The organism is Rhodococcus sp. 15-725-2-2b (assembly GCF_002259075.1).
GTDB lineage: Bacteria > Actinomycetota > Actinomycetes > Mycobacteriales > Mycobacteriaceae > Rhodococcoides.
This window is the reverse complement of sequence record NZ_NPFL01000016.1, coordinates 1-57,671: the sequence shown is the minus strand read 5'-3', so window position 1 is coordinate 57,671 and position 57,671 is coordinate 1. Positions and strand designations below refer to the sequence as shown.

At 64.8% G+C, this 57,671-nt stretch carries 50 protein-coding genes, 2 tRNA genes and 1 rRNA gene (1 of these 53 running past the window's edge); 20 read left to right on the top strand and 33 right to left on the bottom strand.

Going from position 1 to position 57,671, the window contains the following annotated elements; translation table 11 throughout:
- From CH306_RS28810 to CH306_RS17555, 3 genes are all read left to right on the top strand, one after another.
- Window positions 1-368, top strand: the 3' portion of a protein-coding gene (locus CH306_RS28810; RefSeq protein ID WP_143546919.1) for a hypothetical protein. Its footprint begins 313 nt before the window's first position; the window shows 368 of its 681 coding nt (coding positions 314-681); the start codon falls outside the window, past its left edge; the stop codon is at window positions 366-368.
- 75 nt (window positions 369-443) lie between these two features.
- Window positions 444-3,785, top strand: a complete 3,342-nt coding sequence (locus tag CH306_RS17560; protein ID WP_094631358.1) for an HNH endonuclease — start codon at window positions 444-446, stop codon at window positions 3,783-3,785.
- A 680-nt stretch (window positions 3,786-4,465) separates the two neighbouring features.
- The gene (locus tag CH306_RS17555; protein WP_094631359.1) at window positions 4,466-4,834 is read left to right on the top strand and encodes a histone-like nucleoid-structuring protein Lsr2; all 369 of its coding nucleotides are present in this window, start codon (window positions 4,466-4,468) and stop codon (window positions 4,832-4,834) included.
- 219 nt (window positions 4,835-5,053) lie between these two features.
- Here the strand turns inward: CH306_RS17555 and CH306_RS29125 are convergent, their stop codons facing one another.
- The 11 genes from CH306_RS29125 to CH306_RS17505 form a co-directional block, all read right to left on the bottom strand.
- Window positions 5,054-5,221, bottom strand: coding sequence for a hypothetical protein (locus CH306_RS29125; protein WP_155290501.1), 168 nt, complete (start codon window positions 5,219-5,221; stop codon window positions 5,054-5,056).
- The gene (locus tag CH306_RS17550) at window positions 5,218-5,556 is read right to left on the bottom strand and encodes a hypothetical protein (protein ID WP_141214736.1); all 339 of its coding nucleotides are present in this window, start codon (window positions 5,554-5,556) and stop codon (window positions 5,218-5,220) included. Before CH306_RS17550 ends, CH306_RS29125 begins: the two co-directional genes overlap by 4 nt.
- 200 nt (window positions 5,557-5,756) lie before the next feature.
- Window positions 5,757-6,092: a hypothetical protein gene (locus CH306_RS17545; RefSeq protein ID WP_094631361.1), complete on the bottom strand. Its 336-nt coding sequence runs from the start codon at window positions 6,090-6,092 to the stop codon at window positions 5,757-5,759.
- Between the two features lie 54 nt (window positions 6,093-6,146).
- On the bottom strand, window positions 6,147-6,359 hold the full coding sequence (locus CH306_RS17540; RefSeq protein ID WP_254924324.1) for an urea amidohydrolase: 213 nt from the start codon (window positions 6,357-6,359) through the stop codon (window positions 6,147-6,149).
- Between the two features lie 62 nt (window positions 6,360-6,421).
- Complete coding sequence (locus CH306_RS17535; protein ID WP_094631363.1) at window positions 6,422-6,958, bottom strand: DnaB-like helicase N-terminal domain-containing protein; 537 nt, start codon at window positions 6,956-6,958, stop codon at window positions 6,422-6,424.
- Window positions 6,959-7,066: 108 nt separating this feature from the next.
- Window positions 7,067-7,372: a hypothetical protein gene (locus CH306_RS17530; RefSeq protein WP_094631364.1), complete on the bottom strand. Its 306-nt coding sequence runs from the start codon at window positions 7,370-7,372 to the stop codon at window positions 7,067-7,069.
- A 175-nt stretch (window positions 7,373-7,547) separates the two neighbouring features.
- Window positions 7,548-8,114, bottom strand: a complete 567-nt coding sequence (locus CH306_RS17525) for a hypothetical protein (protein WP_176459272.1) — start codon at window positions 8,112-8,114, stop codon at window positions 7,548-7,550.
- A gap of 440 nt (window positions 8,115-8,554) precedes the next feature.
- Window positions 8,555-9,430 carry a DUF2637 domain-containing protein gene (locus CH306_RS17520; RefSeq protein ID WP_094631366.1) on the bottom strand — a complete coding sequence of 292 codons (876 nt, stop codon included), beginning with the start codon at window positions 9,428-9,430 and terminating at the stop codon, window positions 8,555-8,557.
- Window positions 9,427-9,777 carry a hypothetical protein gene (locus CH306_RS17515; RefSeq protein ID WP_094631367.1) on the bottom strand — a complete coding sequence of 117 codons (351 nt, stop codon included), beginning with the start codon at window positions 9,775-9,777 and terminating at the stop codon, window positions 9,427-9,429. Before CH306_RS17515 ends, CH306_RS17520 begins: the two co-directional genes overlap by 4 nt.
- Complete coding sequence (locus tag CH306_RS17510) at window positions 9,777-10,565, bottom strand: ParA family protein (RefSeq protein WP_094631368.1); 789 nt, start codon at window positions 10,563-10,565, stop codon at window positions 9,777-9,779. Before CH306_RS17510 ends, CH306_RS17515 begins: the two co-directional genes overlap by 1 nt.
- A gap of 1,170 nt (window positions 10,566-11,735) precedes the next feature.
- The gene (locus CH306_RS17505) at window positions 11,736-11,933 is read right to left on the bottom strand and encodes an excisionase family DNA-binding protein (RefSeq protein ID WP_032368532.1); all 198 of its coding nucleotides are present in this window, start codon (window positions 11,931-11,933) and stop codon (window positions 11,736-11,738) included.
- A 139-nt stretch (window positions 11,934-12,072) separates the two neighbouring features.
- On the opposite strand from CH306_RS17505, the gene CH306_RS17500 reads away from it, so the two are divergent.
- Entirely contained in the window at window positions 12,073-12,705 is a 633-nt protein-coding gene (locus tag CH306_RS17500) for a helix-turn-helix domain-containing protein (RefSeq protein ID WP_094631369.1), read from the top strand.
- A gap of 61 nt (window positions 12,706-12,766) precedes the next feature.
- The gene (locus tag CH306_RS17495; protein ID WP_179281802.1) at window positions 12,767-13,897 is read left to right on the top strand and encodes a tyrosine-type recombinase/integrase; all 1,131 of its coding nucleotides are present in this window, start codon (window positions 12,767-12,769) and stop codon (window positions 13,895-13,897) included.
- A 331-nt stretch (window positions 13,898-14,228) separates the two neighbouring features.
- On the opposite strand, the gene CH306_RS17490 is transcribed toward CH306_RS17495, so the two are convergent.
- A tRNA-Lys gene (locus tag CH306_RS17490) sits at window positions 14,229-14,302 on the bottom strand.
- A gap of 92 nt (window positions 14,303-14,394) precedes the next feature.
- Window positions 14,395-14,616, bottom strand: coding sequence for a DUF3618 domain-containing protein (locus CH306_RS17485; protein WP_032375974.1), 222 nt, complete (start codon window positions 14,614-14,616; stop codon window positions 14,395-14,397).
- A 77-nt stretch (window positions 14,617-14,693) separates the two neighbouring features.
- Between CH306_RS17485 and bcp the strand changes: the two genes are divergently transcribed.
- The gene (gene bcp / locus CH306_RS17480) at window positions 14,694-15,167 is read left to right on the top strand and encodes a thioredoxin-dependent thiol peroxidase (protein ID WP_032375973.1); all 474 of its coding nucleotides are present in this window, start codon (window positions 14,694-14,696) and stop codon (window positions 15,165-15,167) included.
- Here the strand turns inward: bcp and CH306_RS17475 are convergent.
- Both CH306_RS17475 and CH306_RS17470 read right to left on the bottom strand, forming a co-directional pair.
- On the bottom strand, window positions 15,156-16,535 hold the full coding sequence (locus CH306_RS17475; protein WP_094647413.1) for a dipeptidase: 1,380 nt from the start codon (window positions 16,533-16,535) through the stop codon (window positions 15,156-15,158). The two genes, bcp and CH306_RS17475, sit on opposite strands and share 12 nt — an antisense overlap.
- 75 nt (window positions 16,536-16,610) lie before the next feature.
- Complete coding sequence (locus tag CH306_RS17470; protein WP_256981197.1) at window positions 16,611-17,972, bottom strand: hypothetical protein; 1,362 nt, start codon at window positions 17,970-17,972, stop codon at window positions 16,611-16,613.
- Window positions 17,973-18,352: 380 nt separating this feature from the next.
- Here CH306_RS17470 and CH306_RS17465 point away from each other — a divergent pair, with 380 nt between their 5' ends.
- Complete coding sequence (locus tag CH306_RS17465) at window positions 18,353-18,994, top strand: TetR/AcrR family transcriptional regulator (protein WP_373453980.1); 642 nt, start codon at window positions 18,353-18,355, stop codon at window positions 18,992-18,994.
- 77 nt (window positions 18,995-19,071) lie between these two features.
- Here the strand turns inward: CH306_RS17465 and acpS are convergent, their stop codons facing one another.
- Window positions 19,072-19,464, bottom strand: a complete 393-nt coding sequence (acpS, locus tag CH306_RS17460; protein WP_008715184.1) for a holo-ACP synthase AcpS — start codon at window positions 19,462-19,464, stop codon at window positions 19,072-19,074.
- Window positions 19,464-28,769, bottom strand: a complete 9,306-nt coding sequence (locus CH306_RS17455; protein WP_094647409.1) for a type I polyketide synthase — start codon at window positions 28,767-28,769, stop codon at window positions 19,464-19,466. The genes acpS and CH306_RS17455 overlap by 1 nt, the downstream gene beginning before the upstream one ends.
- Window positions 28,770-29,205: 436 nt before the next feature.
- Here CH306_RS17455 and CH306_RS17450 point away from each other — a divergent pair, with 436 nt between their 5' ends.
- A complete protein-coding gene (locus CH306_RS17450; RefSeq protein ID WP_094647407.1) occupies window positions 29,206-29,937 on the top strand; it encodes a hypothetical protein in 732 nt (243 codons plus the stop codon).
- Here the strand turns inward: CH306_RS17450 and CH306_RS17445 are convergent.
- Entirely contained in the window at window positions 29,904-30,695 is a 792-nt protein-coding gene (locus CH306_RS17445) for a TetR/AcrR family transcriptional regulator (protein WP_094647406.1), read from the bottom strand. The two genes, CH306_RS17450 and CH306_RS17445, sit on opposite strands and share 34 nt — an antisense overlap.
- Window positions 30,696-30,788: 93 nt before the next feature.
- Here CH306_RS17445 and CH306_RS17440 point away from each other — a divergent pair.
- The 4 genes from CH306_RS17440 to CH306_RS17425 all read left to right on the top strand — a co-directional run bounded on the left by CH306_RS17440 (window position 30,789) and on the right by CH306_RS17425 (window position 32,436).
- A tRNA-Leu gene (locus CH306_RS17440) sits at window positions 30,789-30,870 on the top strand.
- Between the two features lie 65 nt (window positions 30,871-30,935).
- Window positions 30,936-31,595, top strand: coding sequence for a maleylpyruvate isomerase family mycothiol-dependent enzyme (locus tag CH306_RS17435; RefSeq protein ID WP_094631393.1), 660 nt, complete (start codon window positions 30,936-30,938; stop codon window positions 31,593-31,595).
- 89 nt (window positions 31,596-31,684) lie between these two features.
- Window positions 31,685-32,086 carry a glucitol operon activator gene (locus CH306_RS17430; RefSeq protein ID WP_032394656.1) on the top strand — a complete coding sequence of 134 codons (402 nt, stop codon included), beginning with the start codon at window positions 31,685-31,687 and terminating at the stop codon, window positions 32,084-32,086.
- Entirely contained in the window at window positions 32,083-32,436 is a 354-nt protein-coding gene (locus tag CH306_RS17425; RefSeq protein ID WP_032394657.1) for a DUF3817 domain-containing protein, read from the top strand. The genes CH306_RS17430 and CH306_RS17425 overlap by 4 nt, the downstream gene beginning before the upstream one ends.
- Window positions 32,437-32,438: 2 nt before the next feature.
- On the opposite strand, the gene CH306_RS17420 is transcribed toward CH306_RS17425, so the two are convergent.
- From CH306_RS17420 to clpS, 8 genes are all read right to left on the bottom strand, one after another.
- On the bottom strand, window positions 32,439-33,230 hold the full coding sequence (locus CH306_RS17420) for an esterase/lipase family protein (protein ID WP_256981196.1): 792 nt from the start codon (window positions 33,228-33,230) through the stop codon (window positions 32,439-32,441).
- Between the two features lie 24 nt (window positions 33,231-33,254).
- A complete protein-coding gene (rdgB, locus tag CH306_RS17415) occupies window positions 33,255-33,869 on the bottom strand; it encodes an RdgB/HAM1 family non-canonical purine NTP pyrophosphatase (RefSeq protein ID WP_094647402.1) in 615 nt (204 codons plus the stop codon).
- Entirely contained in the window at window positions 33,862-34,647 is a 786-nt protein-coding gene (gene rph / locus CH306_RS17410) for a ribonuclease PH (protein ID WP_045194515.1), read from the bottom strand. The genes rdgB and rph overlap by 8 nt, the downstream gene beginning before the upstream one ends.
- Window positions 34,648-34,668: 21 nt before the next feature.
- Window positions 34,669-35,427 carry a cyclic nucleotide-degrading phosphodiesterase gene (locus CH306_RS17405; protein WP_176459274.1) on the bottom strand — a complete coding sequence of 253 codons (759 nt, stop codon included), beginning with the start codon at window positions 35,425-35,427 and terminating at the stop codon, window positions 34,669-34,671.
- Window positions 35,428-35,539: 112 nt separating this feature from the next.
- A complete protein-coding gene (locus CH306_RS17400) occupies window positions 35,540-36,166 on the bottom strand; it encodes a rhomboid family intramembrane serine protease (RefSeq protein WP_094647444.1) in 627 nt (208 codons plus the stop codon).
- A gap of 58 nt (window positions 36,167-36,224) precedes the next feature.
- Complete coding sequence (locus tag CH306_RS17395; protein WP_094647400.1) at window positions 36,225-37,310, bottom strand: P1 family peptidase; 1,086 nt, start codon at window positions 37,308-37,310, stop codon at window positions 36,225-36,227.
- Window positions 37,311-37,319: 9 nt separating this feature from the next.
- The gene (gene aosR, locus CH306_RS17390; RefSeq protein ID WP_032394662.1) at window positions 37,320-37,889 is read right to left on the bottom strand and encodes an oxidative stress transcriptional regulator AosR; all 570 of its coding nucleotides are present in this window, start codon (window positions 37,887-37,889) and stop codon (window positions 37,320-37,322) included.
- A gap of 41 nt (window positions 37,890-37,930) precedes the next feature.
- Window positions 37,931-38,290, bottom strand: a complete 360-nt coding sequence (clpS, locus tag CH306_RS17385; protein ID WP_176459275.1) for an ATP-dependent Clp protease adapter ClpS — start codon at window positions 38,288-38,290, stop codon at window positions 37,931-37,933.
- A 58-nt stretch (window positions 38,291-38,348) separates the two neighbouring features.
- Here clpS and CH306_RS17380 point away from each other — a divergent pair, with 58 nt between their 5' ends.
- Both CH306_RS17380 and CH306_RS17375 read left to right on the top strand, forming a co-directional pair.
- Window positions 38,349-39,698, top strand: coding sequence for a nicotinate phosphoribosyltransferase (locus CH306_RS17380; RefSeq protein WP_045194510.1), 1,350 nt, complete (start codon window positions 38,349-38,351; stop codon window positions 39,696-39,698).
- A 50-nt stretch (window positions 39,699-39,748) separates the two neighbouring features.
- Window positions 39,749-41,797: an ATP-dependent DNA helicase gene (locus CH306_RS17375; protein WP_032394664.1), complete on the top strand. Its 2,049-nt coding sequence runs from the start codon at window positions 39,749-39,751 to the stop codon at window positions 41,795-41,797.
- A gap of 9 nt (window positions 41,798-41,806) precedes the next feature.
- Here the strand turns inward: CH306_RS17375 and glgP are convergent, their stop codons facing one another.
- The gene (glgP, locus tag CH306_RS17370; RefSeq protein WP_094647398.1) at window positions 41,807-44,329 is read right to left on the bottom strand and encodes an alpha-glucan family phosphorylase; all 2,523 of its coding nucleotides are present in this window, start codon (window positions 44,327-44,329) and stop codon (window positions 41,807-41,809) included.
- 205 nt (window positions 44,330-44,534) lie between these two features.
- On the opposite strand from glgP, the gene CH306_RS17365 reads away from it, so the two are divergent.
- From CH306_RS17365 to CH306_RS17355, 3 genes are read left to right on the top strand one after another with little or no spacing between them, the layout of a single operon-like run.
- Window positions 44,535-46,541: an alpha-1,4-glucan--maltose-1-phosphate maltosyltransferase gene (locus CH306_RS17365; protein ID WP_094647396.1), complete on the top strand. Its 2,007-nt coding sequence runs from the start codon at window positions 44,535-44,537 to the stop codon at window positions 46,539-46,541.
- An 11-nt stretch (window positions 46,542-46,552) separates the two neighbouring features.
- The gene (glgB, locus tag CH306_RS17360; RefSeq protein ID WP_094647442.1) at window positions 46,553-48,754 is read left to right on the top strand and encodes a 1,4-alpha-glucan branching protein GlgB; all 2,202 of its coding nucleotides are present in this window, start codon (window positions 46,553-46,555) and stop codon (window positions 48,752-48,754) included.
- Window positions 48,755-50,203: a metallopeptidase gene (locus tag CH306_RS17355; RefSeq protein ID WP_094647394.1), complete on the top strand. Its 1,449-nt coding sequence runs from the start codon at window positions 48,755-48,757 to the stop codon at window positions 50,201-50,203. It abuts the gene before it with no gap.
- Window positions 50,204-50,212: 9 nt separating this feature from the next.
- Here CH306_RS17355 and CH306_RS17350 read toward each other — a convergent pair whose 3' ends face one another.
- The 3 genes from CH306_RS17350 to CH306_RS17340 all read right to left on the bottom strand — a co-directional run bounded on the left by CH306_RS17350 (window position 50,213) and on the right by CH306_RS17340 (window position 52,845).
- Window positions 50,213-51,100 (bottom strand): tetratricopeptide repeat protein, encoded by an 888-nt coding sequence (locus tag CH306_RS17350; RefSeq protein ID WP_045199502.1) that lies wholly within the window; start codon window positions 51,098-51,100, stop codon window positions 50,213-50,215.
- A gap of 114 nt (window positions 51,101-51,214) precedes the next feature.
- A complete protein-coding gene (locus tag CH306_RS17345; RefSeq protein ID WP_176459279.1) occupies window positions 51,215-51,586 on the bottom strand; it encodes a DUF3817 domain-containing protein in 372 nt (123 codons plus the stop codon).
- A gap of 68 nt (window positions 51,587-51,654) precedes the next feature.
- Window positions 51,655-52,845: an acetyl-CoA C-acetyltransferase gene (locus CH306_RS17340; RefSeq protein ID WP_032394813.1), complete on the bottom strand. Its 1,191-nt coding sequence runs from the start codon at window positions 52,843-52,845 to the stop codon at window positions 51,655-51,657.
- A gap of 105 nt (window positions 52,846-52,950) precedes the next feature.
- Here CH306_RS17340 and mce point away from each other — a divergent pair, with 105 nt between their 5' ends.
- On the top strand, window positions 52,951-53,433 hold the full coding sequence (mce, locus tag CH306_RS17335) for a methylmalonyl-CoA epimerase (RefSeq protein ID WP_373453979.1): 483 nt from the start codon (window positions 52,951-52,953) through the stop codon (window positions 53,431-53,433).
- Between the two features lie 59 nt (window positions 53,434-53,492).
- The gene (locus CH306_RS17330; RefSeq protein ID WP_032394669.1) at window positions 53,493-54,443 is read left to right on the top strand and encodes a hypothetical protein; all 951 of its coding nucleotides are present in this window, start codon (window positions 53,493-53,495) and stop codon (window positions 54,441-54,443) included.
- Between the two features lie 30 nt (window positions 54,444-54,473).
- On the opposite strand, the gene CH306_RS17325 is transcribed toward CH306_RS17330, so the two are convergent.
- Window positions 54,474-54,791, bottom strand: a complete 318-nt coding sequence (locus CH306_RS17325; protein WP_045194504.1) for a hypothetical protein — start codon at window positions 54,789-54,791, stop codon at window positions 54,474-54,476.
- A 41-nt stretch (window positions 54,792-54,832) separates the two neighbouring features.
- Window positions 54,833-55,504, bottom strand: coding sequence for an endonuclease NucS (gene nucS / locus CH306_RS17320; protein ID WP_032394670.1), 672 nt, complete (start codon window positions 55,502-55,504; stop codon window positions 54,833-54,835).
- A 42-nt stretch (window positions 55,505-55,546) separates the two neighbouring features.
- On the opposite strand from nucS, the gene CH306_RS17315 reads away from it, so the two are divergent.
- Window positions 55,547-57,136: an adenylate/guanylate cyclase domain-containing protein gene (locus CH306_RS17315; protein ID WP_094647438.1), complete on the top strand. Its 1,590-nt coding sequence runs from the start codon at window positions 55,547-55,549 to the stop codon at window positions 57,134-57,136.
- Window positions 57,137-57,574: 438 nt separating this feature from the next.
- Here CH306_RS17315 and rrf read toward each other — a convergent pair.
- Window positions 57,575-57,671 (bottom strand): 5S ribosomal RNA (gene rrf / locus CH306_RS17310); the annotation flags it as partial.

Genomic DNA, 57,671 nt, shown 5'->3' with positions numbered 1-57,671 from the left:
CCTTCGATCCGGGAATTATCTTCACCGACTCGCACGGCACATCACGCACCACCGACCTTGAGACCGACGTCGTTCACTTCCTCGGTCAGTGGCTCGATTCCGATCTGGCCGCGAATTTACGAGCGTCCCTCGCCGCCGAACCGTGGAGAGGTATCGCCGTACTCATCGCTGACAGCAACGGGCCCGCCGAAGGCATGATCCGCACACTTCAAGAGGACGACGGCACCCCTGTCACGCCGCTGACGCTGCCCTCCGAGATCGACGTGGTGATCCTGATTGCCGGCAACTACATACTCGACTACGACGCCGTCAACGGCTGGCAGCGAAGGGAGATGAAGACCCTCCGCATTCCGCCGAAAGTCAGCTAGTGGACCGTGGAGACGCTAACGTCGGCGGCCGCTGAAAGGATGGGGTAACTACCGTTTGTCCCGGGGGAGATCTGTATGGCGATCAGTGAACGCACGCGCAAGATGCTGTGGACGCGCGCCCACAACCGGTGCGCCTTTCCAGGCTGCTGGCAGATGCTCACCGTCGACATCGACAATGTGGTGTCGGGGAGTTCGGATGTTGTCGTAGTCGGCATGGAAGCCCACATCCGGGCGCGGAGCGTCGGTGGACCGCGCTACGACGCGAGTTACGCAGACGTCAACGGCTACGACAACCTGGTGCTGCTGTGCCCGACCCACCACACCCTGATCGACGCCAACCACGGTGCCGGCTATGCCGTCAATGAACTTGTCAAGATGAAGGTGTCCCACGAGAAGAACCAGGAGCGCCGCGACAGACTTCAATCAGTGCTTCGCTCCTACCTCGGGGATCGATACACCGCCGAGAACACCGTTCAGTTTCAGCAGGTCGATTTGCACGGTCCCTCGGTGGATTCGATGTTCGTCGATGTCCCTGTTGGATGCCGTCGAGACAACTCCGCCGTTGCGACGCTCTTCGGTCACATCCGCAAAACTGCTCCGGGAGATACGACCGACCTGGAGTCTGCATCCGGCTTCGTTGTCGCCGGCGCAACACAAGCTCTCTTGCATCCACAATGGCAGGGCAGCGCGGTCCTCGTCGGCGGACCAGGTCAAGGAAAATCGACTGTGCTGCAGTACGTGTGCCAATTCCACCGCGCCCGTCGACTTGGTAAGAAAGACGCATACACGGCCACCCAGGCCGAGCTAGACCAGGTGACAGCTGTGAACAGGTTCCCGATACGAGTCGATCTGCGCAAATACGCTCAGTGGGCGATCGATACCCCGTCCCGGGCCGCCGGCAGGAAGGGTAAGCCATCACGAACACCCGACGGCGACACCTGGTCCAGTCTCGAGGAGTATCTGCTCAAAGAGATTGGCAGCCATATTGGCGCACAACGATTCAAACCAGACGACCTTACTGACCTCATCGCGACCGAGCCTGTGTTGTTGGCGCTCGATGGGCTCGACGAGGTGGCCAAAGTGTCGGACAGATCGCGCGTTGTCGACGAAATCGTTCAGTGCCGAGGGCGATTGGCCCCCGACGCTGCCGATTTGATGATCTTGGTTGCAACCCGGCCCGGCAGCTCGTTGCAGCCGCTCACGTCTTCGGGCGCCTTCCCAACCTTGCACCTCCAACGACTCACACCTGGTCTGCGGTTGCAGTATCTACAACGTTGGTCCGAGGTGTCGAGACTGCCCTCCGACGCAGCAGCGCGTCTGGAAGCGACATTCTTGGATAGTCAGCACGTTCCTCATGTCAACGAATTGGCTTCCTATCCAATGCAATTGGCAATTCTCTTGCACTTGCTGTATCGCCGCCAGCTGCTCCCGCAGCAGCGGACCGAACTCTATGCCGAGTATTTGAAAACGTTTCTCGACCGCGAACAGACCGAAGACAAAGAGCCGCTCCTGGCCGAACAGCGACGCGTCGTCGAGGACACTCACGCCTACCTCGGCTGGTACCTGCAATCGCGAGCGGAGACGGGGCGTAGCGCCGGCAGGATCACCCGAGAGGAGCTACGGCATCTGTTGCGCGAATACTTGGCCGGTCAGCCAGAAGAGCAGAAATTAGCCGACGAGCTCTACTCAGCAATCACCGATAGAGTGCTGTGTCTGGTCGAGCGCGACGACGCGTTCGAGTTCGAGGTGCAATCTCTTCGTGAGTACTTTGCAGCACTGCACATCGCGGACAACCTCACGCCGAAAGGCCAGGGGAATTCGCGAGACGACGGGCTGAACGCGCTACTCGAACGCCCGTACTGGGCCAACGTCTGCCGATTCTTCATCGGGATGCTCACCCGCGGTGAGATTCGTGCACTACACGGCAACTTTTGCGCGGTCGACAACCGTGTTGCGCCGCACCCGCTCGTACGCGCAATGGCGGTCATGGTGCTCAACGATCGCATTTTCGACGGTTTGACCACCACCGAGATCCGCGGTGTAGTCGACTTCGTCCTAGAAGGACCCGGCGTCATCTTTTCCCAAGATGGCGTCCTCGACGCAGCAGGGACCCCGCTGAGACTGGGCGATCGCGCTGGCCGCAGTCAGGCTGTGGCACACCTAAAAGAGCGACTCGCGAACTCTCAAATCACGTCCGAGATGCGGGACGCCGCTTCACTCAGCCTCTTCGCTCACGCGGTACCGGACGATCAGCTTTCGAGCTGGTGGTGGGGAGAATTCGAGCCCACCACAGCCTGGTTACAAACCGCTGCACGTCTCCGCGCACTACATAACCTCGACTCGGTCCAGACACATCAACTTATTTCCGCACTCACCGATTACGAGGACCCCGGCAACTGGCGCGTCCAGTTGCTCAACGACGGTGAATACGACGACGCGGACACTGACATCCTGGATGCCGCACGAAATGATCTGAACAACGGTGCCGCAGAGGGTATCCGACACCAATGGATTCCGGACGGGCCGAACACTTCGCTGACCGACCTCATACACAGTGCGACCACAGTACGCACACACTTGCCCGACACTGCGTCGACAAGCGACTGGCAATCATCTCTCGAAGCGCACTCTCGCACTTGGGGGGACGGATGGGTACTCCGGCGCGCAGTCGCCTCCGCTCCCAACAACATCGACTTGATGGACATTGCGTCGAACGCTCGCACACAGGCGCTGACGGACGCGGCACGAGCCGAAGCGTCGTACCGCCACCACAAAGACGACCCCACCTGGTGGCAGGATGAATTCCTCTCCATCACCACTCCGATCGAGCAAATGCTCCGCCTGATCGCGGCCTTCGGCCACACGCGAACCAGCACCTTCGTCGAACTCGGACCCACAATCGACCGACTCGTCCACACCCTGTTGCCCAAACACTTTCGCACTGTTGAGCAGGCGTTGCGACGAGACCACGAATTCCACAGCATCCGTGGCCTCAACATCGCAGACGCCCTGCGGCTACAGCAGCTGACCCTATCCGGACGGACCCTGTGGTTGGCATGGATCGTTGGATCCGACTTGACACGAGAGCGCGTCACCACCCGCCTATCACCCGAACTACGAGATGTCTTTTTGGCCGGGACTGCCGACGGGCGCCCTGCAGTCGAGGCCGCGGGAACCCCACGGAAGATCAAATTGGACACCTTTATCGGTGCACGCCGAGAACTTCCCTCCGGCGAATGGGCCGGTCGTGCACGCCTGGCCACAATGTCCACCACCATCTCCAAAGCAGTACTGCGCGATCCAGACCAGTGGCCTGTGGACGTCGTCCAACTTGCGCTCGACAAGATGTCGATGTACGCAGCAGAGCGCGCACTGCCCCTGTCCTCACTCGCAGATAACAGCAACTGGTTCTCGTAGGCTGCTGGTCGGACTCAACTGAATCTCAACGTGGACGAGGCCACGTGACCGATCAACTTGGCAGGGCGTTCATCGCCCGGATGGCAGCGGAAAGCGTTCGCCCCTTGTCAAAGCGTAGGAGCGCACTTGGGCGAGAGGCTACGAAACGGCTACGAAACGGCATTAATAGACGCCCGACGCCCACTCACCGAGCTACGCGGCTCCCGCGGCCAGCAGCGCTACGCCGCACTGTGGAACTTCTGCGCATCCCGGCTCGCTGACCGCGCCCAGCACTAGACCGAACAATCCGGTCAGCGGCTGGGAAGAAGATAGCAAGTGGCCTGTCAACCCCGAAGAGCGAGCGTGGGTTAATTAGTCGGGGCCCCGGCACATCAGACTTGGGCGACTCGTACGATCAATAGAGGTGACCGACATGGGGCGGCCCCGCAAGGTGAACTGAAGAAGCGTCCACGCGTCCGAATACTGTTGTTCGGCTGCGTTTAACGGTTTGTGAAGGCCCTCACCTGCGCGTCAGCGGCACTGCTTTCTCGCCGCCTGTTCATCCGACTGCGGGATCGCATACGACTCGATAGATGCTCGAATATTCGTGTCGATGAGAGTGCGGATCACGGTGCTGGTTACGCTCATGGTTACGAATGCGGTAGCGCATTGCGAATGCATCGAAGAAAGGTTCTCCGGCTGTGGCCAAACGAGTGACAACCCAATTGGTGGACGATATCGACGGGTCGGTCATCGACGACGAGTCCGGCGAGACGATCGAATTCGCGATCAACGGCGTCGAGTACTCGATCGACCTGAAAGCGAAGAACGCGAACGAGTTCCACAAGAAGCTCGACTACTATGTCGAACACGCGACGCGAGTCGGTGGCCGCAAGCGCAAGCCCTCCCCCGCTGCTGCATCTGCCGCTACAGCGGCCGACGGATCAGCCAAGCGTGATCCAGAGCAGACGCGAGCGATTCGGCAGTGGGCTTTCGACCAGGGCTACGAGATCAGCGAACGCGGCCGCATCCCGGCCGACATCGAAGAGGCGTACAAGGCCGCACACTGACAGGCGGGGCGCGCCGCCTGCGGCTACTCGAGCCGCCGCTTCACGTTCTCTCTGCTGCCCGGGCCGTGGCAGGACGAAGCGCAGTGGAGTTCGATTCACCTGCCTCCCGCATGGCGGCCACTCGTTCGGCGTAGTCGACGGCATCGATTCCCGACGTGCACGACATGACGAAGGCCTGTCCCTTGGTTGGGGGCGGGCCTTGTCGGGTTGATGGGGCGGTCAGTCAGTCGACGGCTTGGTGTCTTTGCCTGCGGCGACATCGCGTAGCCACTGCGGGACCGGATCGTTGTCGTACTCGCGGAGCTTGATCGAGGCTCCTGCGGCTGCGGCGCGGACCTTCCGGCGTTGCTCGGGGGTCCATGCGCGGCGTGGTTCGGTGGTGGTCATGCGCGCTCCTCGCGGTCTGCTGTAGGTCCATTGTCACTGTTGTCGTCGGTTTCCGCCAGATCGGCGCTGCCGGGGTCGATGTCACGGTCCGCGATTGCTCGGAGTGTGCGACGGTCGGTCTTGGCGATAAACGGTGTCGCGGCTACGGTGCCGAACACCGTCCAGCCGAGGGCAACCTCGTCGGGGTTGTCGCTGACGGTGCGTTCGAGGCACCAGGTGATTCGTTGCCAGGATTGGGAGCGGTTGTCCGCTCGGGTGCGTTGGTTGACGGTTCCGGCGACGCCAACGACGGCGAAGACGCCGACTATGAGGGTGATCCAGGCTTGTGCTGGCACGGGCCGGGTTCCTTTCGTGTGGCTGGTTCGGAGTGCGGCGCGCTGCGCAGCACCTTCTGACATCTCGTCGAAGTTTCGTCACGTGGCGGGCTTGGGGCGTGGGCCGAAAGATGCTCAGTGCACGGAAGCGCTCCGCGTCAACGCCGTAGCGCTGGAGCAAGTTCGCTTTCGATCTGCACCGGTCGATCTCTGCCGTCCATTCAGACCAGCAGGTCATACGCCCACTCGTACACCCAGCGAGGTAACTCGGGTGCATCGAACGGTGCGGTAGCGAAACTGGATCCGAAGCGCATTGCGCACTCGGGGAGCGCATCGACCGGGCGGGAGCCGAAGGACCTGGCTGCGACAATCCACTGTCCGCGGTGATGCACTCGGATTGCAGTCGACACTGTGCACCGCCCACCGGAGTACCCTGCGGTCAGCTGGTGGCATTCCCACTCGACGTACTGGTTCTGTCCAAAAAAGTGCGTCAGAGTCTCGGCGAAGGACGGTCCGTAGAGGGTGCCTCGGTCGGTGTCGATGCGGATGAAATTCATGGCGGCGGCCTATTCGAGTTGTAGCGGCAATACGAGGTGTGCGTTGAATGTTGCTCAAAACAGAGGGATTTGGTTGCGCGCCGCGAGACTGTCTCGGAGTTCTCGGAACTTGCCCAGAAGGTCTGAGGCGACTGCCTCGGTGTGACCGATGGACCGCGCGACGTCACTGAGCGTCGTGCCGGCGGCGAGCGCTTCATCTATCTCCCGCCCAACAGCGAGGTCCTCGACTTCGCCTTTATCGAGATGCGCGACATCGATGGCGGCCAATCGTGCAGAGGCGAGGGCAGCTCGACGCCGCTCGTCGCCCGACTCTGTCTCTTTCCGCGCGGTCATAGTGTGCTGCCGCTGCGGAAGGCGTTCAGGCGGTTCGTCGCTTCACGTTGCGCCCTTCCGATTTTGACGAGCTGGTCGAACAGGAATTCTTCCGGCGCTTCCTCGGCGAGCTGCTGAATTCTGATCCCTGCGTCGAAGAAGCTACGTCGGTAGCTTTCTGACAGGACCATGCCGGCGTAGTCGGTCGCCGACGCACCGCATGCGTTCGCTGCGGTGACGTCGGTCAGTGTTCGACGCAGCCGGGCACCGCGGTGTCCGCTGGCACCCGACCGGACGAGGACGCCCAGAACACTCGCGGGGTCGTGTGGGAGGTTGTCGATGATGAGCTCCTGCACGATGCCGTACAGCTCGCGATAGACGGGATCGTGGAAATCGTTGGCCTGCAGTGACGCTGCAATGCGGACGGCCTCGTCGGTGTCCTGCAACCACATCAGCGCGCAGATGACCAGTGCTTCCGGTGCCGTCTCCGGATGGTCCGTCAGATCAGCGTGATCGTCGTCGTCGGTGGGTTCGACTGCTCTCAACGGGGTCATCTGTTCGCCTCGTTTCTATTCGCGGGTCCGTTGCGGAAGAACTGGATTCGACATTCCGGTGGGGCTTTGCTTGGGTATGCCGCATTCGTCGTCATTCCGGTGTGTGGATCAGATGTAGAGAAGGTTTGGCGGTGCGGTGCCGTCGAACTGCTCGAGGCTGTCGAGGACGGCGTTGTAGTTCTCGGGCCTGCAGCTTCCGAGTCCGACGATGAGTGCACAGGTTCCGTCGAGGGTGACGAGGTAGGACGGCGGGCTGCCGTTGTCGGACGATGCGTGCTCGCGCGCGTCGAGGAGGGCGATACGGACGGCATCGGCGGCGGCGCGTTTCGCAACCTGGAGATTGGGTTCTGCCCCGGTTGCGGTCAGAATTTCTGGGTTGTCCTCAGGGTGTGTGGTGACTGTCCAGGTGATCATCGTTGGTTCCTTGTCGCTCGTGCCGGCCAGCTGCTTCTAATCGAGCGTCACACGAGGTCCGTAACAAAGCGTTCGCTGCGGGGACAGATCAGGAGAGGGTGTGGATAACTGTCGTGTCGAGTCAGCCTGTGGATAAATGACGTTCGGCCCCGGGTTTGGGGCCGAACGTGTGGTATCAGACGTCGTCGAAGACATCGAGGAGCTTGGCGGGGTCGCGGCGGTAGCGGCCGCCGTCGAGAAATACTCCGACAGCAGCACGGTGCACGCGGCGGAGTTCGGCCATCAGAGTGTCGTACCCGATGCGGTCGGTGATGCGCCAGGTCACTGGTCCCATGTGCAGGTCTACCCAGTGGATGGTGCGGCGTTGTTCGGTGCTGTAGCGGTGGTGTGGGACAGCGGTGTGTTCGGGGCTGTCGAGCCATAGGACGGAGATCGCAGCGGCACCGAATTCTGCGCCCGGCTGGGCGGGGTGGGGGGCTTGTCCGTCGGCTCCGGCGAGTGCGGCCCGGACGGTAGCAAATCCGGTGATGACTGCCGATACTGTTTCGGCGCTGCGGAAGGTCATCATGACGTGACCCAGTGCGACGATCATCTGCGCTTCGTCGGTTGCCGCGGAGGTAGCGGTGATAGTGGCCTGTTGGGGCCCGGAGACCAGGACGGTGGTGTGGGTGACAATTCCGGTGGTCCGGGCGTTGTGTGCGGCGGTGGTCCGTCGTCCTGTGCTGGATGCGTTCTGCGGCATGTCGGGCTCTCTTTCTATTGCGTGACCGGCTCCCCCGGCCCTTTCGCTCTGCCAATTTCTTTCGCCGTCATGTGGCTCGAAGGAGAGAAGGCGGCGCACTGGACCGGCGTCCTGGCCCTGATTCGGAAAGTTTTCAGCCGCAGGCGCTTTGAAAAGTTTCGGAGCCCATCGGGCCGGAGCAACGCGGAGTCAGGGTTGGGTAAGACGGGTCAGGGTGTTGCATGCTCGACCGGAGCCAGATGTGCGAAGGAAATTGTTCTTTCTGCTGTGCGGAGCGCAGCGGAGCTCAATCCGGAGACCGCCGGAGGTGGTCTCAGGGCAGCGCGTGCCTCGACGCAGACTGAGCCATCCGGGCGCAACCACCTCATAGCCATCAACAGCCTGGGGTGATTGCGCGGGAGCGACGGAAAGCAACCAGGCTCGATGTCGCGGTAGCACTTCTATCTTGCGGACATCCGGTCACGCTCGCTGGCTGGCTTGTCATCAAACTCGGATTGTCCGTCCTGGTGGCGATCGACGATCCCTGCGGTGACTTCTTCCCACTTCCGATATCGGCGCATCGCGGTCGATGCAACGGAGCCGTCCGTTTCTCTACCGATTCGTGCCCACGACCATTCGCGGTGGGCGTGTCGGAGCCGTGCTGTTTGCGCAACTTCCGGTGTGAGGTCGTCGACTTGCAGTCGAAGCGAGTCCGCCGTCTCGACGTGTTCTCCCCGCGTGCCGTCTTCGCCCTCTGAGTCATCCCGGCCCGGGCTGGGGCCTTCTTGGCTGAACTCGGTGTCTGTCCAGTCCGGCTCCTCTGTGGCAGCACTTGGAGCGAATTCCACTCTGACGGCTCCGCGGGGCGCACGAAGTATGACGGCCAGTACTTCGGTCATCGCAAGGAGCGCAATAGGTGCAATGGTGGCAATACCCGCCGAGACTACGGCTGGAAGCAAGGTCGCACTCAACACTGCGTGGTACGAGTTACCCGCAATCGACGCCGATGCGGCGACACGCAAGATCGTGACGACGAAGCGACGGCCCTTGATCGTGCGGTCGTCCGGGTGATTCGACAGCGCAATGGCTGTCACTGTTGTCGAGACAATTGCGCCGTCCAACACGACTGGAATCACCCACGCCTCGCCGGGACCTATCCCAGCCATCACCGCGAGATCACGCAACACAGCGAAACTGAGCCAGAAGGACGCCCCGGCAATGCCAACTGTCAGCGCAACGGCCGTTGCGAGGGCCCACTGCAAGATCGCTGGATGGAGCGCAACGACGTCTGACGGCTTCGTTGTCAACGGGGTTGCCGCGGAGTGTGATCGGCTCATCGGATTCTCGGTCCTCGTGCGAGCGGACCCGTTCGTTGCGGGAACGGCGCACCGTCGTTGAATTTGTTGCGCAACAACTCCAAGTAGTCTTCGATTGCCGCATTGACGAGATCCGACGGGCCCCGCGGCGCGCCCGGCGTTGCGGACAGTGCTTCGGCTGCGTTGAGAAGATCGTCGACGGTGGACTGGTAGAGGTAGTACGAACGCTTCTGTTTTGCGGTGTCCGGTGACGGTTGCGCACCGGTCTCGGCCGACGAAACACTGTCGTGGGGCTGCCGCGAGTTCTCCGGCGGATCGACCGGGCTCGATCCGGCGAGTGCGCTCTTCATACGTTCGGGCCGGGCCATCACAGGTGTCCCTTCGTGAGCAGCGCAAGAGTGTCCCGATAGATCGTCGACAGGCTGCGAGATTGTGTTGTCCCCCAGTCGACCAGGCTGGTCTGGGCCTCCATCGAGTCTTTGATGACAACCCGCTTGGGAACGGCATCGCCGAGAACGTTGATGCTTGAGGCGATCTCGATCAATTGTTCTCGGCCGCTGATCGTCGCGATCTCGTGGAGGTTGACGATCGCACCGAGCATGGCGAGGTCCGTGTTGTAGCTGCGCTTGACTGCATCAATGGTGCGCAGCAATCGCGCGAGTCCATTGGCTGAGAACAGCGCGGACTGAGTCACGACGACGGCGGCGCGCGCTGCAACAAGGGCGTTGATAGTCAGCAGATCGAGGCTAGGTGGGCAATCGATGAGGATCACGTCATACACGCCTCGTACGACGTCGATTGCGTCGCGAAGCCGCCGTTCTCGGCCGGCACCGGCGACGACCAATTGATCGCGGACATAGGCCAGGGACTCGTTTCCCGGCGACGTGGGTACCAGGTCTACGCCAGGCCAGATGGTGGGGACGACAGCATCGGCGATGGTCGCGTTCGACGACTCGGCGAGTACGTCGGCAACACCGACATCGTCGCTCTCTAGCCCAGTCCTGGTCAGGACTGTGCTGGCGTTGCCTTGCGGATCCACGTCGATAACGAGTGCTCGCTTCCCCGCTTGGGCAACGGCGTAGGCGAGGTGAAAGACGGTGGTGGTCTTGCCCACTCCGCCCTTCTGGTTGCAGAACGCAAAGATGTCAGCGGGCATGGTGGGTCTCACTTTCCATAGATGAATGGGACGAACTGGGGGTATAGCGGGACTGGAATGTCATGCACGCCTTCGAACCGAGGGATGTGTCGGGCCCCGTAGAAGTGCTGGATGTATTGCAAGTAAGGGGCTCGATTCGCGAGTCACGCCCCAAAGGCGAAAGACATGCCATAGTGGCATGAGAAGCGTTTACTACCAATACATCCCGGGTGTGAGTGACATCCCTTGTGTGCATGGGAGGTGTAACCACCGCAGGACGTATGACGCCCGTCGCCAGCGAGTCATCTGAGGCACTCTTTGCGGGTAATTCAGGTATGGGACTGGCGGGCAACGCCGCCGTACCGCTATCGGGAGCGGCCTGCGCCGGCGGGCTGCTGCGCTCGTGTCCAAGGAACCAAGTGTGTTGCCCTGGTTGCATCTTCGAAGATTTTGCGTCCACAACGGATACAAGCAAGGGCGCGGCAAGGATTGAAAAATCGACGTCTGAATGACGGTTCGTCATGCCGGACAACTTGGTGATGTCAGCCTTGCAGATGGGTCGAGAACTCAACTGATACCTCCATAGTGGTGACGTATGACAGACAAGGGACTTCGTTCATTCCCTCCGGACCCCCCATGGCCCCTGAGCCAATTTCCGCACCCACGTTGTCCGCTCCACGCCCGATAGCCCCGCGTCTCAGTGGACGCGCGGCTAATCGGTATCGCCACCCGTTCGATGATCAGTCGAGCTGGTGGTGCCTCGAGGCCGGTCTCCGAGGATTTACAAAGGGTGCACAGGCCGGCGGCAGGCTGGTTGTTCGTCGGGCTCTGCCAGAAAACGACGCTGCGACAGCGACTGCGGGCGGACTTCAACTGCACGCCGGACCCACGCAGGGGTACGGCGTTACATAGACAACCGCGAAAACAGTGTGTACGCAGATGGATTCACCTAGACATGGGTAAATCCGGCCTCCACTCATCCCCGCTCTGCGTCGACAACATCCCGAAGCAGAGTGAGGGCATGAGCGCGGCAAAACGCCTTGTGAGGCGCGTCAGGACCGATTAGTATCCGAGGACGAAGCTCCTTCCTGCATGGTGGGGATTTCGAGGACGCCCTCGGCACCGGTGCTCGTAACACCGGAACTCGCCGGGGGCGTCTCTAGTTCGTACAGGTCTGCAGTGAGAGGCATGTCAGGCAACGCCCGAGCTGACGCGTGCCGCCTCCTCCAGTCCGACGATGTACTCGTCAATGGCCGTGTCGGGAATCAGTCGGCGCTTACCGACCTTGACGCTGCGAATCTCACCGGCCGCAAGCTTGTTGAACAGGTTGGAACGTCCGAGACCCGTCCGAGCCATCGCTTCCTGGACCGAATACAACCGTCGAGACATGGTGTTTCCTTTCCGCATTCTGTGTGACGAAGCCACAATCGCGCACTCGACCGAGTCCCATCCATGTGGTTCCACCACAAAGTAGCAATTCAGTAGCGCTGCCACAACACTTGCGAAAAATCAGCTAGACTGCGTTCTTATGACACAGTCTTGGGCCGAACAGCTAGTGGCCCGCGTCGCCGGCGAAGTTCGACGACTCCGAGGTAAGGAACACTCGGCTCTGTCAGCGGCGAAGCTCTCGGATCGCACAGTCGATATCGGATTCGGGATCTCACGGTCGGTAGTCGCCGATCTGGAGACAGGGCGCAAGAAGAGCATCGATGTTGCTGAATTACTTGTCTTGGCAGCAGCACTCGGCGTATCGCCGGCCCAACTTCTGTACCCAGACCTACCCAAGGGCCCAGTCGAGATCCTTCCTGGGCTGGAGCAAGAATCGCACGAGGCTCTTAGATGGTTCAGCGGCGAAGCAGGTCTCATGAAGCCGTCGCCAGACTGGACCGAGGCCGACACCGAAGAGTCGGCCGGGGTGTGGGTACGTGAGCAGTTCGACCCTCGAAACGACCGTGTCGGCATCACACGCGAATGGCTCCAGTCGCTACAGACGATGCGGCGCGCGCGAGTTCAACTGCGCAACGGTTTGTCGAAGAGCGAATCGGCAGAGCACATCGAAACCATGCAAATGGCCTACGAGGATGCGCGCAGGCGGTCGGAGGACCTCTTTCACAAGATGACCGAACTGGGAATGGCGGTCGGAGACGAACTAGATGGCTAGGGACCCCTTCAGACTTGGCGAGTGGGGTCGAATCTCGACCACGACGTCGGGTGGCGTCAGCGTGGCGCGCGTTCGCATCCGAGATCAGGACGGCAAGCGACGGCTGGTCGAAGCTCGTGGAAAAACCGCAGCCGAAGCGCGACGCAAACTGCAGGAAAAAATTGTCAACCGCGAACCGCCACATCCTTCTCAGCGTGCTGAACTGAGCAAGACGTCCACGATGTCGGAGCTGTTCACCTATTGGATAGCTCAGAAGACGAAAACTGTTTCGCCGCAGACAATAACGGGCTACAGGCAAGCATGGAACGCCTACTGTGCGGCAGCTGTAGGCGAGATCCTCATCCGTGAAATGACGGCAGGGAAGGTTGACTCTCTGATCAATTCGATCGGAGAGAGGACCATGAGTGGCGCTCGGATGTCGCGGATCGTGATGTCCGGCATGCTCGGTATCGCCGTACGGTTCGACTTCCTCAGCCACAATCCAGTTCGCGATACGCCGAGACCGACCCCAAAGAAGTCCGCAGTCCGCGCGCTGACTTCCGACGAGCTCGACGAATTGCGCGAACGCGTGCGGAACTACTCTCGCCACCAGACCATCGACGAATATGGGGTCGTACGGCCGAAGCTCGGACAACGACCCGGTGCCGATCTCGAGGACATTCTTATGCTCCTGATTGCCACAGGTGCGCGCATCGGTGAGCTCTTGGCTTTGAAGTGGGACCAAGTCGATCTGGACTCGCCGATCCCGACCGTCACATTCAGCGCAACTCTTGTTGTTCCGCGAGCGGTAGGCGAACGCCTCTTCCGTCAGAACTTCCGGAAGGGTGATGCACCTCCGCTTACCGTGGTGCTCCCGCCGTTCGCAGTCACAGCACTCCGACGTAGGCGCGCTATGCCAACGTTTCACAACCCGGAGAACGCGCTGTTCGTGACGGGCACCGGCAATTGGGTGTCGCCGGCGAACGTTCGGAGATCATGGCGAGCTGCACGCGGCGACGACTTCGGCTGGGTAACTCCTCACACGCTCAGAAAGACCGTGGCCACTTTGGTGAAGGAGACTTACGGGGTCGAAGCAGCTCAGGCTCAGCTGGGACACGCCAACGCAAGGGTCACCGAAGCGCACTACATCCAGCGAGTGACCTTGGCCCCAGACATGAGCGATGCGCTGAACAAGTTTGCGCCCAAGACTTAGGCCTCCCCAGGCATCAAGGTCCGGCTGAGCCGGTCGCGTGGACAGTTGGCCCTGGCCCCATCATCGGCAATTCTGGCCGGATCTCGGCAGGCGGGACCGATCGCGCTCGCCGCAACCTGGAACCGATCTGTCCTTGAACTTTCGAGACCATAAACGGACCGCAGGCGCGAAGACGACCTCCATGGGGTCGCGCGGAGCTCCTAGCAGCAACGGAGCGAGCAACTCATCACTTTGCCCTCAAAGTGATGAGTAAGTGATGAGTTGGTGCAAAACCCCGCAGAAGCAAAACACCCCGCCTCCAGCTTTACGCTGGTGACGGGGTGTTTTAGTGTGCGCCATCAGGGATTCGAACCCCGGACCCGCTGATTAAGAGTCAGCTGCTCTAACCAACTGAGCTAATGGCGCCGATCCGCACCGCGTGTTCTCTGCGGTGCGGGAGAAACATTAACAGCAGATACCGCCAGATGTGAAATCGGCTGGTCGGAGCGCCTGCTGACTCAGTTGAAGATCCGGCGAACCACGAGAACTGCCACCACTGCGCCGACTCCGAGGAGAGTGAACTTCACTGCCGGCTCGTTGAGCTTGGCCACCACGGACTGCTTGGTATTGGCGACGATGTTCTTGGGGCTGGCACGGACGCTCAGCTCGTCCAGCGTGCTGGCGAGCTGATTGCGAGCGGCCTCGATCTCGCGCTCGATCCGGTCGGTGTCCTTGGCCACGTGTCCTCCAACTTGTTGCAAATAGTCTCTGTCGCAGTCGAGCCTAGAGCACGACGACATTTCGATACTCTCGTGCGGTGACCGAATACAGCAAGCTCGAGCCGGGCGACACCGCTCCGGCGTTCACCCTGCCCGATGCCGACGGCAACGACGTCTCTCTCGCCGACTATGCAGGCAAGAAGGTGATCGTGTACTTCTACCCCGCCGCGAGCACCCCCGGCTGCACCAAGCAGGCCTGCGACTTCCGGGACAGCCTTGCCGAGCTCAACGGAGAAGGCCTGGAAGTCATCGGCATCTCCCCCGACAAGCCAGCCAAGCTCGCCAAGTTCCGCGACAAGGAAGAGCTGACGTTCCCCCTGCTCTCCGACGAGGAGAAGACGACGTTGCAGGCGTGGGGCGCATTCGGGGAGAAGAAGAACTACGGCAAGGTCTACGAGGGCGTCATTCGCTCCACGTTCCTCGTCGACGAGGCAGGCAAGATCGAGGTGGCGCAGTACAACGTCCGGGCCACCGGCCACGTCGCCAAGCTTCGCCGCGATCTAGCTGTCTGAGTCCTCACTGCCGGACCCGGCCAGTCGCTGCAGGAACAACGCCTCGGCGACGGCCATCTTCTCGATTTCCGACGGATCCACGCTCTCGTTGGGAGCGTGGATCCGACACCGAGGTTCCTCGACGCCCATCAGCACGATCTCGGCGTCCGGCAACACCTGAGCCAGCGCGTTGCACAGCGGAATCGACCCACCTTGGCCGGCCGTCCCCATGGGATGCCCGAATGCCTCCTCCAACGCCTCGGACAGCGCCGCATATCCCGGCCCGTCGGTCCCGGCTCGAAACGGCGATCCGATCGCTTCACGCTCGACGGTGACGCGCGCATTCCACGGCACCCGCGCCTCCAGATGAGCCACCAGGGCATCCTGAGCCCGCTGCGGATCCGTTCCAGGCGGTACCCGCAGATTGAGCCGTGCCGACGCACGAGGCGAGATCGCAGCAGCAGACCCCACCACCGGTGGACAGTCGATCCCCAGAATCGTCAGAGCGGGCCGCGCCCACACCGCCTCCGCGACCGAGCCCGAGCCGGCCAGCCCGACGCCGTCGAGCACCCCGGCATCGGCACGGAACTGCTCGGCGTCGTACTGGACCCCGTCCCAGGTCTGCGTTCCGTCCAGACCGTCGACCACGGTGTCTCCCTGCTCGTTCCGCAACGTGGAGAGCACCTGCACCAACGCTGCGAGGGCATCCGGGGCGGGACCGCCGTACATTCCGGAATGCACTTCTCCTGCAAGCGTTTCCACGTGCACTACTACATTCGCGATACCGCGAAGCGTGGTCGTCACCGTCGGCGATCCCACCTTCGTGTTCCCGGTATCGCCGATGACGACCATGTCTGCGACGAACAGTTCGGGTCGCTGCTCCACGAGCGCTTCCAACCCGCCCGTGCCCATCTCTTCCGAACCCTCGCAGATGATGCGCACGCCGACGTCGAGTGACTCCCCCAGTGCCCGTAGCGCCAGCAGATGCATGATCACGTTGCCCTTGCAGTCCGCCGAACCCCGCCCGTACCAACGGCCGTCCCGTTCGGTCAGCTCGAAAGGTTCACTGTTCCACAGTGTTCGGTCACCCGGAGGTTGAACGTCGTAGTGCGAGTACAGCAGAACGGTCGGCGCTCCCGCGCGAGCCGGCCGCGAACCGACGACCGCCAGTGAGCCGTCGACCGTCTCGATCAGTTGGACGTCGGGAATTCCCGCGTCGACGAATGCCCGTTGCACCCACTGCGCCGCACCGGTGCATTCCTCGACCGGAAACTGCCGAGGATCGTGCACCGAGGCGAACCGGACCAACTCTGCCAGCTCCGATTTCGCTCGGGGCATCTGCGATGCGATTGCAGATCGAACGTCGACGGGTCGCGAATCGGCGGGCATGAATCCTCCAAACGAGAAAATGACAGACGGGCCGTAGCCAGTCTGTCATCACTCGTCATACGAAACCGTTCACCGTCAGCCGCCGGAGAGCTCCTGATGAATCCACTCACCGGTTTGCTGCCAGTGCCGATCCCACGCTTCCTGTTCGAGCTGTTCGGGCGACTTACCCGGCTCCGGAATGGGAACGGGAACGGTGAATTGCGGAGGGGCCACCGTGGTCGTTGCCGGCTGCGGAGCCGCCACGGCCTGACGTGGCGGATCCTGTGTCACCCAAGGCTCAGTGGTCGGTGCGGGCTCGACAACCGCCCACGGGTCCACTGTCGGGGGAATCGCCTCGGTCGGGGGCGCAATATCCGGTGCCGGTGGAACGACGACCGCAACCGGGTCGGACGTGGTGGGGTCCGCCTGCCGAGTCGCTCCCACCAGATCCGTACCGGCGTCGCGTCGATCGACGCTCTGTTCGGCAGTCGTCTCGGATTCATCCGGCAACGTCGCAGCGACCGCGACACCTGCGGAGAGCACCCCGGCCAGCAGCACTGCGGCGAACACGAGCTTGCGCCCGGAGCCTGCCGACCGGACCGGCTCGGCCCCGACGACCGACCGCACGGCAGGCACCGGAAGCGGCGCTACCACCCTGTCGACATCCGCGTCCGCCGCTACCTCTGGATCGGACTCCGCGGCCTCGAAGACGGCGATCCGAGCGTCGATCTCGTCCGCTTCCACGACCTCGGTCTCGACGGCCTCGACCTGCTCCGACTCCTCGGTCGCCACCGGCGGTGCGGCCACTGCTGTCGGCTCCTCCTGATGCGCCAGCAGCGCAGCTCCCCGCGCTGCGACCTGGTCCGCATCACCCACGCGCACCACGGGAACGCCGAGTCCGAGGGACAGGATGTCGACCAGGTCTCGACTACTGGACCGGTCGCCGAACAACGCAACGAACTCGGGCTTCTTGCCGGATTGATCGACCACTTCCCACGCCAGGGGGATGGTGCTGCCGATGCGCTCGGGCGACATCGAGTCCAGCGCAGCAGTCTTCGCCGGCGTGATCGAGGCGTCGGCGGCGTCGGCGAGAGAAATGGAGACGCCAGTGTCGCCCATGTAGTACAGAAGGACGGTCTTCGCGTCGGCGAATTCTTCCGAGGTTGCCAGCCAGCCGAGGAACGACTCGGTCACCGACGACAGCACTGCGGGTTCGTCGCCGAGGGCATCCGCGAACTCCGCGCGCTCCTCCTCGGTTCGATACACCACTCCCACTGCGTCCACGTCATCGTCGAGCGTCGCCGCCTCGCTGCGCATCGTCTCGATCGCGGCGGTGAGAACCGAGGCGGCGTCGGGATCGAGCGGGGTCGTCCGGTCGGCGAGAACCTCGCCCGAGGTCGGCTCCAACAGCACTGTCTGCATCGAGCCAGATTCGATCGCTATACCAATAATTGCCATGGCAGTCTCCCTGTGCTCAGGGTGGAGGCACCCGACCATGAACGTCGTTCAGCGGTTCCGAACGACGATCACCCTGCACGGAATTTGATTCTGTTACCTAAACCATACCTGTTGACGGTTAAATTGGCCCAGATCGGTCTTGGAGTTTGTCACAGTATGAGGATCCGGCGTTTGTAATCGACCCCAGGATTCTTCGAAACCCTAGGCTGGAACCCGCTTGTTCGAGCCAGATGCGCAGCCTGCGGGCGTGACCTCGCGGACCGTTGTGGATATCGAGCACCCGCGCCGGATAGCCTGACCGGGTGGAATCCTCTGCTCGTGCCCAGTCCTCGCGCCGTCTCGACGCCGCGCTCGAGTCGACGGCACAGACTCAGGAGCTCATGCCGCGACGGCGTCCTACCCAGGAACGCAGCCAGCGCAAGTTCGACGCGCTGCTGCAAGCCTCACGCGAGTTGCTCAGTGACGTCGGTTTCGAGTCGTTCACCTGCGAGGAAGTCGCGTCGCGCGCCGAACTCCCGATCGGCACGCTGTACCAGTTCTTCGCCAACAAGTACGTCATCGTCTGCGAGCTCAACCGCCAGGACCTCGTCGGGGTGCAACAGGAGCTGGCCGAGTTCGACGGCGAGGTGCCGTCCCTGGACTGGGTGCGCTTCCTCAACAACTTCGTCGACCACATGGCCGGCATGTGGATGACCGATCCGTCGCGCCGCGAAGTGTGGCTCGCCATGCAGTCGACACCGTCGACCCGCGCAACCGGGGTGATCCACGAGCGGGAGTTCGCCGAGCAGGTCTCGCGCATGCTCGGACCGCTCACTCCGCGCACGCCTCGGCATCGCCGCAACCTCATGGCTCAGGTGCTGGTGCACATCGTCTACTCGATGCTCAACTTCTCCGTGCAGGACGGCCAGAGCCACGAGGACGCCGTCGCAGAGCTCAAACGCATCATGATGGCGTACCTGCTCGTCGCCGAGAAGGAGAGCAGGCGCTCCGGCGGCTCGGCGAGCGACACCGACCAAGCCTGAGCAACCCGAGCCCGCACAGACGAAAGGCCCGCCCGATCACCTGGATCGGACGGGCCTGACTCGTTGTCGGAGCGAACTCACTCCTCCAGAATGGCCACGGCAGCGGCGATGTCACCGTCGTGCGTCAGCGACAGATGAATCTTCACCGTCGGCAGGAACTCCTGCGCCATCCCGTGCAACTTGATGGACGGCCGGCCCCACGCATCGTTGACGACCTCGATCAGCGGATACGGGTTGTCACCGATCTGCGGCGGCCGAGCGAATCGCGATGTCGCCCATGCCTTCAGCACTGCTTCCTTGGCCGCCCACCGTGCTGCGTAGTGGCGGGTCGGATCGGAACTCTTCGTCGCGGCATGACGGCGCTCGCCCGCGGTGAAGCTGTCGCGGATCATCGTCGTGCCGACCTTCTCCATCTGCTCGGCGAAGTCGGACACCGTCACCAGGTCGAAACCCACTCCCAGGATCGCCATCAGATGGCACCCGGCAGACCGGAGGAGTAGACGTCGTCCTCGCCGAGGCGAGCGGACTCGTTGAGCAACACGTTCGCCTCCAGTTCACGTGACGTCTTGGCCGGCGTCCCGTCATGTCCGAGCCGTCGATCGTCGGGCCGCTCGTAGAGGGAGTCTCCCCCCACCATCGCGGAGATCAGCCTGCGCTGACCGGCGATCCGGCGCTCGTTCGCCTTCGCAATGTACTCCGCACGCCGGTCCGCCGGAACGGCCTCGACGAATGCCTGCGGGTGCACCAGGGCGATGAGTCCGGACACGTGGCCGAATCCGAGCGAGGTGAGCAGACCTGCCTTGAGCGGCACCGAGTCACCGAAGCGCAGCGGCTCCCGTGCCCACACCAGATGCTCGAACGCGGTCATCTTGTCGTCGACGCAGTCGAGGCTGCGGTTCGGCGGGATGACACCGTTCGCCAGCACCTGGCACAGGCCGATCAGCTGCCAGGCAGCTGCGCCACCCTTCGAGTGTCCGGTGAGGCTCTTCTGCGAGACGACGAACAGCGGAGCGCCGTCCGAACGGCCGATGGCCTTGGCGAGGCGGGTGTGCAATTCCGCCTCGTTGGGGTCGTTGGCTGCGGTGGAGGTGTCGTGCTTGGAGATCACGGCCACGTCGTCTGCGCTGACGCCGAGTGCGTTGAGCGAGAGTGCGAGCGCCGAATCCTTTCCGCCGCGACCGGCGCTGAGCGCACCGAGTCCCGGAGCCGGGATGGAGGTGTGCACTCCGTCGCCGTACGACTGTGCGTAGGCCACCACTCCGAGGACCGGCAGGCCCATCTCGAGTGCCAGGTCGCCGCGAGCGAGCAGAATCGTTCCGCCGCCGTGGGATTCGACGAATCCACCGCGCCTGCGGTCGTTCGCCCGCGAGAACCGCCGATCGCTGATGCCCTTGGCTGTCATCGCTGCCGAGTCCGCCGTGGCCGACATGTCACCGAAGCCGATGATGCCTTCGTTGCTCAGGTCGTCGAAGCCGCCGGCGACCACGAGCTGCGCCTTGCCCAGCTTGATCTTGTCGACGCCTTCTTCGACGGAGACGGCCGCGGTGGCGCAGGCGGCGACGGGGTGAACCATCGCGCCGTAGCTACCGATGTACGACTGGACCACGTGCGCAGCAACGACATTCGGCAGAGCCTCCTGCAGGATGTCGTTCGCACGAGCATCACCGAGCAGGGTGTCGATGTACAGCGAGCGCATGGACTCCATGCCGCCCATGCCGGTGCCCTGTGTGTTGGCCACCAGCGTGGGGTGCACCCAGCGCATCAATTCCGACGGGTTGAAGCCCGAGGAGATGAACGCGTCGACCGTGGTGACGATGTTCCACAGTGCGACACGGTCGACCGAGCTGGCCATGTCGGGCGAGATGCCCCACTTGGTCGGATCGAATCCGGTCGGAATCTGCCCACCGACGGTGCGAGTGAGCTTCATCTTGCGCGGGACACGAATCTCGGTGCCCGCCTTGCGGGTGACCTGCCAGTCGCTCGAATCCGGGACCGGCGTGATCAGCGTGTGCTCGGGATCCGCTGCTGCGAACGACCGGGCATCGATCTCGGTTCCGACAACGAAAGTCAGGTCGTTGTCGAGGAAGATCGAGGTCATCAGCGGAGCGGTGTTGCCGACCATCGCGCCGTCGTCGCCGTAGGTGCGGATGCCGCACTTCTCGACCACGATGTCGTGGTACTTGTCGGCGATGTCCTCCTCGGGCACCAGGTCACCGGACTCGATGTCGTACCAACCCGGCTTGGGATCGTTCTCCCAGGCGATCAGGCCGGTGTTCCATGCGAGTTCGAGAACGCCTGCGGCAGAGAGCTGCTCGTCGACCTCCATCTCGAAGCGGGTACGTGCCGAACCGTACGGTCCGAGCTCGCCCGCACCGACGATGACGACGAGGTCCTTCGGGTCGACATCGAGTGTCGGCCACGCCGGAGCGGTGGTCGTCGTCGACAGCCGCGGCGGTGCGGGCAGTGCTGCGATAACCGAACTGTCAACGACCTCTTCGGTCTTCTCGGCCGCGGCCGCAGCTGCGTCGCGAGCGAGTTCGACGAGGTTGAGCTTGGTGTTGGCCAGCCCGCCCGTGAGGTCGGCGACGATCGGCTCCTGCGCAGCCTGTCGGCGAGCGGCAGGCGTGCACAGTTCGAGCAGCTCGGTCGCCATCTCATCGGTGGACCACGTGCGCACACCCTCGGCCTCGACGGCCTCGACGATGGGATCGTTGCCACCCATCAGGCCGGTGCCGCGCACCCACCCGATATGTGCGTGGGCGATGGACACCCGCTCGGCCCAGTTCTTCTCCGAGCCCCACTTGGCGACAACAGCATCGAGTGCAGCCTTCGACTCACCGTAGGCACCGTCGCCACCGAACATTCCGCGGTTCGGCGATCCCGGCAGCACCACGTGCAGGTGGGTGTCGATGTCGGTGTCGTGACCGACCTTGGACAGTCCGCCGATCAACCGTTCGACCGACCAGAGCAGCACGCGCATTTCCATCTCGGCGCGAGCTCCGGCGTCGGACATCTCGCCCATGACCCGCGGTGCGGCGAACGGGAACAGCATCGTCGGCGTCGCTGCGGCCTTGACCAGGGTCTTCGCGCCACCGGCAGTGTCGACGAAGTCGCTGCCGATCCACTCGATGAGCGCATCGACGTCGGTGTACGACGCGATGTTGGCCGGAACCACCCACAGCGATGCTCCGCTGCGTGCGTTGTCGCGGTAGAGGCTGCGGTAGAAGCCGAGTCGCTCGTCGTCGAGCCTGGAGGTGGTGACGAAGACCGTCGCTCCCCCGGCCAGCAGCTTGGCGGTCACCGCTGCTGCGATGGATCCCTTGCTGCCGCCGGTGACCACTGCGACCTCGTCGGCCCACTGGCCCTTGTCCTCGGATGCGACCGCAATATCCGCGATGCGTCCGAAGGTTTCGGCCAACACTGTCTTGTTCTCGTAGTCGGCCTTGGCCTTCCACCACTGTGCTTGAGCTGCAACGGCATTGCCTGCGCCCGCAAAGGACTCGACGGCGACATCGCCTGCGGTACCGAGCCACAACCGGGCCAGATCCTCACGGGCGGTTGCCCATCGGTCGTCGATCAGGACGGCGCGCTTGGCGTCGAACGCCGGGGCGACGAGGCGAGGCCAGTCGGATCCCAGCTCGGCCGAGACCAGCTCGACCAGAGCGGCATCGGGATCCTCGGCCAGCACTGCGTTGGGAGCATCGGCGAGTCCGAGCTGCTCGAGCACCAGCCGGGCTGCGGAGGCGAGGACGCCGTCGCGGCCGGTGATGTGCTCGGTGAACTCACCGAGAGCAGCAGCGTCGACGGTTCCGCCGGCCCCGCCGCCTGCCTGCGGCATCGAGACTGCGACGCCGCGGCGTGCGGCCACCGCGGCTACGGCCGCGTCGATGACGTTGTCGACTGCGTTGCCGTCGGCGAGAGCGCCGTCGGCCAGGCCGCCGAGTGCGCCACCACGAACCGAGGCACCGTCACGGGTACCGAGAGCGACCTCGGCGGTGACGTGGTGCGCCCAGCCGTCGCCCAGTTCCCAGGTCTTCTTGACGCGATCGGCGATCGAGGCCGGGCGTCGACCCGAGGGGCCGAAGACCTTGCGGAGGTGGTCGTTGATGGAGTCGCTGAGCACCGGACCGAACGGCTTGTAGGTACGAGCCAGCTTGTTCACCGTGCCCGAGAGCGCACCCATGTCGGCATCGGCTGCGCCGTCGATGGCACCGAGCGAGAGCTCGGAACCGAGGTCGACGAGCAGCTGGTTACGACGCGAGGACACGCCGTCGCACAGTGCCTCGATGGTGTCGGCGGGCCCGATTTGATCGAGCTGCAGCTTGGTCCACAGACCGATGAGGATCTTGGTCGCATCGGCCGCGACGAACGCGATGTCGTCCGGGCGAGGTCCGCCGGACGGTGCTGCGGCCGGAGCGGGCGCGGGTGCCGCGGCAGGGGCCGAAGCTGCTGCCGGAGCAGCGGCCTCCACCGGTGCCGACTCTTCCTCGTCGGCCGGAGCCGGGTCGGTGTCGGTGCCGTAGATGATCGCAGCCTCGCGCTCGAGGTTCAGTACCTCGACCGGGTGGCCGAAGCGGCCCGGCAGCTTGAGGGTCTGCGACGCGAGGTTCGCCACGGTCGGAGTTGCACCGAGGCCGATCTCGACGAAGCGCTCGACGCCCATGCCACCGTCGGACTCGTCTGCGAACAGCAGGTCCTGGGTCTCGATCCAGCGCACCGGGCTGGCGAACTGCCAAGCAAGCAGCTCGGTCAGAATCACGCGGCATAGGTCGCTCGGCCGAGCAGCCCACGAATCGAACTCCGCGAGAACGGCGTTCAGCGGCTCGGACGGAACCAGATCGGCGATCTCCTGAACGAACTCGCGCTCGAGCGAGAACGGCTTGGGCACCAGGTTCGGGATGTAGCGACCCACCAGGATCGCCGGATCGATCTGCTCGGGGAGCAGAGTCTGGAGGCGATTGCGGAAGTCGTCGACTCCGCCACGCAGCACCGTGGAGTGGAACGGCACGTCGATGCCGGGAACCATGATGTAGGCGGCCTTGCCACCGAACTCGGCACGGCGGATCGCGATCTTCTTCTCCAGCTCGCCGAGGCCGGCAACCGTGCCTGCGATGGCGTACTGCGAGCCGCGCAGGTTGAGGTTGACGATCTCGAGGAATTCACCGGATTCTGCCGCGACACCGGCGACGAAGCCCTGTACGTCCTCGTCGGCCAGGCCGATCTGCGACGGGCGGATCGCTGCCATGCGATAGTCGCTGCGGCCGCTGGCATCACGCGGAACGAGCGCGTGCATGGCCGATCCACGCTGGAAGACGACCTCGAGGACGGCTTCGAGCGGGAGCACACCGGCGACGGCTGCGAGGGCGTTGTACTCACCGACGGAGTGGCCGGCGAGGATCGAGTTCTCCACGAACGCACCGGATTCACGCAGTTCGGCCACCTGTGCGACGCCGAGAACGGCCATCGCGACCTGGGTGAACTGGGTCAGGTGCAGCACACCGTCAGGATGCTTGTGCGTGACGCCCCGCGCCTTGAGCGACGTCGGGTTGTCGCGCACCACAGCGAGAATGGAGAAGCCGAGCGCGCTGCGGGTGTGCTTGTCGGCACGCTCCCACACCTCACGTGCGGCCTTCGAGCGGGACCGTGCGTCCAGGCCCATGCCCGCACGCTGGATGCCCTGGCCCGGGAAGGCGTAGACGGTCTTCGGCGGCGCGGTGCGAGCGGTGGCGACCATGACCAGTTCTCCTGCGACACGGCAGGAGACCTCGATCAGTTCGGCACCCTGGTCGAATCCGGTGCGGTCGACGCGAACGTCGATCTCGGCTCCGGGTCGAACCATGCCGAGGAAGCGTGCGGTCCATGCGGTGAGGCGACGCGGCGGAGTCTTGGTGTCCGCGTAGTCGACTGCGGTGACCGTCTGCTGGGCAGCGGCCGAGAGCCACATGCCGTGCACGATCGGGCTGCCGAGACCGGCGAGCAGAGCCGCGGCGTCGGAGGTGTGAATCGGGTTGTGGTCGCCCGAGACCTGAGCGAACGCGGCCATGTTGCGAGGGGCGACGATGGTGGCCTGACGACGGCGACGACGCGGGGTGTCCTGTGCGTCGGCGCTCACCGAGCCGCCGGCGCGAGCCGGGTCGACGAGCTCGCCCTTGCCGGTGCGTCCGCGAATGGCGAAGCGCTCCACCAGAGTTGCGACGGCGGGAGCGTCGAGCCCCTCACCGAGCATGGCACCGATCTCGACGGTGACCTCGACGACGCGGCCGAGATCGGTGTCGAGCACCTCTCCGGCCGCGGCCTTGACCACGAGAATGGAGGTGTCGGTGGGCAATTCGCCGACCAGGGCGACGCTGTGATCGAGGTGCACCAGGTCGAGCATGCCTTCGATGACGTCGATGCCTTCGGCGTTGCGAGTGGCACCCAGGACGGCGAAGACGGCGGGCCAGCAGGCACCGACGAGGACGTCGGGAACGGCCTTGCCGCTGACGGTCAGCGTGTCCGGCAGTCCGGATCCGGTGACGCCTGCGTGGTCGGCGATCAGATCGGGGATCCACGCGATGTTCAGCCGGGAAACGCCGCTCTTGACAGCCGGAAGTTCCTGGCCTGCAGCAACTCCGAGCAGAGCCGACATGGCCTGCTGGGCGTCCTGTGCGGTGACGACGGGCGCGCCGCCGTCGATCGTCGAGGCCGGAACCGTCAGGCGGATGCGAACTTCCTTGCCCGGAGCGAGCGGAACCAGCAGCTCCACGTGCTCGGAATCGAGCACGGTGAGAGACGAGCCGGTCTGCGGGTGCGCCGCGACGGTCTCGGATTCCACGGTCCAGTCGGCCGGATCACCCAGGCGTGCAACGGGGTTCTGCGTCATGCGAGAGGCCCAGGTGACGTCGGGAGCAGCCAGCACGATACCCAGCAGTCCGGGTGCGATCTCGGCGTGGCGACGGCTGGCGACGGCCGTGGGCTCGATGCCCTCGGCGAGCAGCTGATCTGCGGTGGCCTTCTCGAAGCGATCGAGCAGCTCGCCCACGGGCTCGTCGACGCGAGTGATGCCCGCGACGGCGACGGTACCGGGGATGATGCAGACCTGATCGGCCGAGTAGCGGGCGTCGTGTGCCTGCCACAGCGAGTCACTGCGCCACCAACGACGCACATCGCCGTCGACGACGGGGACGAAGTTGACCGGCTTGCCGGGCATGCGGCACAGCGAGGTGAAGAAGGTGATGTCGGCCGGGTGCAGAACCACGTCGGCGGCGTCGGGGAACTGCGCGAGCAGCGACTTCAGTGCCGCGCGTGGGCGTTCGAGAACCTCGGCGTCGGCGAACAGGGTGGGGATGGGTCCGCGATCGACCGGATGCAGGCGAGCCTCGGCACGCTGCAGCATCTCCAGGAAGCGTGTCCGCCAGGTGATGTCGAGCCATACGGATTCGCGTGCCTCGGTCACGGCATCGGTGAACTCACCGCCGCAGTCGAATTCGCTGCGCGAGTCGGTTCCGACGGCCAGGTCGAGGTAGCGAACGAGCCACTGCTGGTACGTCATGTCGGCGACGTCACCGAAGAAGGGCTTTGCGGTGCCGTCGAGTGCGGCGATGATCTCGTCACGACGCTCGGCCACGGCGTCGGCGTTGCCGGCGACCTCGTCGAGCAGTCGGCCGCACCGAGATGCCGCATTGTCGATCTCGTGGATGTCGGCACCGAGCTGGCTTCGGCCCGAGGCCATTCCGCCGGTGGCGGTACCGGCACCGACCCAGTCGGGGGTTCCGGGGGTGTCGACCAGAAGCTGCTTGACCTCGGGAGCCGTCGTGGCCTCCAGGGTCGCCATCGCTGCGGTGCCGACGAGGATTCCGTCGAGCGGCATCTTCGGGTAGCCGTGCACGGCCGACCAGGTACCGGTGAGGTACTCCGCTGCCCGCTCGGGGGTGCCGATGCCGCCGCCGACGCAGACGACGAGGTTGGGCCGTGACCGCAGCTCGGCGTAGGTGGTCAGCAGCAGGTCGTCGAGGTCCTCCCACGAGTGGTGTCCGCCTGCGCGGCCGCCCTCGATGTGAACGTTGACCTGGTAGGACGGAACCTCGTTGGCGATACGGATGACGGCGCGAATCTGCGCGACGGTGCCGGGCTTGAACGAGACATAGCTGATTCCGGCCTCGGACAGCTCTTCGATGAGAGCCACGGCCTCGTCGAGCTCAGGGATGCCTGCGGTGACGACGACGCCGTCGATGGCCGCACCCGCTGCGCGAGCGCGCTGCACGATGCGGCGTCCGCCGAGCTGCAGCTTCCACAAGTACGGGTCGAGGAAGAGAGAGTTGAACTGGATGGCGCGGCCGGGCTCGAGGAGGGTGGAGAGCTCGGCGACACGATCGGTGAAGATGTCCTCGGTGACCTGGCCGCCACCGGCCAGCTCGGCCCAGTGGCCTGCATTGGCAGCTGCGGCAACGATCTTCGCGTCGACCGTCGTCGGCGTCATGCCTGCGAGCAGGATCGGCGAACGTCCGGTCATCTTGGTGAACGAGGTCTCGACCACGACTCGGCCGTCGGGCAGCGTGACCGGCGTGGGGGCGTAGGCAGACCATGCGGGCTGGACCTCGGGAGCAGCTCCCGGGGTGAGCAGGTTGCGGTGGCCTCCGCGTGAGGACGCGGCGATGATGCCGACGCCCTGTCCGCGCAGCGCCGGAGTGGTCATGCGGGTGAGCAGGTCGCCCGGACCGAGATCGAGAATCCAGTCGGCACCGGCGTCGACGACACCGTCGATGGCGTCGACCCAATCGACGGAGTCCACGAGGATCTTCTGCGCAAGGTCGCGTGCGAGCTCGACATCGAGTCCACAACGCTGTGCCCAGGCGCTGACGAGTTCGACAGCGTCTGCCAGGGCGGGATGATGGAAGCCGATCTCGACGGGAAGCTGCTCGAAGACCGGGGCGAACACGGCACCGCCACGCTTCTTGGCGTCGCGGTCGCGCTCTTCCTCGGCAGCGATCTGCTCGCACTTCTCCTGCACGCGGGCCAGCTGGGCGGGAGGTCCCGAGAGCACGACGCGACGGCGGCCGTTGCGGATGGCGAGGGCTGCGGATCGCTCCGGCGCTCCGGCGATCGCGAGTTCGGCGATGATCGACTGCAGTCGTGCGGGTTCGACGTTGGCAACCGAGACCATCGGCGCGCGGTCTCCGGCACCGATGATGCCGCGGCGGCGGCCGACGAGACCTGCAGCGGCACCCACGAGCTGGGCGATCGCGAGGAAGCTCGCGTCCTTCGCGCCGTCCGCTGCGACGGATTCGGCGGCGATGAGACCCTGCGAGTGTCCGACGACCTTGACCGGCGGGCTCTGGGCGGGATCGAGTCCCTGCAACTTCAGTGCGCGCAGTGCCGCGACCTGAGTGAGGAACACTCCGGGCAGCGAGACGGCAGCGGAGGTCAGTGCAGCCTCGGAGGGTCCGTACGAGCCGGCGGTGTCGTCGTCGGCGAGGTCCTGTTCGAGCATCCAGCCGATCGGGTCGAAGCCGACCGAGCGTACGACCAGCAGCTCGTCGGCAACGGGTGCGAGAGTGACTGCAGCCTCGTTGACGAGATCGGTCAGTTCGGGTTCGAGCGCGGAGTCGCGAGCCAGTTCTTCGAGGGAGCTGAGCCACGGTGCACCCTGGCCACCGAAGGCCAGTGCGTACGGCTCGCCCGCGGCGAAACGATCTGCCAGAGTCCGAGAGCCGCCATTGCTTCTAGGGGATTTGTCTGCGTTGCCGGTGCTTCGCGAACCTCGTCCGTGTGATGGTGTGCTCTCGTTGATCGTCAAGGCTGAAGATTCCTCTCGTGGACGCCTCGGGGGTCGGGGCGTTCGCTGTGATGACTGCCCTGGCGCGTCGTGGGCAACAGGGTCGAAGCGGTGAGCCGGTCCTCGTCGACAGGTCTTCTCCGCGCTGCTCAAGGTTGACACAAAATCATGAGGAAATCCTCAGGTTTGCTCGGACGTCCGACTGCTACCAGCGAGTACGTCGCTCGAACCGGCTTTACTTTTTGTTTACCCGACTCGTCGGTAACCCGCATCCACGCTGGCGAGAGCATCGGGCGCGACGTCAGAACATGAGGAAAGCCTCGCATTTTTCGTTATCTTTTCGTGATGTGATCTCGAGCACAGACGAGCGCCACGCGACCTTGTCGGTGCGGTCCTCTACCTTGTGCGAACGAGCCGCTCATCGCCGAGAGCGGTCGACGAACTCCGGGGGGAATTCATGTATTCATCGGTAACGGACATCTGCACCGTGGACGAACTCGACGCGATGATTCTGCACATCGAATCGCATGTGCCGCAATCGCGTTCGCCGCATTGGACACCGGGATGGCGCGGCGAGAGCGAGGCGGCGTTGCTGGATGCGATCTTCTCCGCACGGGCTCCGTACGGGAGCCCGACCAGCGGGGTCCGCGCGGTGGTCCAACGATGGAGATCGCATCGCGGCGATAACCGACTCGACGACTTGACAACCCTCGCCGAACTGACCACTACTCCGGATCTACCCGTGGAGATTCTGTCCAACCGTCAACTGGTTCCGGGAAACAGTCGAACCAAGGCAGCTGCTGCAGCCGTAGCGGCACAGACGTTGATCTCGGTGGGGTTGAGCTGTTCGACCGACTTCGAGCAGCACACGAAAGAACAATTCGAGGCGTTCCGCGCGATCCCCGGTCTCGGCGAGACCACCTGGGAGTGCATGCTCGTCAATCTCGGCGTGCGTACCGACAAGGCGACCGCCCATTCGAACTCGTTCGTCGCCGACGCTCTCGAACCCCTCCACCGGAACCTCGCCGCCGGAATCGCCGAGGACCGCTCCCCCGTGATCCTCACAGCGGCAGCGAACGCACTCGGCACCGATCTCGCCTCGCTCGAGCATGCCGTGTGGCGATACCAGCACAAATCACGCAAGCCGAAGCAGCGTCACTCCGAAGCGGAACTGCGATCGGCATCCTGACCGCGAGACACCAGTGCCTCCACGCCGTCGAGAATGCACTCCAACCCGAACCGGTAGGCGTGCACGGGGTCGCTGGCGGCGTCGTACGACGTCGCCGCGGCCGTCCCGACCCGAGACGACACCGGAAATCGTTCGCGCTCCATGACCCGTTCGAGGATCGGCGCGGTAGCCGCCCACCACTGGGCGTCGGACATGCCCGACTGTTCCTTGACACGCGCCACGCCGGCGAGGGCTCGCGCGGTTCCGGAGACGTGAGTGAGTACCAGCGTGAGAACGGAGTCGATCTCGACGTCGCTCAGGCCGATGCCGACCAGGGGACGCAACTCGGCCTCGTATTTGTCGTTGGTGTGCGGACCGAGCACGGGGCGTGCACCCTCCGCTTCGAGGAGCCACGAATGCCGTTGGTACAGAGTCCAATTGCGCTCGGCGACGAAGTGCATCGCGGGACGCCATCCGCCGGCTACGGAGGACGGCTCGTCGACGCGAGAGTAGAGACCTGCAAGCGCTCGATCGATCATCAGGTCGGCCAGGTCCTCCCGACCCGGCACATGCGTGTAGAGCGACATCGCGCCGACCCCGAGATGCTCGGCCACGTTCCGCATCGATACCGACTCGAGGCCGTTCGCATCGGCCAGTTCGATGGCGGCGTCGACGATCGCATCCACGCTCAGTCCGGTGCGACTCGGCTTGGCGTCGACTCGCCACAGCAGCCCGAGGGTCCGGGCCGGGTCGAAGGGGACGTCCTTTTTCGATGCCACTCGCCGAGTGTAGCGGGCGCCGTACGGTGTACACCTGCAACGTTCGCCCGCACCGGCGACGGTGACCGCCCAGGTTGTAGACTTCATCGGCACGCGCGAGTGGCGGAATTGGCAGACGCGCTGGATTTAGGTTCCAGTGTCTTCGGACGTGGGGGTTCAAGTCCCCCCTCGCGCACGACGGTCGTTCGACCCGGATTTTCTCGAGACTTCTGCAGGTTCCGACGTGTGAAGGCGGCTCGAATGTCCAGCAACCCCGACGACGACGCGATCTTCGCCGAGATTTCCGACGAACGACGTTCTCTCGCAACGACTCTCGAGACGCTCACTCCCGAACAATGGGACACACCCTCGCTGTGCGAGGCCTGGACGGTCCGCGACGTCGCCGCCCATCTGGTGGTGCCGCTGATCGTCCCGCTCTGGCAGTTCGGACTGGTCATGGTGCGTACGCGCGGCAACTTCGACCGCGCCAATCAACTGATGACCACGCGCGTTCGTCGCGAGCACGAGGACGACTTGCCCGCCTTGCTCACCGCTCACGCAGACAAGAAATTCACCCCGCCCGGCCACGGTCCGCTCGCCCCCTTGTCCGACGTCATCGTGCACGGACTCGACGTGTGCAGGCCGCTGGGCATCGAACACCACGTCCCCGAGCAACGCATGATCACCATGCTCGACTCCCTGGTACCCGCAACCGGCGCGGCACCGTTCAAGGGCCCCGAACTTCGGCTGCAATGGCGCGCGACCGATCTCGACTGGAGCCGTGGCGAGGGCCCGGTCATCGAAGGAACGGCCGGCACCCTGGCACTTGTTCTGACCGGACGGAGCAGCGCTCTCGCCGACGTGGCCGGGCCCGGGGCCGAGCAACTCGCCCAGGCACGGGCCAACCGTCGTCGGGCATGAGTCGCACCCGAGCCGTCCATGGTGAGAATCACCGCCGGGCCGCAGCACGCGACTACCTCCAGTAGTAGTACCTCCGGTACCGTCGAAGGGTGACTTCTTCCCGCCCGAACCGTCGGCCAGCATTGATTGCGCTGGTCATCGTGTCCGCGGCGGTGTGCCTGGGACTCGGCTGGTGGCAGTGGGAACGCTTCGAGGCAGTAGGCGGCAACGGTCAGAACCTCGGATACGCGTTCCAATGGCCCCTGTTCGCAGTGTTCGTGGTCTACGCCTACCGCAAGTTCGTCCGCCTCGAGGACGAGGACTCCGACGAGGCGGCGGCAGTGCGGCCCGACGGACCCACCGAGGTGCCCCTCGACCTGCTCCCCCAGCGGCAGGCCCCGGCGGCCGACGCCAGGGACCTCGACGATCCCGAAGCCAGGCAACTGCTCGAATACAACAGCTACCTCGCGGAGCTGAACGAATCCCGCGGGACCGACAGGAGCACCACGTGAGTTCGGCACCGGACAAGACGCAGGCGTCTGCGAACAAGACCCAGAAGATCGCTTCCGCGTTGCTGCGCTATCGCGTTCTGGCCTACGCCACGGGAATCTGGCTGCTCGTTCTCGTGACCGAGATGGTCGCGAAGTACGTTTTCAAGGTCGAGAACGTGCCCAATTGGATTGCCGTCGTGCACGGTTGGGTCTACCTCGTGTACCTCGTGCTCACGGTGGATCTCGCCATCAAGGTGCGGTGGCCCGCCGCCCGCACGATCGGCACACTGCTCGCCGGGACCATCCCGTTCCTGTCCTTCTATGTCGAGCACAAGCGCACCAAGCAGGTCAAAGCCGACTTCGGCGTCTGACGTCAGCAGTCGACCGGCTGCGCGTTCTCCGGATCCAATGCGTTCTGCACCAGCCGCTGAGCCAGCGGATCGTACGAGATTCCCGTGTGCTCGACGACGTCGGCCGGGCACAGGTCCTGCAACACCACGTTGGTGTTTCCCGCGCCGCTGAGCAGCGAGGCCGTGTACGGAACGACGATCTGGTCGTACCGGGTGACGATGGTGGTGTAGTCGATACCCGAGACGGTGTCGCTGCCCTCGTTCAGACGCTCGAGCACGTCGTCCTGCGTCGGCGGGCCCGCCGTCGGGTGGTTCGGTGGAGACAACGCCACGATCCGTGCCACCGTTCGATCTCCGCCGAGGAAGCGGGCGTAGTAGCGCGGCACGGTGCCGCCCTTCGAGTGCCCCACGATCGACACCTTCTGCGCGCCCGTCGCCTCCAGTACGGAATCGACGAACATCGACAATTCCGCGGCACTCTCGGGAATGGGTTCGAGCGCACCGAACGCCCGAACCGGCCCGGTGTTGCCGTAGTCGATGGCGAACACGCAGTATCCGGCCTCGGCCAGCGTCGGCGACAGCGATGCCCAGTTGTCGTAGGAATTCTCCAGGAATCCGTGCACCAGCACCACCGGCTCGGGATGCTGCGCGCTCGGAACACACGAGAAATCGTTCGCTCCCGGAGGCGTCACGCCAGGATGCGCGATCGAATAGGCGAGAGCCTCGGCGAAGGAGCCGGCCCCGGGTGCCGCGTCGGCCGGGGTGCCCGCCAGGCACAGTGCGGCTGCGGCGGCGAACACAACCGATGTCCGCATCGAAACGTTTCGCATAGCCACGAGCTACCGCCCTGCCAACTCGCCGAGGCTCGGAACGAGCATGCGAAGCGCGCGACCACGATGCGAGGCGGCGTCCTTCTCCTCCGGGCTCAGCTGCGCGGCGCTGCGGCCGTCGCCCTCGGGCACGAAGATGGGGTCGTAGCCGAAGCCGTTCTCCCCCATTGGCTCTCGGCCCACTACCCCACGCCATTCGCCCCGGACCACCGTCTCGGTGCCGCCCGGAATCACCAGGGCACACGCCGAGACGAATGCGGCTCCGCGACGCTCGTCCGGGGTGTCACTCAACTGCGCCAGAACCAGTGCGGTGTTGGCCTCGTCCTGCCCGTGCGTACCGGACCAGCGCGCCGAGAGCACCCCGGGCATCGCGTTCAGGGCATCGATCTCGATCCCGGAATCGTCTGCCACACAAGGCATTCCGGTGGCCGCCGCGCCGTCACGCGCCTTGGCGAGCGCATTCTCCTCGAAGGTCGCTCCGATCTCGGGAGCCTCCGGGAACGGCGGCACCTCGTCCAGTCCCACCAGTTCGATTCCGGCCACTCCGGCGGCGTCGAGCACCCGCCGGAGTTCGCGCAATTTCTTCGCGTTCCGGCTCGCTACCAGAAGCTTCGACTCAGGCACCGAACTTCTTCTTCGATTCCGCGGCTGCAGGCTCGGGCAGTTCGCCGGGATACGGCAACGCCAAGGCTTCCTTCTGCACCTCGAACAATTTCTCGATACCGACGAATGCGGAGTCGAGCAACTTGTCGAGTGTGGTGCGCGGGAACGTCGCGCCCTCCCCGGTTCCCTGGATTTCCACCAGCGTGCCGGTGTCGGTGGCGACGACGTTCATGTCGACCTCGGCGCGCGAATCTTCTTCGTAGGGCAGATCGAGGCGCACTCGGCCGTCGACGACGCCGACGCTGACCGCGGCGATCATGCACGAGATCGGCTGCGGATCGGCCAGTCGTCCCGCGGCGCGCAGATAGGTGACTGCGTCGTTGAGAGCGACGAACGCGCCGGTCACGGCCGCAGTGCGGGTACCACCGTCGGCTTGGAGGACATCGCAGTCGAGAGCGATGGTGTTCTCGCCGATCGCAGCGAGATCGATGCATGCTCGCAGTGAGCGTCCGACCAATCGAGAGATTTCCTGGGTGCGGCCGCCGACCTTGCCCTTGACGGACTCGCGGCCGTTACGGGTGTGGGTAGCAGCGGGGAGCATCGCATATTCGGCGGTGAGCCAGCCGAGACCGGATCCCTTTCGCCAGCGCGGCACACCCTCCTCGACACTGGCCGTGCACATCACCCTGGTGTTGCCGAACTCGACCAGCACCGACCCTGCCGGGTGGCTGGTGAATCCGCGGGTGATCTTGATGGTGCGGAGCTCGTCGTCCGCCCTGCCGTCTTCTCGTCTGGACACGACTCGAAGCCTAGCGCGTCGTCAGACGGTGAAGACGTCCCCTGGTAGTACCGCGTGCACCGGTCCGCTGAACTCTGCCTTCGCCTCGGCGATGACATCCTCCCGTGAGGTCCACGGTGGAATATGCGTGAGCAGCAGTTCCCCCACCCCTGCATCTCGCGCGATTCGGCCGGCCTCGGTTCCGGACAGGTGCACTCCCTCCGGCCGCTCGGGACTGTCGGTCCAGGACGCCTCGCACAGGAACACGTCGGCTCCGTCCGCCAGTTCTCGCACCGCCTGGCACATTCCCGTGTCTCCGCTGTACGCGAACGTGCGGCCTTGCGCGGTGGTGACGCGCATGCCGTAGGACTCCGGCGGATGGAACACCTGCCGAGCCAGAATCGACAACTTTCCGAACTCCACGGTGCGGCCGTCCACCCAGCGACGCAGGTCGATGGTGTCCGACATGTCGTCGATCTGCCCACCGCACTCGGCCGAGGCGACGCCGAGCCGGAACGCCGTGTCCTTCGGTCCGTAGACGATCGCTCGTCCCTCCGGCGGAGTGGGATGGTATCGCCGCCACACCAGCAGTCCCGGAACGTCGAGGCAGTGATCGGCATGCAGATGTGAGAGCAGAACACTCACATCTCCCGGATCGGCGTAGCGCTGCAATGCCCCGAGGATGCCGGGACCGAAGTCGAGGACGACCGGTGAGGTCTCCTCTTCTTCCAGCAAGTAGCCCGACGCGGGTGAATCGGGTCCGGACACACTGCCCGAACATCCCAGGACGGTAATTCGCATGAAAGCCATGCTGCCACGCCGAGCGCATCGCTCGAAACGTTCGGGCAGTATTCACAGCGCGAGTCGGCGAAATTCACCGCAGGCGACAGCTGTGTCCGTAGTTACCCAGCGCCTACGGAGTGGGCCGGTCGAGCGACTTCATCCGCGCCCGCTCGGCCCGCGCATCGGCGGACAACAGTCGAGCGGCAACCACTCCGCCCACCGCGCCGAACAGATGACCCTGCCACGAGACGTTCGGCTCGCTCGGAAGGATGCCCCACAGGGCGCTGCCGTACAGGACGAACACCACGACGCCGATCGCGAGCTGGCCGAGTCTGCGGGTGAAGAAGCCGCGGACGAGCAGGTAGGCGATGAAGCCGAAAATCAGAATCGACGCTCCGATAGTGTTCCCGGCTCCGGCTGTGAGCCAGGTACCGAAGCCACCGACCACCCAGATGATCCCAGTGGCCGCCAGCCCGCGCGCCGGTCCGGACAGCAGCACCAGAAACCCGAGTACGACGATGGGCACGGTGTTGGCGATCAGATGCTGCCAGTCGTCGTGCAGCACGGGCGCGAACAGAATGCCCCACAACCCCTCGACCGAGCGCGGCTCGATTCCGTTGCGTTCGAGTCTCGATCCGCTGGCCACATCGATGAACTCGATGACCCACAGCAGCACCGTGAATGCTCCCACCAGCATGGCGGCCTGCATCCAGACCGGCCGCTCACGCTGGGCAGGACGGTTACTGATCTCGCTCATGATCGCCTCCGAATTCGGTCCCACCACGGTACCGGGCAGAGGTGACACGCCCGCGTCCTCAAACTCCCGAGCCACCGAACGCGGACGTGAAGATCTGGCGATACGTAGGAATGCCGGCCACCGAGGAGGCGTCGAGCAGGGCCCGGACGATGGCGCGCTCGACGACGATCGCCGCGGCCTCGGTGACCGCGGCCAATACCGGGAGTTCCACCGAGAACGCGGCGGGTACCGAGGACTCCGGGCCGACGGGTCTGGTGCCGGTGGACACGGCGAAGATCGTGTCGCCGTCGAGTGGGGAATGTGCCGGTCGAACCGCACGCGCCAGACCGTCGTGACCGGCGACGGCAATCCTCTTGCACGACGCCGACGACAGCGCAGCATCGGTGGCGACAACACCGATCGTGGTGTTGAGCGCTGTGCCCTTGGGTTCGAGGGCGAGCGCGGCCCACAGCTGGTTCACATCGGGCTTGCGCATACCGAACGCCGCGGGCCCGAGCGTGCCGGTTCCCCACAACAGCCCCGTACGCGGATCGAACACGGCCCCCACCGGATTGGCCACCATCAGTGCCGCCACGGTGACTCCGTCGGCAGGGCCACCCTCGATCACCGTGCTGGCGGTACCGACGCCGCCCTTGAGCACTCCGGCGCGAGCACCGACTCCTGCCCCGACCGATCCGGTCTTGAATTCGGCTGCTGCTGCGGCGGCAGCGAGGTAACCGAACTCCGCCGTCGGACGCGCCGCCCAGTCGCCTACCGGAAGATCGAAGATCACTGCGGCCGGCACGATCGGAACGACATGATCGGGACTGCCCATCGGAATACCCTGGCCGTGCTCTTCCAGCCATCGCATGACACCGTCTGCGGCCGCCAGCCCGTAGGCACTGCCCGCGGTCAGCAGGATCGCGTTGACGTGCTGCACGGAATGGCTCGGATCGAGCAGATCGGTCTCGCGCGTTCCCGGCCCGCCGCCGCGAACGTCGACCGCGGCCGTGGCACCTCCGAGCGCGCGTACGACGGTGCAGCCGGTCGCCGAACCGGACCCCATCGTGGCGTCGTCGTCGAGGTCGTGATGATGGCCGACCAGCAGACCTGTCACATCGGTCAGGCTGTCCCGTGGTCCGGGTGTCTGGAATGCAGCGGTCACGCGCGCGTCCTAGGGAATGAGGACCTGCACGAGAGAATCCTGCATCCAGGTCAGCCAGTGATACACGTCGAGATGCGGAGCGCGAGGATCACCCTCGTCGAGGACGTCGGGCGTGTCCGCGCTGATCCCCAGCGTCGTGCCGAGCGCCAGCCTCACGTCGTTGAGGCCGGTCAACCATGCGTCCGCCTGCTCCTGGGTCAGCACGATCTTGCCACCCGACTCGGGAACAGTGGCCAGGATCATCGATCCGGCAGCCAATTTCTCGTCGATGATCTCGGGCTCGTGAAGTCCTCGGAGAGCCCCGTTGAGATCGGTCGGATCCTCCTCGTCGCGGTCGGGATCGGCGCGATGGAAGTCCGGCAGCAGCCGGGCCAGTGCGGCATCCTCGGGCGGACTGTTGTGGCCGGTCCGCAGACCGGTCAGCGCTGCGAGCTCGTCGGTGGGAGCGGCGGCGGAACGGTCACGCAGCAAGCCGAGAACCGAGCCGACGAGAGACCGAAGCACGGCAGCCTCACGCGCATCGATCTCGGATTTTATCTTGACCCCGGACAACGAATTCCGTCTCGTCCACGTGCGCACTGTTGCTGATGTCCTTCACTGACGAAGAGGTGGTGAGCTGGTTACTTGTCCTGCTGCATGGTGGCCCACAGACCGGCCGCGTGCAGCCGTCGAACATCGTTCTCCATCGCGTCGCGCTCTCCGCTCGACACCACGGCCTTGCCCTCGGAGTGCACCTGCATCATCAGCTCGGTGGCCTTGGCCTTGCTGTAGCCGAACAGCTTCTGGAACACATAGGTGACGTAGTGCATCAGGTTGACCGGATCGTCCCAGACGATGGTGACCCAGGGGGTGTCGTGCGCTTCGTCGGCCGCGACGGCCTCGGTCTGTGCCGGGACCGCTTGCGGAGACGCGGCGACGACGTCCCCTGCCGAGAAGCCGTCCACGGGCAGAAGCGATCCATCCACCGTCAACCAAGGCATGCCCAACAGGGTACGGCGTATCGGGCCAGCGTCCCACGCTCGCCCCTTCGCTCGTAGTGTGGGCGAGGTGAGCAACGATGCGACCACAGATCACGCGAATCCCGGCGACGGTGCCAGCACAGCACTGCTGACCGATCAGTACGAGTACACGATGCTGTCGGCGGCCCTGGCCAGCGGTTACGCAGATCGAATCTGCAGCTTCGAGGTGTTCGCGCGCAGGTTGCCCGGCGGTCGCCGATACGGAGTCGTCGCGGGCACCGGACGCATCCTCGATGCGATTGCACGTTTCCGCTTCGGCCAGGAGGAGTTGCGGATCGTCGCCGAATTCCTCGACGCCGAGACCGTCGAATGGCTGCGCAACTACCGCTTCACCGGCGACATCGACGGCTACCGCGAGGGTGAGCTGTACTTCCCGGGCTCTCCCGTTCTGACCGTTCGCGGCACCTTCGCAGAGTGCGTCGTCCTCGAAACGCTCGTGCTCTCCATCCTCAATCACGACAGTGCGATCGCATCCGCGGCAGCACGGATGGTGGCGTCCGCGAAGTCCCGTCCGATCATCGAGATGGGATCGCGTCGCACCCACGAGGAAGCCGCCGTCGCCGCCTCGCGCGCGGCGTACCTCGCGGGATTCACTGCAACGTCCAACCTCGAAGCCGTCCGCAGGCACGGCGTTCCAGGCGCGGGCACGTCGGCGCATGCCTTCACGTTGCTGCACACCACCGCCGACGGCCCCGACGAACGGTCCGCATTCGCGGCTCAGATACGCGCTCTCGGAGTGGCCACCACCCTGCTCGTCGACACCTACGACATCACCCAGGGTGTCGCCAACGCCATCGAGGTCGCCGGGCCCGAACTCGGCGGTGTGCGCATCGACTCCGGCGATCTCGGCGTGCTCGCGCGCCAGGTCCGCGACCAACTGGACGCCCTGGGAGCGCCGAAGACCAGGATCGTCGTCTCGGGCGACCTCGACGAGTACGCCATCGCCGCGCTGCGGGCCGAGCCGGTCGACTCCTACGGCGTCGGAACGTCTCTGGTGACCGGTTCCGGTGCCCCGACAGCGGGCATGGTCTACAAACTGGTCACCGTCGACGGAATCCCCGTCGCCAAGCGCAGCAGTCACAAGGAATCGCGCGGCGGTACCAAAGCGGCGCTGCGCACCGCGCGGAGCACCGGCACCGCAGTCGAGGAGATCGTCCACCCGTTCGACGCTCCGCCGACCGTCGAGAGCGATCTGACGGTGGAGACGTTGACCACGCCGTTGGTCCGCGGCGGAGAACGAGTCGCCGACCTCCCCACGCTCGCCGACGGCCGTGACCTGCTGGCCCGACGCCTCGTCAGCCTCCCGTGGGAGGGTCTGAAACTGTCTCAGGGCGAACCGGCCATACCCACGCGCTTCGTCGAGGGGTGACAGCGGTGTCGGTACCGAAGCGAGTGGGCGATCGGCAGTAGTCTGCTTCGGTGCCGTCGAAGACCGAGTTGCCAACCGTTCCCGCTCTCCTGCAGGTCGCGGTGCACTCGCTCGGCGGCAAGGAGCGCAGCAATCAGCTGACGATGGCGTCGGCGGTGGCGCACTCGATCGACACCGGGGAGCATCTGGCGGTGCAGGCAGGCACCGGAACCGGCAAGTCTCTTGCCTACCTCGTTCCCAGCATTCGGCACGCTGTGGAATCGGGCAGGACCGTCATCGTCTCCACGGCCACCATCGCGCTGCAACGGCAGCTGGTCGACCGCGATCTCCCGCGCCTGTCCGACGCCCTGACCGAGGCTGTCGGCCGTCGACCGAAATTCGCAATCCTCAAGGGCCGCAACAACTATCTGTGCATGAACAAGATCCACACCGGTGCCGCGCAGGAAGCACCGGATGCGGAGCTGTTCGACCCGTTCGCGGTCTCGCGTATGGGCCGCGAGGTGGTACGGCTGACCAAGTGGTCGTCCGAGACCGAGACGGGCGACCGCGACGACGTGGTGCCCGGAGTCAGCGATCAGGCCTGGCGTCAGGTCAGCGTCACTGCGCGCGAATGCCTGGGCAAGTCCCGTTGCCCCGTCGGCGAGGACTGCTTCGCCGAACGCGCTCGTACGGAAGCTGCGCAGGTCGACGTCGTCGTAACCAACCACGCTCTGCTCGCGATCGACGCGATCACGGGCATCCAGATCCTGCCCGAGCACGACGTCGTGGTCGTCGACGAGGCTCACGAACTGGTCGATCGAGTGACTGGCGTTGCGACAGAGGAGCTGTCGGCGGCAACCGTCACTGCTGCCGCTCGGCGGAGTGCGAAGTTGATCGAAGAAGAGACGGTGGACCAACTCGAGGGTGCCGCCGAGAACTGGGCCGCGATTCTGGACGAGCTTCCGCCGAGCCGGTGGCAGTCCCTACCCGACGGCGTCGGCCCAGCACTCGCTTCGATTCGTGATGCCGCCTGGGCGGTGCGCACCGCGATCGGCCCCAACAAGCAGGGCATGGCAGCGAGCGATCCCGAGGCTGCCGCGGCTCGCAGCGCGGCTCTGGTCGCGGTCGACGAGGTTCACGACAGCGCGGTTCGTGTCCTCACGGCGTTCGACGAACCAGATCCGGCCAAGCGCAAGGACGTCGTCTGGCATGCCGTCGACGACTTCCGAGGCAACGTCAAACGCACGGTCCGCATCGCGCCGCTGTCGGTGGGCGGACTGCTGCGGGCTCGCCTGTTCGCCGAGTCCACCGTGGTGCTCACCTCTGCGACCTTGACCGTCGGCGGATCGTTCGACGGGTTGGCCGTCAACTGGGGCCTGCCTGCAGAGAAGCCCTCGCGCAGTGACACCGCGATGGCGTCGGGTGTGGAACCGCCATCCGATACCGGGTCGATCCGGTGGAATTCGCTCGACGTCGGCTCGCCGTTCGACCATGCCCGGGCAGGCATCATGTACATCGCCAAGCATCTGTCTCCGCCCGGACGCGACGGCCTCTCGAAGTCCTCTCTGGACGAGATCGAGTCGCTGGTCAGCGCCGCCGGTGGTCGCACGCTCGGACTCTTCTCGTCCATGCGGGCCGCGAAAGCCGCCGCCGAGGAGATGCGCGAGCGCCTCGACACCCCGATTCTGTGCCAGGGCGACGACTCCACCGGTGCACTGGTGCAGAAGTTCGCCGACGACGAGGCCACGTCCCTGTTCGGGACGCTGTCGCTGTGGCAGGGCGTCGACGTCCCCGGCCCATCGCTGAGCCTGGTGATCCTGGACCGCATTCCGTTCCCGCGGCCCGACGACCCGCTGTTGGTCGCCCGGCAGCAGGCCGTCGAATCCCGGGGCGGCAACGGCTTTCTCGCGGTCGCCGCCAACCACGCAGCCCTGCTCCTGGCGCAGGGCGTCGGCCGACTGCTCCGCAGCGTCGACGACAAAGGTGTTGTCGCCGTTCTCGATTCACGACTTGCCACTGCCCGCTACGGCGGCTACCTGCGCGCCTCGCTGCCGCCGTTCTGGGAGACCTCGGATCCGGAGGTAGTGCGCAAGGCGCTCACCCGGCTGGCCGGAAAGTAACGCGCCCGGCTACGGAGTCGCCACCAGACCGAGCTCGGCATCCGAGGCGAGACCGTGGTGGTGAGGTAGCACCCGCACCGTGTATCCCACTGCGCCGCTGTGCGGCAGCAGCGTCTCGCCCGCGTAGATGTGCTCACCACCCTCGGTACCCACGTGCGTCATGGCCGTCGTGCGGATGTCGGTGAGGTTCTCTTCCTCGTCGACGCGTCCCACGACCGCCTGCACCACGACGTCCGACGGGTCGAGTCCGCCGAGATCGACGTCGGCGCGCAGCGAGAGATCCGCGCCGATCACCGGGGTGTCCGGCAGACCGTCACTGTCGACCCGGGTGACTTTGACTGCGCTCCATGCCTGTTCGACGCGACGGCGGTACGACGCGACATCCGAGGCACCGCGGTTGTTCTCGGCCGAAGCCGCGCGGGCGGACTCGGCAGCGGGGGCGTAGTAACCCAGCGTGTAGTCCTGAACCATTCTCGACGCCAGCACTTTCGGGCCCAGCTGCTCGAGGGTGTGCCGCACCATTTCGATCCAGCGACTCGGTACCCCGTCGTCACCGCGGTCGTAGAACTTGGGTAGTACCGCCTGTTCGAGCAGTTCGTACAGAGCAGCGGCTTCGAGATCGTCCCGCCGATTGTCGTCGGTGACGCCGTCCGCGGTGGGGATCGCCCAGCCGTTCTCCCCGTCGTACATCTCGTCCCACCACCCGTCGCGGATCGACAGGTTCAGGCCGCCGTTGAGCGCGGACTTCATGCCCGAGGTACCGCAGGCTTCGAGCGGTCGCAAGGGATTGTTCAGCCACACGTCGCATCCCCAGTACAGGAATCGAGCCATGGACATGTCGTAGTCGGGCAGGAACACGATGCGGTGCCGTACGTCGGCCTGGTCGGCGAATCTGACGATCTGCTGGATCAGTGCCTTTCCGCCGTCGTCGGCGGGGTGCGACTTGCCTGCGACCACCAACTGGACCGGGCGAACCGGATCGAGCAACATGGCGCGCAGTCGCTCGGGTTCGCGGAGCATCAAGGTCAGGCGCTTGTATGTCGGCACTCGTCGAGCAAATCCGACGGTGAGTACGTTGGGATCGAAAACGTTTGCTGTCCAACTGATTTCGGCCTCGGTCGAGCCGCGTTCGAGCGCCGAGCGCCGCACCCGACGCCGCACCTCGTCCACCAATTGTGCCCGCAGGGCGTTGCGCGTGGACCACACCTCGTCCGAGGACATCGGCCCCGACTCCGCCCATTCCCGGGCGGACCACGTCGGAGCATGAACGCCGTTGGTGACCGATCCGATCGGCACCTCGGATGCGTCGAATCCCGGCCACAGGTCGTTGAACATCTCGCGGCTGACGATGCCGTGCAACTTCGACACCCCGTTGGCACGTTGCCCCAGACGCAGTCCCATGTGCGCCATGTTGAACACCGAGGCGTCGGCTTCGCCGCCGAGGGCGAGAATTCGATCCATCGGCAACCCCGGCAGCAGCGCCGAGTCCGCGCCGCCGTCCGCACTTGCGAAGTAGTGCCGCGCCAGATCGGCCGGAAACCGGTCGATTCCGGCGGGGACCGGGGTGTGGGTGGTGAAGACGGTACCCGCTCGCACCGCCGCCAGCGCTGCATCGAAGTCCAGTGTTCCCGAGGTGACGAGTTCGCGTATCCGTTCGACGCCGAGGAATCCGGCGTGGCCCTCGTTCATGTGGAACACCTCGGGATCGGGCAGTCCGTGCGCACGGGTGTAGGCCCGGATCGCCCTGACTCCGCCGATACCGGCGAGTATCTCCTGCTTGATGCGGTGATCCTGGTCGCCGCCGTACAACCGGTCGGTGACCCCGCGCAGCTCCGGGTCGTTGTCGGCGATATCGGAATCGAGCAGCAGCAGCGGGACGCGTCCCACCTGGGCGATCCACACCCGCGCTCGCAGCACCCGAGATCCGGGCATCGAGACGTGGATCAGCACCGGAGAGTCGCCGTCGTCGGTGAGCAACCGCAGTGGCAGACCGTGCGGGTCGAGGGACGGATAGCGTTCGGCCTGCCAGCCGTCGGCCGTCAGCGACTGACGGAAGTAGCCCGAGCGGTAGAGCAGCCCGACACCGATCAACGGCAGGCCCAGGTCCGAGGCAGCCTTGAGGTGGTCGCCGGCGAGGATTCCGAGCCCGCCGGAGTAGTTCGGCAGGACCTCGGTGACACCGAACTCCATCGAGAAATACCCGATGCCCGACGGCAGAGCGCGCCCCTCGGCCAGCTCGTTCTGGTACCAGAGCGGTCGAGCGAGGTAGTCGTGGAGATCGGCCTCGGCGGCGTCCAACTCGGCCAGGAAGTGCTCGTCGGCCGCGAGTTCCTCGAGACGCGTAGGCGCGACGGCTCCCAGTACGGCCACCGGATCGCGCTCGAGCTCGGTCCACAACAGTGGATCGATGTGCTCGAACAGATCCTGCGTCGACGGGTGCCACGACCACCTGAGGTTTGTCGAGAGCTCGGCGAGGGCATTCAGGCGGGCGGGAAGGTGGGCTCGGACGGTGAATCGACGCAAAGCTTTCACAGGGTCGAACCCTACCCACGCACACCTGTGTCGATGGGCGGCTTGGACGAAATCCGAGATGTAGTGCCCACCGCGGGCAGTATGCGTCGGCGCACGCGCCATCTGCATTGCTGCACTACGGTTGACGAGTAGAAGCACACCAATATCGGTTCGATCAGAGGTTGCGCCCGCGCAGCCATACCTCTAGCGAAGAATGGAGTGTGAAGTGACAGGTCGACTTGGTATCGACAATGTCCTTCCAGATACGACGACCGGGAAGTACCCCGCGAAAGCGGTGGTGGGCGAGACGTTTCCAGTCTCCGCCGACGTCTGGCGCGAGGGTCACGATGCGGTGGCCGCGACACTGTCGGTGCGCGGGCCTGGAGGCAAACTCGAACGCATCCCGATGACACCGGGCCGCGAACCCGACACGTTCGACGCGGTGTTCGTCCCCTCTCGGCCGGGTTACTGGATCTGCCGCATCGAAGCGTGGAGCGATCCGATCAGCACCTGGCGTCACGCCGTCGAAGCCAAGCTCGGAGTGGGCCAGAGTGCCCACGAACTCGCCAACGACCTCGAGATCGGGGCCCGGTTGTTCCTGCGGGCCGCCACCGGAGTTCCGGCCGAGAGCAGGCAGATGCTGGCCGATGTCGCCGCCGCGCTGCGCGATACCGACCGCCCGCTGCCGGCTCGCGTGTCCTCGGCGTTCGCGCCGGCGGTCGCCGAACTGCTGTTCGCGCATCCGCTGCGCGAATTGGTGACTCGATCTCGTGCGGTCAATGTGTGGGTCGATCGCAATCTCGCGCTCAACGGTGCGTGGTACGAGTTCTTCCCCCGGTCGACCGGTGGGTGGAACGAGGACGGTTCGCCTCGGCACGGCACGTTCGCGACGTCGATCGAGCAGTTGCCCCGCATCGAGCGGATGGGATTCGACATCGTCTACCTGCCGCCCATCCACCCGATCGGCACCATCAACCGCAAGGGCCCGAACAACACGCTGACGCCCGGCCCCGAGGACGTCGGGTCGCCGTGGGCCATCGGCTCGAAGGACGGCGGGCACGACGCCATCCATCCCGAATTGGGCACCGAGGACGACTTCCGCGCGTTCGTCGCCGCTGCACAGGAACACAACCTGGAAGTGGCGCTCGATCTCGCTCTCCAGGCTGCTCCCGATCATCCCTGGGCTGCAACACATTCCGAGTGGTTCACCGTCCTTCCGGACGGCACCATCGCCTACGCCGAGAACCCTCCGAAGAAGTACCAGGACATCTACCCGGTCAACTTCGACAACGACCGACGCGGCATCTACGAAGAGGTGCTCCGCGTCGTCCGATACTGGATTTCGCTGGGCGTCAGGGTCTTCCGAGTCGACAATCCACACACCAAGCCGCCGGACTTCTGGGAATGGCTGATCGCCGAGGTGAAGAAGACCGACCCGGACGTGCTGTTCCTCGCCGAGGCGTTCACCCGCCCGGTGCGCATGTACGGGTTGGCGCAGCGCGGTTTCACGCAGTCGTACACCTACTTCACGTGGCGTACCGCGAAATGGGAACTCACCGAGTTCGCCGAGGAACACGCTCGACGCGCCGACGACGCGCGGCCGAACCTGTTCGTCAACACCCCGGACATCCTGCACGAGAGCCTGCAGCACGGCGGGCCCGGAATGTTCGCTCTCCGAGCAGCTCTCGCGGCGACGATGGCTCCCACCTGGGGCGTCTACTCGGGCTACGAGCTGTTCGAGCACCAAGCCGTGCGAGAGGGCAGCGAGGAGTACCTGGACTCGGAGAAGTACCAGCTGCGTCCGCGCGACTTCGAGGGTGCACTCGCCCGCGGCGAGTCGCTCGAGCCCTGGATCACCACGCTGAACGCGATCAGGCGTGCGCATCCGGCGCTGCAGCAGCTCCGCAACATCCATTTCCACACCATCGACAACGAGGCGCTGATCGGGTACTCGAAGTTCGACCCGCAGACCGGTGACTCGGTCCTGGTGGTGATCAACCTCAATCCCTTCGGAGCCGAGGAAGGCACGATCCACCTGGACATGCCCGCTCTCGGTCACGACTGGCAGGACACCCTCACGATCAAGGACGAGGTGAGCGGCGTTCACTACGACTGGGGCCACACCAATTTCGTTCGGCTCGAGCCCTGGACGTCGGTGGCGCACATCTTCACGCTCCCCCACATCCCGTACCCGGCACGAATCGAACTGGCCTACCGCGGCAACCGAAAGTGAAGGGATTCAACGTGACCGAGAATCCGACGACGCCCGAAGACACCGTCGCAGCCCCGCCCGACAACGATCTCGAACTCATCGCTGCAGGGCGGCACTACAACCCGCATTCCGTCCTCGGTGCCCACCCGGTGCCGGGCGGAACCGCGATCCGGGCCCTCAAGCCCGACGCCGAGAAGGTCGTCGCCCGCATCGGTGGCGTCGACCACGAGCTGACCCACGTCGCGCACGGAGTCTTCTCTGCCCTTCTCCCGTTCGAGGACCTGATCGACTACCGCCTCGTAGTGACGTGGCCCGGTGGACACGTCTCCGAATCCGCCGACGGATACCGCTTCCTGCCCACTCTCGGCGAACTCGATCTGCACCTGTTCGGTGAGGGCAGACACGAGCGTCTGTGGGACATTCTGGGCGCACACCAACAGTCGTACGCGACACCCGACGGCCCCGTCACCGGCACGTCGTTCGCGGTCTGGGCACCCGCAGCCCAGGGCGTCACGCTGGTCGGCGATTTCGACGGCTGGACCGGCCGCACATGGCCGATGCGCGTACTGGGCTCGACCGGAGTGTGGGAGATCTTCGCTCCCGACATCGCGCCGGGCGCACTGTACAAGTTCCGTGTCCACGGCTCCGACGGCTCGGTCAAGGACAAGGCCGACCCGATGGCCTTCGCCACCGAGGTTCCACCGTCGACGGCCTCGGTGGTAACCGCATCCTCGTACACCTGGAACGACGAGTCCTGGCTCGATACGAGGGCCGGCATCGAGCCGACGCAGGCACCGATGAGCGTCTACGAGATCCACCTGGCGTCCTGGCGGCCGGGACTGGGGTACCGCGAACTCGCCGAGCAGTTGGCCGAATACGTCACCGAAACCGGCTTCACCCACGTGGAGCTGCTCCCGGTCGCCGAGCACCCGTTCGGTGGGTCCTGGGGATACCAGGTGACCTCGTACTACGCACCGACCTCTCGCTTCGGCAGCCCCGACGATTTCCGCTACTTCGTCGACCACCTCCACAGTGCCGGAATCGGTGTCATCGTCGACTGGGTTCCCGCCCACTTCCCCAAGGACGAATGGGCCCTGGCTCGGTTCGACGGTGGCCCGCTCTACGAGCACGGTGACCCGCAGCGCGGCGAGCAACTCGACTGGGGCACTTTGGTCTTCGACTTCGGGCGGCGCGAAGTGCGCAACTTCCTGGTCGCAAACGCGCTGTACTGGATCGACGAGTTCCACATCGACGGACTGCGCGTCGACGCCGTGGCGTCGATGCTGTACCTGGACTACTCCCGTCCCGAGGGCGGCTGGTCGCCGAACATCTACGGCGGCCGCGAGAACCTCGAGGCCGTGACCTTCCTGCAGGAGATGAACGCGACGGTGCACAAGAAGCACCGCGGTGTCGTCACGGTGGCAGAGGAGTCGACCGCATGGCCCGGCGTCACCCGCCCGACGAACGTCGGCGGACTCGGGTTCAACATGAAGTGGAACATGGGCTGGATGCACGACACCCTCGGCTTCCTCGGGCGTGACCCCATCCATCGCAGCTACCACCACCACGAGATCACCTTCTCCCTGGTCTATGCGTGGAGTGAGAACTACCTGCTCCCCATCAGCCACGACGAGGTGGTACACGGCAAGGGCACTCTGTGGACTCGCATGCCCGGAGACGACTACGCCAAGGCAGCAGGGCTGCGCGGAATGCTCGCCTACATGTGGGCGCACCCCGGTAAGCAACTGCTGTTCATGGGACAGGAGTTCGGGCAGACCCGTGAGTGGTCCGAGGAACGCGGCCTCGACTGGTATCAGATCGACGAGGAACCTCTGCACAATGGCGTGAAAACCCTTGTGTCCGATCTGAACTCGACGTACAAGACCCATCCGGCGCTGTGGACGCTCGACACCTCGCCGAGTGGATACTCGTGGATCGACGCCAACGACACCGAGAACAACGTGCTGAGCTTTCTGCGGTACGGATCCGACGGTTCGGTCATCGCGTGTATTTTCAACTTCTCCGGAACCGAGCACGGCAGCTATCGTGTGGGACTACCGGAACCCGGCCGCTGGATCGAGATCCTCAACACCGATGCAACGGAGTACGGGGGCTCCGGCGTGGGCAACCTGGGTGAAGTGACGGCTACATCGCACTCGTGGCACGGTCGACCGGCGTCAGGCCAGGTCGCCCTTCCTGCCAACGGGGCGATCTGGATAAAACTGGAGCGATAGATGAGTGGCGGCCGCACACCCCGACTTCTGGCCGCGGCCGCCACTGCAGGGCTGCTCCTGCTGACCTCGTGCGCACAGACCGTCAGCGGAAACGCGGTATCGATCTACGAGAACCCGTTCACCGTCGCCGGACTTCCGGTCACGAACGGGCCGAGCGGGCCCCGTCCCGGTGTCCCCGATTCGACGATCACCGTGGAGAACGCCGAGGGCACCGACTCGGACATTCTCGGCACGAACGCGATCGACGACATCCAGCAGTTCTGGGCCGAGCAGTACCCCGACTTGTTCAAGGGCTCGTTCACCCCGGTCTCGAAGGTCGTCTCGTGGGACGCGTCCGAGGACGAGGGATCGGGCATCAGATTCTGCGGAGACCGCACCGGCGGTATTCCCAACGCCGCCTACTGCACTCGCGACGACTCGATCGGGTGGGATCGCACCATCCTGCTTCCGGCTCTCGTCGACGCATTCGGACCGATGTCGGTGGTCATGGTGATCGCCCACGAATACGGCCACGCCATTCAGCATCAATCGGGCCTCGTCGGCGACGACACCCCGACCATCGTTGCCGAGCAACAGGCCGACTGCTTCGCCGGCGCGTTCATCCGCCACGTCGCCGAAGACGATGCACCGCACTTCACCATCAACACCTCGGACGGACTCAACGGCGTTCTCGCCGCGACAGTCGCCGTGCGCGACGTCGACCCCAACGATCCGGAATCGGTACACGGCTCTGCCTTCGAGCGCGTCACCGCAGTGCAGCTCGGCTTCATCAACGGCGCGGCAATCTGCACCGGTATCGACGAGGCCGAGATCGATTCGCGTCGAGCATCGTTGCCGCAGAAGTTCAGCGACCCGGACGACTCCGGTGAGCTACCGGTCACCGAGGACACCCTCGGAGCCTTCACTCGGTCCTTCGAAACCGTGCTGCCCGTCACCGTTCCACCGAACATCGACTATTCCGGTTCGGACACCGGATGCTCCGACGCCGAGCCCACCGCGCCGGTGTCGTACTGCCCGTCGACCAACACCATCGGTGTCGACGTCGAGGACCTGGCCGAAGTCGGACAGCCCGAGACACCCCGACGCGAAGACATCCTGCCGCTCAACGTTTCCGGCGACTACAGCGCCTACGTGCTGTTCGCCTCGCGCTACACGCTCGCGGTGCAGAGGGAAGCAGGCCAGTCGCTCGACGATCCGCAGGCCGCCCTGCGATCGGCCTGTCTGTCCGGAGTGATCACCTCGGCGATGAGCCTCGAGAGCGGCACGACGGACCTCGAAGTCTGGCTCTCCCCCGGCGATCTCGACGAGGCCGTGTCCGGACTGCTCAGTGACGGCCTCGCCGCCAGCGACGTCAACGGTACGACCCTGCCGTCCGGCTTCTCCCGAGTCGATGCCTTCCGTTCGGGAGTTCTCGGCGGCAAGGAACGGTGCGACGCACGCTACAGCTGAGTACCGCTGTCAGTACAGGGCCGACGCAAGCTTGCGTCGCGCAGAAACCACCAGCGGATCGGCCGAATCGAACAACTCGAACAGCTCGAGCAGACGGGTGCGCAGCGCAGTTCGGTCGTCGCCGGCGCTGATCTTGATACCGTCGATCAACCGCGCAAAAGCCTGCTCCGGTTGTTGACCTGCCATCTCGGCGTCTGCGGCATCGATCCGAGCCTGAACGTTTCCGGCGTCGGCGTCGGCGAGTGCAATCGCGTCCGGTGCCAGATTCTGCACACGCGCAAGGAATTTGACCTGACGCAGTGCGGCGACGGCCTCGGTGTTCTTCGGTTCGGCGTCGATGATCGCCTGGTAGGCAGCTTCTGCCTTCACGAAATCACCCTCGTCGATGGCCTCTTCGGCTGCGACGATCCGCGGATCCTCGATCTCGGGTTCCGGCTCGGCAGCCGCGACTCCGGGCGGACCACTGAGCTTGCCGGCCGTGGCCTGCTCCACTGCCTGCAGCCACTGACGCAACTGCTCGTCCGACTGGGTGCCCTGGAAGTCGGCCAGAGGCTGGCCCGCTGCCACGGCAACGACCGTCGGAATGGCCTGAACGCCGAATGCCTGCGCGATCTGCGGGCTGGAGTCCACGTCGACCCGCGCGAGCACCCACGTTCCCGCGGCCTCGACGGCCAGCTGTCCGAGCTGACGCGTCAACGCCTGGGACTGCGGCGAACGAGCAGACCCCAGGTCGACGATCACCGGAACCTGCGTGGACCGTTGCAGAACTTCGGCCTCGAACGTAGCCGCGGTCACGTCCACGATCGGTGCCAGTCCTCCCGCGTCGCCTGCGGATTCGGCCGCGGGTGCAGGTGCCGGACGGTCCTTGAGAACGGACAGGTCGACGGCACCGGCAATGGATGCGGGAACAACAGCTGACGGGCGGACGGGAGGACGGGAACCGGGTCGAGTCACGCCCTACAGTTTGTCACTAACGCGATGCGTCATCCACTGGCGGGCGGTGCAGGTCGGTCAGGACAGAACCTTGGCATCGGCTGCGGGCCTGCCGGTGCTCAACTCGGCGAGACGGCCGGTGCGCGCGGCCCAGATCTCGAAGATCACGGTGCCGAACGGGGGGAACGCCGCGACGAGCGCCAGCAGGGTCGCCTTGATGTCCCATTTGAGCTTGACCGCCGTCAACACGGCAACGGCCAGATACACGACGAACACGCCACCGTGGATGGGCCCGAAGATCTTCACGCCGATTTCGTTGCCATCGGCAGGGATGTACTTGAACGCCATTCCGATAAGCAGACCCAGCCAGGTGAACGCTTCGAGCACAGCGACGAAGCGGAAGCGTTTGGCTGTACTGCTCAGGTCGAAGAAGTTGGTCATACCCGCTATTGTGCCCGGTTTGCTACGACGGAACGTAGTGGCTCTGGTCTCAGTCCCGCGCCAGAGCCACCACGCGCCTACTGCTTCGGGACTCGAACGATGAGGGCGTCGCCCTGTCCACCGCCGCCGCACAGGGCGGCCGCGCCCACTCCGCCGCCGCGTCGCTGCAGCTCGAGAGCCAGATGCAGGGCGATGCGAGCTCCCGACATGCCGAGGGGATGCCCGATCGAGATCGCTCCGCCGTTGACGTTCACGATCTCGGGATCGATGCCCAGCTCACGCGTCGACGCGATTCCGACCGCTGCGAACGCCTCGTTGATCTCGACGACGTCGAGATCCTTCGGGTCGATGCCGTCCTTCTCGCATGCCTTGACGATCGCGCGAGCCGGCTGTGACTGCAGTGTGGAGTCGGGACCGGCGACCACTCCGTGGGCACCGATCTCGGCGAGCCAGGTCAGACCGAGCGACTCCGCCTTCTCCTTGCTCATCACCACGACGGCGGCGGCACCGTCGGAAATCTGTGACGCCGATCCGGCGGTCACGGTGCCGGCCTTGTCGAATGCGGGGCGAAGCTTGCCGAGGGAGTCGACGGTGGTGTCGGCGCGGATGCCTTCGTCTGCGGTGAACTGAATCGGCTCACCCTTGCGCTGCGGGATCGAGACCGGAACCACCTCGTCGTCGAAGACGCCGTTCTTCCAGGCCGCTGCGGCTTTCTGATGCGACGCGGCGGCAAAGGTGTCCTGCTCCTCGCGAGTGATGACCTCGGTGCTCTGGTTGCGCTGCTCGGTCAGCGCACCCATGGCCTGATCGGTGAAGATGTCGTACAGACCGTCGTACGCGAGGTGGTCACGCATGGTGACATCGCCGTACTTGAACCCGGCGCGCGACTTCTCGAGCATGTGTGGTGCCTGGGTCATCGACTCCTGGCCACCGGCGACGACGATCTCGAATTCACCGGCACGAATCAGCTGGTCGGCCAATGCGATGGCGTCGACTCCGGACAGGCACACCTTGTTGATCGTCAGGGCGGGCACGGTCATCGGAATGCCCGCAGCAACCGCAGCCTGACGGGCTGGAATCTGGCCGGCACCGGCGGTGAGAACCTGGCCCATGATGACGTAGTCGACCTGATCCGGAGCAACACCGGCCTTCTCGAGTGCGCCCTTGATGGCGATACCGCCGAGGTCCGATCCCGAGAAGTCCTTGAGTGCACCCGAGAAGCGCCCGACGGGCGTGCGAGCACCGGCGACGATGACTGTTGTGGTCACGATTTCCTCCGAAAGTATGAAGACGGCCTTGTCGAGATCAACGCTCCGACGATCCCTTCCGATACCGGCCGGGCGGAACACCGAAACGCAGCTGGCGCTAACGTCATGGCCATGACCTCCAGCACGCAGTCTTACACGGGAGCCCCGCTGCGCTCCGACCTGGTGACGGCTATCGACCACGTGGGTGTCGCGGTGCCCGATCTCGATGCCGCGATCGCCTGGTACACAGACCACCTCGGCATGATTGCCGTGCACGAGGAGATCAACGAGGAACAGGGTGTCCGCGAGGCGATGCTCTCCTTCCCCGGAGCGACGGGGAACTCCGCTGCACTGCAGTTGCTCGCACCGATCGACGAGTCGTCCACCATCGCCAAGTTCATCGGCCGCAACGGCCCGGGACTGCAGCAGTTGGCCTACCGCGTCACCGACATCGAAGAGATCTCGACAGAGTTGCGCGCTCGCGGAGTTCGGCTGCTGTACGACGCCCCGCGCCGCGGCACCGCCGATTCTCGGATCAACTTCGTCCATCCCAAGGACGCCGGTGGAGTGCTCATCGAACTCGTCGAACCTGGTCACAATTCGCACTGAGCGAACTCGGTGAGTGAACCGTATGGCCCTCTACTTGACTCACCGGTAAATTGACGGCCATGGCCATCGATCATGAGCGCACTTCCACGGTGCAACTTCCCTTTTCCATCGTCCGGAAAGGGTTCGATCGCGACGAAGTCACCAACTACTTCGAGCGATTCGACGCCGAACTACGGCTGACGACTGCAGATCGTGATGCGGCCGCAGCGCAGGCTCGTGATCTGGCCAAGCAGCTCGACGACGCTCGCGACGAGATCGACGAACTGCGCAAGGACATCGATCGCCTGTCGGTTCCGCCCACCACGGCGGAGGGGATGAGCGATCGAATCTCACGCATGCTGCGGTTGGCCTCGGACGAGGCATCCGAGGTACGCGCCAAGGCGCACTCGGAGTCCGAGGAAATGATCTCCGTTGCGCAGCAGGAGAGTGCCCGACTGCGCGGACGGCACGAGTCACTGGTGGCCGAACTCGAAGAGCGCCGAACGGCACTCGAAGCCGAACATGAGCAGACCATGGCTCAGGCGCGCACGGAGGCGGCCCGAGTGGTCGAGGCCGCGCAGGCCGAGCGCGACAAGTTGGCCGCCGAATCCGAGGCCAAGCGCGCCAAGGTTCAGGAAGACTTCGAGATCACGATGGCCGAGCGCCGAACCAAGGTGCTCACCGCCCTCGAGGAACTAGAGGCGTCCAGCAAGGCCGATGCCGCCCGACGCATCGAAGAGGCGACGACCGAGGCTGCTCGACGGCTTCAGTCCGCCAGTGAACAGGCCGAAAGGCGGATCGCGCACTCCAAGGAACTGGCCGAGGAGCTGCGTGTGCTGCGCAGCCGCGTACTGGCCCAGCTGCTCGGAATCCGGGGCCAGCTCGATTCGGTTCCGGCGATGCTCGCCTCGGTCAATCGCGAAAGCGAGCTGCTCGACAATCCAGACCCGACGGCCATCCTGAAGAAGGAAGAAGAGAAAGCGGCCGCGAAGGCCGAGGAACAGAAGGAATCGGCCGACTCCTCGTCCTGATTCGGCTGATCCTGCGCCTGGCCTCCCCCGCTACGACCATCTACGGGTGAGGCCTCGCGTGTTTCGCCCGGACCAACACCCGGTGTGCCAATGCCGACGATTGTCGGCACCGCCGAAATCGTCCGACGGCCACGCCACGATGTGTGCGACGCCCGGCCGCACCTCGTGATCGCAGCCGGGGCAGCGATACGTCTTGACGGCCTTGGCACCGGGGATCATCCGAGTCGTGTACGTGTCTCCGTCCGGACCGACCTCGACCCGATTGCCGCCCAGCACGGAATCGGTCGGCGGGCCGAGAACACTCGGGCCGCTCCGATTCGCTCTGCGGGGCTGATTACGACGGGGCACCCGTCCAGTGTAGAGAACACGCCGGCGGACACGGACGGTCGTCAGAAAAGCCTGAACTCGGTGCTGTCGGTTCCGCGCAGGACGTCGTAGTCGAGTGTGAGACAACGAATGCCGCGATCGGTGGCCAGCGTCTTCGCCTGAGGCTTGATCACCTGGGCAGCGAAGACACCGCTCACCGGAGCCAGCAGCGGGTCACGGTTGAGAAGCTCCAAGTACCGGGTCAACTGCTCGACGCCGTCGATCTCGCCACGTCGCTTGATCTCGACCGCCACAGTTCCGCCATCAGCGTTGCGGCACAGCAGATCCACCGGTCCGATAGCCGTCATGTATTCGCGCCGCACGAGCGTGTAACCGTCACCCAAGGTACTGACATGCTCGGCCAGCAGCTCCTGAAGATGGGCCTCCACACCGTCTTTCACCAATCCGGGATCGATGCCCAACTCGTGGCTCGAGTCGAGTTCGACGTCATCGATGGTGATACGAAGTTCTTCGCCGGCCTTGTTGGTGACGACCCACTTGATCGTCTCGCCCTCGGTGGTTTCTACCGTCCAGCAGGGCGGCGACATCCAGTTCAGCGGCTTGTAGGCCCTGTCGTCCGCATGCACGCTGACCGATCCGTCGGACTTGACGAGAAGCAGGCGACGAGCGGACGGGAGATGTGCGGTGAGGCGGCCGACGTAGTCGACTTGGCAACGAGCAATAACTAGACGCACTCGACCACCTTAAGGCAGGAGCCCCGTTAGTCTGTGACGACCATGCCGCAATTGAGACGATCTGCCGCTCCCCTGGGTTCCCGCCTGCTCGGCGACACCTCCGAGTCGCCGCGTCGACGACGGATCCGAATCCAGCTGTTGCTGACGGTGTTTCTGATCCTGTCGAACCTCATCGGTGCAGTCATCGTGGGGGTTCTGATCAGCGTAGTGGTGCCCGGACCGGACGTTCTGCGAACGGATCAGTACTGGTGGGTGAATTTCATCGTCGTCCCGGTATACGTGTTCGTGGCTTTCGTCGTCGGTGCCGTCTGGGGCACCACGCACGCTCTGCGAAGCCTGCGGTGGGCAATCGAGGACCGTCAACCCAGCCGCGAGGAGCAGGTCGCGACCCTCGCAATGCCGTGGCGTCTGACCCGAATCCAGATTCTGCTCTGGATAGGAGCCTTGCTGCTGCTCACCACGATCGACGGCATCATCGACGCGGCGTCGATTCCCAAGGTTGCGTTCACGATCGCGGCAGGTGGCACCGTCGTCTGCGCGTTCAGCTACCTACTCAGTGAATTTGCGCTTCGTCCCGCTGCTGCTCGGGCCCTCGAAGCCGGGGATCCTCGCCGAATCCGTATTGCCGGAGTCATGGGCCGATCGATTCTGTCGTGGCTGTTGGGCACCGGCGTGCCGGTCAGCGGATTGATGATCATCGCCATCTTCCGCTTCATCAACCCCGAAACGACAGCGACACAGCTCGCGGTCTGCATCCTGTCCCTCGGAGGAATCACCATCGTTTTCGGCCTTGCGCTGACCGTGCTCGGTGGTTTCGCGACGACGTCCCCGATCAACAATGTGCGGGCAGGCATGGCCGAGGTGGAGAAGGGCAACATGGATGTCCGCCTTGCGGTGTACGACGGCACCGAGCTCGGCGAGCTGCAGAGTGGGTTCAATCGGATGGCCGACGGAGTGCGCGATCGGGAGAAGATTCGAGACCTCTTCGGAAGACACGTAGGACACGAGGTCGCCGAGAAGGCCCTGCAGTCCGAGAGCGAGCTCGGCGGACAGGAACGCGATATCGCCGTGTTCTTCATCGACCTCGTGGGATCGACGGAGCTGGCAGCATCCCGACCCCCTACCGAGGTCGTGGACCTGCTCAACCGGTTCTTCGCCGTGGTGGTCGACGAGGTGGACGAGCACGGCGGCTTCATCAACAAGTTCGAGGGCGACGCGGCTCTGGCCATCTTCGGAGCCCCCAGCGAAATTCCCGACCACTGTGGCTCGGCGCTGGCTGCGGCACGAGCAATTGCCCGACGACTCGTGGTCGAAGTTCCCGAATGCAGCGCCGCGGTCGGCGTCGCGGCGGGACGCGCTGTCGCCGGCAACGTCGGTGCGAAGTCCCGATTCGAGTACACGGTCATCGGAGACCCGGTGAACGAAGCCGCTCGCCTGTCCGAGCTGGCGAAAAATTCCCCCGGAGCGATCCTTGCATCGAAGACCGCCGTGGACGGCGCCTCGGACGACGAAGCGCAGCGTTGGGAATTCGGCGATCGCGTGACGCTCCGAGGACGATCCGCCGAGACGGTCCTCGCGAACCCCAAGGATGTGAAAGTCACCGCCGACGAGCCTGTTGCCGTGCACGCCTGACTCGCATTACCGGTCCTTGCAGTTCCGCAGCCCGTCGCGTCGGTACCGCATTTCGCAAATGCGCGCGCGTTCGTCAGGTGCGCGGAAAATGGGGCTGGTCGGGGTGCGATTCCGCGCGCAGGTGGCGAATGCGCGCGCGTTGGTCGGAGGGGGTGGGCGGAGGGCGGCAGTCGGGGTGCCGAGACGCTCGGGTGGCCGCCGGTGTGCGCGCCGGCATCCGGGTTCGGCCCTGATCGTCGCGAATGCGCGCGCATTTGTCAGGTGCGCGGGGATTGGTGGGTGTTCGGGGTGCGATTGTGCGCGCGGTTGCCGATTGCGTGCGCGTTTGCCCCTGTGGGTGCGGGCTAATTCGGCACGGGTGTGGTGTTTTGTGGGGTGTGGTTTCGAAATGCAGAACACCCCCGGACCGGGTGGTCTGGGGGTGTTCTGGGAAATTGTGTTCGGCGGTGTCCTACTCTCCCACACCCTGTCGAGTGCAGTACCATCGGCGCTGGAGGGCTTAGCTTCCGGGTTCGGAATGGGACCGGGCGTTTCC

Bases quoted from the DNA above. Each gene is read 5' to 3' on its own strand.
- CH306_RS17435 (WP_094631393.1), top strand. From the start codon at position 30,936: ATGTCCAGCAACCCCGACGACGACGCGATCTTCGCCGAGATTTCCGAC.
- CH306_RS17355 (WP_094647394.1), top strand. From the start codon at position 48,755: ATGAGTGGCGGCCGCACACCCCGACTTCTGGCCGCGGCCGCCACTGCA.
- CH306_RS17400 (WP_094647444.1), bottom strand. From the start codon at position 36,166: ATGAGCGAGATCAGTAACCGTCCTGCCCAGCGTGAGCGGCCGGTCTGG.
- CH306_RS17420 (WP_256981196.1), bottom strand. From the start codon at position 33,230: ATGCGGACATCGGTTGTGTTCGCCGCCGCAGCCGCACTGTGCCTGGCG.
- clpS (WP_176459275.1), bottom strand. From the start codon at position 38,290: ATGCCTTGGTTGACGGTGGATGGATCGCTTCTGCCCGTGGACGGCTTC.
- CH306_RS17500 (WP_094631369.1), top strand. From the start codon at position 12,073: ATGACACAGTCTTGGGCCGAACAGCTAGTGGCCCGCGTCGCCGGCGAA.
- CH306_RS17510 (WP_094631368.1), bottom strand. From the start codon at position 10,565: ATGCCCGCTGACATCTTTGCGTTCTGCAACCAGAAGGGCGGAGTGGGC.
- CH306_RS17525 (WP_176459272.1), bottom strand. From the start codon at position 8,114: ATGCCGCAGAACGCATCCAGCACAGGACGACGGACCACCGCCGCACAC.
- CH306_RS17330 (WP_032394669.1), top strand. From the start codon at position 53,493: ATGGCCATCGATCATGAGCGCACTTCCACGGTGCAACTTCCCTTTTCC.
- CH306_RS17530 (WP_094631364.1), bottom strand. From the start codon at position 7,372: ATGATCACCTGGACAGTCACCACACACCCTGAGGACAACCCAGAAATT.
- CH306_RS17505 (WP_032368532.1), bottom strand. From the start codon at position 11,933: ATGTCTCGACGGTTGTATTCGGTCCAGGAAGCGATGGCTCGGACGGGT.
- CH306_RS17315 (WP_094647438.1), top strand. From the start codon at position 55,547: ATGCCGCAATTGAGACGATCTGCCGCTCCCCTGGGTTCCCGCCTGCTC.
- CH306_RS17515 (WP_094631367.1), bottom strand. From the start codon at position 9,777: ATGGCCCGGCCCGAACGTATGAAGAGCGCACTCGCCGGATCGAGCCCG.
- CH306_RS17450 (WP_094647407.1), top strand. From the start codon at position 29,206: ATGTATTCATCGGTAACGGACATCTGCACCGTGGACGAACTCGACGCG.
- CH306_RS29125 (WP_155290501.1), bottom strand. From the start codon at position 5,221: ATGACCACCACCGAACCACGCCGCGCATGGACCCCCGAGCAACGCCGG.
- CH306_RS17560 (WP_094631358.1), top strand. From the start codon at position 444: ATGGCGATCAGTGAACGCACGCGCAAGATGCTGTGGACGCGCGCCCAC.
- mce (WP_373453979.1), top strand. From the start codon at position 52,951: ATGGCCATGACCTCCAGCACGCAGTCTTACACGGGAGCCCCGCTGCGC.
- CH306_RS17405 (WP_176459274.1), bottom strand. From the start codon at position 35,427: ATGCGAATTACCGTCCTGGGATGTTCGGGCAGTGTGTCCGGACCCGAT.
- CH306_RS17465 (WP_373453980.1), top strand. From the start codon at position 18,353: ATGCCGCGACGGCGTCCTACCCAGGAACGCAGCCAGCGCAAGTTCGAC.
- CH306_RS17475 (WP_094647413.1), bottom strand. From the start codon at position 16,535: ATGCCCGCCGATTCGCGACCCGTCGACGTTCGATCTGCAATCGCATCG.
- CH306_RS17520 (WP_094631366.1), bottom strand. From the start codon at position 9,430: ATGAGCCGATCACACTCCGCGGCAACCCCGTTGACAACGAAGCCGTCA.
- CH306_RS17470 (WP_256981197.1), bottom strand. From the start codon at position 17,972: ATGGCAATTATTGGTATAGCGATCGAATCTGGCTCGATGCAGACAGTG.
- CH306_RS17535 (WP_094631363.1), bottom strand. From the start codon at position 6,958: ATGACCCCGTTGAGAGCAGTCGAACCCACCGACGACGACGATCACGCT.
- acpS (WP_008715184.1), bottom strand. From the start codon at position 19,464: ATGGCGATCCTGGGAGTGGGTTTCGACCTGGTGACGGTGTCCGACTTC.
- CH306_RS17545 (WP_094631361.1), bottom strand. From the start codon at position 6,092: ATGAATTTCATCCGCATCGACACCGACCGAGGCACCCTCTACGGACCG.